Annotated in this window: 52 protein-coding genes (2 of these 52 running past the window's edge); 24 read left to right on the forward strand and 28 right to left on the reverse strand. The window is 72.4% G+C overall.

The genetic code is table 11. The features are described from left to right. Positions 1-256, reverse strand: partial view of a heavy metal translocating P-type ATPase gene (locus tag HA039_RS19440; protein WP_167031481.1) — the 5' portion only. It extends 2096 nt beyond the left edge of the window; only the first 256 of its 2352 coding nucleotides appear in the window; it begins with the start codon at positions 254-256; its stop codon lies beyond the left edge, outside the window. Positions 257-371: 115 nt separating this feature from the next. Between HA039_RS19440 and HA039_RS19445 the strand changes: the two genes are divergently transcribed. After that, positions 372-542, forward strand: coding sequence for a hypothetical protein (locus tag HA039_RS19445; protein WP_167031484.1), 171 nt, complete (start codon positions 372-374; stop codon positions 540-542). A 73-nt stretch (positions 543-615) separates the two neighbouring features. Continuing rightward, positions 616-1320: a copper homeostasis protein CutC gene (locus HA039_RS19450; RefSeq protein ID WP_167031487.1), complete on the forward strand. Its 705-nt coding sequence runs from the start codon at positions 616-618 to the stop codon at positions 1318-1320. A gap of 392 nt (positions 1321-1712) precedes the next feature. Here HA039_RS19450 and HA039_RS19455 read toward each other — a convergent pair whose 3' ends face one another. Then, positions 1713-3827: a HelD family protein gene (locus tag HA039_RS19455; protein WP_243869576.1), complete on the reverse strand. Its 2115-nt coding sequence runs from the start codon at positions 3825-3827 to the stop codon at positions 1713-1715. A gap of 354 nt (positions 3828-4181) precedes the next feature. Between HA039_RS19455 and HA039_RS19460 the strand changes: the two genes are divergently transcribed. Both HA039_RS19460 and HA039_RS19465 read left to right on the forward strand, forming a co-directional pair. Next, a complete protein-coding gene (locus tag HA039_RS19460; protein WP_167031489.1) occupies positions 4182-4385 on the forward strand; it encodes a hypothetical protein in 204 nt (67 codons plus the stop codon). A gap of 52 nt (positions 4386-4437) precedes the next feature. After that, entirely contained in the window at positions 4438-5775 is a 1338-nt protein-coding gene (locus HA039_RS19465; RefSeq protein ID WP_243869578.1) for a glycosyltransferase 87 family protein, read from the forward strand. Here HA039_RS19465 and HA039_RS19470 read toward each other — a convergent pair. Then, positions 5733-7376, reverse strand: a complete 1644-nt coding sequence (locus HA039_RS19470) for a DNA repair helicase XPB (protein WP_167031494.1) — start codon at positions 7374-7376, stop codon at positions 5733-5735. The genes HA039_RS19465 and HA039_RS19470 overlap by 43 nt on opposite strands. A gap of 290 nt (positions 7377-7666) precedes the next feature. Here HA039_RS19470 and HA039_RS19475 point away from each other — a divergent pair, with 290 nt between their 5' ends. Then, positions 7667-8305 carry a VanZ family protein gene (locus tag HA039_RS19475; RefSeq protein WP_425086364.1) on the forward strand — a complete coding sequence of 213 codons (639 nt, stop codon included), beginning with the start codon at positions 7667-7669 and terminating at the stop codon, positions 8303-8305. A gap of 58 nt (positions 8306-8363) precedes the next feature. Here HA039_RS19475 and HA039_RS19480 read toward each other — a convergent pair whose 3' ends face one another. Continuing rightward, positions 8364-10922 (reverse strand): helicase-associated domain-containing protein, encoded by a 2559-nt coding sequence (locus tag HA039_RS19480; protein WP_167031500.1) that lies wholly within the window; start codon positions 10920-10922, stop codon positions 8364-8366. Positions 10923-11261: 339 nt separating this feature from the next. Between HA039_RS19480 and HA039_RS19485 the strand changes: the two genes are divergently transcribed. Continuing rightward, positions 11262-12431, forward strand: a complete 1170-nt coding sequence (locus HA039_RS19485; RefSeq protein WP_167031503.1) for a hypothetical protein — start codon at positions 11262-11264, stop codon at positions 12429-12431. Between the two features lie 800 nt (positions 12432-13231). Here HA039_RS19485 and HA039_RS19490 read toward each other — a convergent pair. Continuing rightward, positions 13232-14116: an NAD(P)-dependent oxidoreductase gene (locus HA039_RS19490; RefSeq protein ID WP_167031506.1), complete on the reverse strand. Its 885-nt coding sequence runs from the start codon at positions 14114-14116 to the stop codon at positions 13232-13234. 125 nt (positions 14117-14241) lie between these two features. Here HA039_RS19490 and HA039_RS19495 point away from each other — a divergent pair, with 125 nt between their 5' ends. Further along, positions 14242-15237, forward strand: coding sequence for a GlxA family transcriptional regulator (locus HA039_RS19495; protein ID WP_425086365.1), 996 nt, complete (start codon positions 14242-14244; stop codon positions 15235-15237). Here the strand turns inward: HA039_RS19495 and HA039_RS19500 are convergent. The 3 genes from HA039_RS19500 to HA039_RS19510 are packed head-to-tail and all read right to left on the reverse strand — an operon-like array spanning position 15234 to position 18285. Then, positions 15234-16172, reverse strand: coding sequence for an ABC transporter ATP-binding protein (locus tag HA039_RS19500; RefSeq protein ID WP_243869581.1), 939 nt, complete (start codon positions 16170-16172; stop codon positions 15234-15236). The genes HA039_RS19495 and HA039_RS19500 overlap by 4 nt on opposite strands. Then, positions 16169-17254, reverse strand: coding sequence for a FecCD family ABC transporter permease (locus HA039_RS19505; protein WP_167031509.1), 1086 nt, complete (start codon positions 17252-17254; stop codon positions 16169-16171). Before HA039_RS19505 ends, HA039_RS19500 begins: the two co-directional genes overlap by 4 nt. Then, a complete protein-coding gene (locus HA039_RS19510) occupies positions 17251-18285 on the reverse strand; it encodes a FecCD family ABC transporter permease (RefSeq protein WP_167031512.1) in 1035 nt (344 codons plus the stop codon). The genes HA039_RS19505 and HA039_RS19510 overlap by 4 nt, the downstream gene beginning before the upstream one ends. Before the next feature lie 186 nt (positions 18286-18471). Between HA039_RS19510 and HA039_RS19515 the strand changes: the two genes are divergently transcribed. Beyond that, positions 18472-19167 (forward strand): HAD family hydrolase, encoded by a 696-nt coding sequence (locus tag HA039_RS19515; protein ID WP_167031515.1) that lies wholly within the window; start codon positions 18472-18474, stop codon positions 19165-19167. Here the strand turns inward: HA039_RS19515 and HA039_RS34635 are convergent. Further along, entirely contained in the window at positions 19110-19520 is a 411-nt protein-coding gene (locus tag HA039_RS34635) for a hypothetical protein (protein WP_425086366.1), read from the reverse strand. The genes HA039_RS19515 and HA039_RS34635 overlap by 58 nt on opposite strands. Before the next feature lie 147 nt (positions 19521-19667). Here HA039_RS34635 and HA039_RS34415 point away from each other — a divergent pair, with 147 nt between their 5' ends. After that, positions 19668-20051 carry a cold-shock protein gene (locus HA039_RS34415; protein WP_167031521.1) on the forward strand — a complete coding sequence of 128 codons (384 nt, stop codon included), beginning with the start codon at positions 19668-19670 and terminating at the stop codon, positions 20049-20051. A 30-nt stretch (positions 20052-20081) separates the two neighbouring features. Here HA039_RS34415 and HA039_RS19530 read toward each other — a convergent pair whose 3' ends face one another. The 4 genes from HA039_RS19530 to HA039_RS19545 form a co-directional block, all read right to left on the reverse strand. Next, positions 20082-20975 carry a 1,4-dihydroxy-6-naphtoate synthase gene (locus HA039_RS19530; RefSeq protein WP_167031524.1) on the reverse strand — a complete coding sequence of 298 codons (894 nt, stop codon included), beginning with the start codon at positions 20973-20975 and terminating at the stop codon, positions 20082-20084. Next, positions 20972-21724, reverse strand: coding sequence for a futalosine hydrolase (locus HA039_RS19535; RefSeq protein WP_167031527.1), 753 nt, complete (start codon positions 21722-21724; stop codon positions 20972-20974). The genes HA039_RS19530 and HA039_RS19535 overlap by 4 nt, the downstream gene beginning before the upstream one ends. A gap of 64 nt (positions 21725-21788) precedes the next feature. Then, on the reverse strand, positions 21789-22277 hold the full coding sequence (locus HA039_RS19540; protein ID WP_167031530.1) for a DUF2771 domain-containing protein: 489 nt from the start codon (positions 22275-22277) through the stop codon (positions 21789-21791). Between the two features lie 150 nt (positions 22278-22427). Beyond that, positions 22428-23780 carry an MFS transporter gene (locus tag HA039_RS19545; protein WP_167031533.1) on the reverse strand — a complete coding sequence of 451 codons (1353 nt, stop codon included), beginning with the start codon at positions 23778-23780 and terminating at the stop codon, positions 22428-22430. A 556-nt stretch (positions 23781-24336) separates the two neighbouring features. Here HA039_RS19545 and HA039_RS19555 point away from each other — a divergent pair. Together HA039_RS19555 and HA039_RS19560 are read left to right on the forward strand one after the other, a co-directional pair. After that, on the forward strand, positions 24337-25257 hold the full coding sequence (locus HA039_RS19555; RefSeq protein ID WP_167031536.1) for a DUF3027 domain-containing protein: 921 nt from the start codon (positions 24337-24339) through the stop codon (positions 25255-25257). A gap of 476 nt (positions 25258-25733) precedes the next feature. After that, on the forward strand, positions 25734-26003 hold the full coding sequence (locus tag HA039_RS19560) for a hypothetical protein (protein ID WP_425086367.1): 270 nt from the start codon (positions 25734-25736) through the stop codon (positions 26001-26003). Between the two features lie 185 nt (positions 26004-26188). On the opposite strand, the gene HA039_RS34420 is transcribed toward HA039_RS19560, so the two are convergent. The 4 genes from HA039_RS34420 to HA039_RS19575 form a co-directional block, all read right to left on the reverse strand. Beyond that, on the reverse strand, positions 26189-26317 hold the full coding sequence (locus HA039_RS34420; RefSeq protein ID WP_279592853.1) for a hypothetical protein: 129 nt from the start codon (positions 26315-26317) through the stop codon (positions 26189-26191). Positions 26318-26895: 578 nt separating this feature from the next. Further along, on the reverse strand, positions 26896-27426 hold the full coding sequence (locus HA039_RS19565) for a hypothetical protein (RefSeq protein WP_167031540.1): 531 nt from the start codon (positions 27424-27426) through the stop codon (positions 26896-26898). A gap of 34 nt (positions 27427-27460) precedes the next feature. Next, the gene (locus HA039_RS19570) at positions 27461-29281 is read right to left on the reverse strand and encodes an alpha/beta hydrolase (protein WP_167031543.1); all 1821 of its coding nucleotides are present in this window, start codon (positions 29279-29281) and stop codon (positions 27461-27463) included. Between the two features lie 6 nt (positions 29282-29287). Continuing rightward, entirely contained in the window at positions 29288-29731 is a 444-nt protein-coding gene (locus HA039_RS19575) for a hypothetical protein (protein ID WP_167031546.1), read from the reverse strand. A 392-nt stretch (positions 29732-30123) separates the two neighbouring features. Here HA039_RS19575 and HA039_RS19580 point away from each other — a divergent pair, with 392 nt between their 5' ends. The 4 genes from HA039_RS19580 to HA039_RS19595 all read left to right on the forward strand — a co-directional run bounded on the left by HA039_RS19580 (position 30124) and on the right by HA039_RS19595 (position 36021). Then, positions 30124-30495, forward strand: coding sequence for a hypothetical protein (locus tag HA039_RS19580; RefSeq protein WP_208298653.1), 372 nt, complete (start codon positions 30124-30126; stop codon positions 30493-30495). 221 nt (positions 30496-30716) lie between these two features. After that, positions 30717-33863: a sacsin N-terminal ATP-binding-like domain-containing protein gene (locus HA039_RS19585; protein ID WP_167031552.1), complete on the forward strand. Its 3147-nt coding sequence runs from the start codon at positions 30717-30719 to the stop codon at positions 33861-33863. Between the two features lie 227 nt (positions 33864-34090). Further along, the gene (locus tag HA039_RS19590; protein WP_167031556.1) at positions 34091-34996 is read left to right on the forward strand and encodes a calcium-binding protein; all 906 of its coding nucleotides are present in this window, start codon (positions 34091-34093) and stop codon (positions 34994-34996) included. 158 nt (positions 34997-35154) lie between these two features. Next, positions 35155-36021 (forward strand): DUF5707 domain-containing protein, encoded by an 867-nt coding sequence (locus HA039_RS19595; protein WP_167031559.1) that lies wholly within the window; start codon positions 35155-35157, stop codon positions 36019-36021. 79 nt (positions 36022-36100) lie between these two features. On the opposite strand, the gene HA039_RS19600 is transcribed toward HA039_RS19595, so the two are convergent. From HA039_RS19600 to HA039_RS19610, 3 genes are all read right to left on the reverse strand, one after another. Beyond that, a complete protein-coding gene (locus HA039_RS19600; RefSeq protein WP_167031562.1) occupies positions 36101-38923 on the reverse strand; it encodes an HAD-IC family P-type ATPase in 2823 nt (940 codons plus the stop codon). 176 nt (positions 38924-39099) lie between these two features. Further along, entirely contained in the window at positions 39100-39387 is a 288-nt protein-coding gene (locus HA039_RS19605) for a DUF2530 domain-containing protein (protein WP_167031565.1), read from the reverse strand. Between the two features lie 45 nt (positions 39388-39432). Continuing rightward, positions 39433-39615, reverse strand: coding sequence for a ribbon-helix-helix protein, CopG family (locus HA039_RS19610; protein ID WP_167031568.1), 183 nt, complete (start codon positions 39613-39615; stop codon positions 39433-39435). A gap of 128 nt (positions 39616-39743) precedes the next feature. On the opposite strand from HA039_RS19610, the gene HA039_RS19615 reads away from it, so the two are divergent. Together HA039_RS19615 and HA039_RS19620 are read left to right on the forward strand one after the other, a co-directional pair. After that, positions 39744-40184, forward strand: a complete 441-nt coding sequence (locus tag HA039_RS19615; RefSeq protein WP_167031570.1) for a MarR family winged helix-turn-helix transcriptional regulator — start codon at positions 39744-39746, stop codon at positions 40182-40184. A gap of 29 nt (positions 40185-40213) precedes the next feature. Continuing rightward, entirely contained in the window at positions 40214-41656 is a 1443-nt protein-coding gene (locus HA039_RS19620; protein WP_243869583.1) for an MFS transporter, read from the forward strand. 29 nt (positions 41657-41685) lie between these two features. On the opposite strand, the gene HA039_RS19625 is transcribed toward HA039_RS19620, so the two are convergent. Next, positions 41686-42276, reverse strand: coding sequence for a Uma2 family endonuclease (locus HA039_RS19625; protein WP_167031576.1), 591 nt, complete (start codon positions 42274-42276; stop codon positions 41686-41688). A gap of 128 nt (positions 42277-42404) precedes the next feature. Here HA039_RS19625 and thpR point away from each other — a divergent pair, with 128 nt between their 5' ends. Beyond that, complete coding sequence (gene thpR / locus HA039_RS19630; RefSeq protein WP_167031579.1) at positions 42405-43055, forward strand: RNA 2',3'-cyclic phosphodiesterase; 651 nt, start codon at positions 42405-42407, stop codon at positions 43053-43055. Between the two features lie 180 nt (positions 43056-43235). Here thpR and HA039_RS19635 read toward each other — a convergent pair whose 3' ends face one another. From HA039_RS19635 to HA039_RS19650, 4 genes are all read right to left on the reverse strand, one after another. Beyond that, a complete protein-coding gene (locus tag HA039_RS19635; protein ID WP_167031582.1) occupies positions 43236-44222 on the reverse strand; it encodes an aldo/keto reductase in 987 nt (328 codons plus the stop codon). 86 nt (positions 44223-44308) lie between these two features. Next, positions 44309-45277 carry a prolyl aminopeptidase gene (gene pip, locus HA039_RS19640; protein WP_167031585.1) on the reverse strand — a complete coding sequence of 323 codons (969 nt, stop codon included), beginning with the start codon at positions 45275-45277 and terminating at the stop codon, positions 44309-44311. A gap of 1191 nt (positions 45278-46468) precedes the next feature. Further along, positions 46469-47059, reverse strand: coding sequence for a GNAT family N-acetyltransferase (locus tag HA039_RS19645; RefSeq protein ID WP_167031589.1), 591 nt, complete (start codon positions 47057-47059; stop codon positions 46469-46471). Next, positions 47056-47628 carry a TetR family transcriptional regulator gene (locus HA039_RS19650; RefSeq protein WP_243869585.1) on the reverse strand — a complete coding sequence of 191 codons (573 nt, stop codon included), beginning with the start codon at positions 47626-47628 and terminating at the stop codon, positions 47056-47058. Before HA039_RS19650 ends, HA039_RS19645 begins: the two co-directional genes overlap by 4 nt. Before the next feature lie 163 nt (positions 47629-47791). On the opposite strand from HA039_RS19650, the gene HA039_RS19655 reads away from it, so the two are divergent. The 3 genes from HA039_RS19655 to HA039_RS19665 all read left to right on the forward strand — a co-directional run bounded on the left by HA039_RS19655 (position 47792) and on the right by HA039_RS19665 (position 50709). After that, positions 47792-48991 carry a cytochrome P450 gene (locus HA039_RS19655; protein WP_243869587.1) on the forward strand — a complete coding sequence of 400 codons (1200 nt, stop codon included), beginning with the start codon at positions 47792-47794 and terminating at the stop codon, positions 48989-48991. Positions 48992-48995: 4 nt separating this feature from the next. Continuing rightward, positions 48996-49223, forward strand: coding sequence for a ferredoxin (locus HA039_RS19660; protein WP_167031596.1), 228 nt, complete (start codon positions 48996-48998; stop codon positions 49221-49223). Between the two features lie 226 nt (positions 49224-49449). Next, positions 49450-50709 carry a cytochrome P450 gene (locus tag HA039_RS19665; RefSeq protein WP_167031599.1) on the forward strand — a complete coding sequence of 420 codons (1260 nt, stop codon included), beginning with the start codon at positions 49450-49452 and terminating at the stop codon, positions 50707-50709. A gap of 41 nt (positions 50710-50750) precedes the next feature. Here the strand turns inward: HA039_RS19665 and HA039_RS19670 are convergent, their stop codons facing one another. Then, positions 50751-51698, reverse strand: coding sequence for a LysR family transcriptional regulator (locus tag HA039_RS19670; protein ID WP_167031602.1), 948 nt, complete (start codon positions 51696-51698; stop codon positions 50751-50753). 134 nt (positions 51699-51832) lie between these two features. On the opposite strand from HA039_RS19670, the gene HA039_RS19675 reads away from it, so the two are divergent. Then, positions 51833-53107, forward strand: a complete 1275-nt coding sequence (locus tag HA039_RS19675) for an MFS transporter (protein ID WP_208298654.1) — start codon at positions 51833-51835, stop codon at positions 53105-53107. Positions 53108-53170: 63 nt separating this feature from the next. Here HA039_RS19675 and HA039_RS19680 read toward each other — a convergent pair whose 3' ends face one another. Beyond that, positions 53171-53857 (reverse strand): GDSL-type esterase/lipase family protein, encoded by a 687-nt coding sequence (locus HA039_RS19680; RefSeq protein WP_167031609.1) that lies wholly within the window; start codon positions 53855-53857, stop codon positions 53171-53173. A 43-nt stretch (positions 53858-53900) separates the two neighbouring features. Between HA039_RS19680 and HA039_RS19685 the strand changes: the two genes are divergently transcribed. After that, positions 53901-55001, forward strand: a complete 1101-nt coding sequence (locus HA039_RS19685; RefSeq protein WP_243869589.1) for an esterase-like activity of phytase family protein — start codon at positions 53901-53903, stop codon at positions 54999-55001. Positions 55002-55028: 27 nt separating this feature from the next. Here the strand turns inward: HA039_RS19685 and HA039_RS19690 are convergent, their stop codons facing one another. Further along, positions 55029-55721, reverse strand: a complete 693-nt coding sequence (locus tag HA039_RS19690) for an SMI1/KNR4 family protein (protein ID WP_167031613.1) — start codon at positions 55719-55721, stop codon at positions 55029-55031. A 60-nt stretch (positions 55722-55781) separates the two neighbouring features. Here HA039_RS19690 and HA039_RS19695 point away from each other — a divergent pair, with 60 nt between their 5' ends. Next, positions 55782-56334, forward strand: partial view of an alpha/beta hydrolase family protein gene (locus HA039_RS19695; RefSeq protein ID WP_208298655.1) — the 5' portion only. It continues 317 nt past the right edge of the window; the window shows 553 of its 870 coding nt (coding positions 1-553); it begins with the start codon at positions 55782-55784; its stop codon lies off the right edge, out of view.

The raw sequence follows: 56334 nt of genomic DNA on the forward strand, positions 1-56334 counted from the left end.
GTACGGGTTCACGGGCGGTGTAGCCGGTGGCTTCGACGGTGGCGACGAGGTCCTGTACGGAGATGTCGTCGCCGCGGTAGCTGACCTTGGCCTTCTCGGTGGCGTAGTTCACCGTGGCCTCGACGCCGTCCATGCGGTTGAGCTTCTTCTCGACGCGGGCGGCGCAGGAGGCGCAGGTCATGCCGCCGATGAGGAGTTCAACGGAGACCGGCGCGGTCGCCTCGGTGCCGGTGTCGCTGCCCTGGGTGACGTTCATGACGGGCGGCTCCTTGTCGTCGTCGGCGGACCCTGACTCTTCATGTATACCCCCTACCCCTATCCAGAAGATACCCCCGAGGGGTATTTTCTCGACCATGGACCTCAGGATCTGGATGAGCACGACGAGTACCAAGGTGCGGGTCGCCGCGTTCGTACTGGCGCTGGCGGCGGCGTTCGGGGGCGCGTACGGGATCGGGGCGGCGGTCGGGCCGCTGCCGGCGTCCTCGGGGGGTGCGGAGGAGCCGCACGAACCCGGGCACGGTACGGATGGCGTGATGCGGTGATGCGCCGGGGTGGGGCCGCCCCTTAGGCTGGATATTGGACTAGACCTGTCCACCTACCTAGGAATGGGGCCCGATGAGCAAGCGTGCAGTCCTGGAGGTGATCGCTCTCGACGCGGAGGACGCGGTCGCCGCGCGGAGCGGGGGCGCGGACCGGCTCGAACTCGTCACCGACATGGCGGCCGACGGCCTGACCCCGCCCCGGGAGACGTTCGCGAAGATCCGGGACGCCGTCGACATCCCCCTCCGGGTGATGCTGCGGCTGTCCGACGGCTTCGCGGCGGGCGGCGCGGACGGCGTGGAGGCGCTCGTGGACGCGGCGCGGGGGCTGCGGGCCGAGGGCGCGGACGAGTTCGTCTTCGGCTTCCTCGACGAGGACGGGACGCCGGACCTGGTGACCGTCGAACGGCTGGTGGCGGAGCTGGACGGATGCCGGTGGACGTTCCACCGGGCGATCGACCGGGCCGTCGACCGCGACGAGCTCCGCAAGCAGCTCGCGGACCTGCCGGGGCTGGACACGTTCCTCACGGCGGGGGCCGCGGAGGGGGTGGACCAGGGCCTTCCGACGCTCCTCGCCGAGGCGGTGGCCTCCGGCCGGGGGGAGCCCGGCTACGGGGCGTGCTTGCTGGTCGGGGGTGGGTTGCGGCTTTCGCATGTGCCGGCTTTGCGGGCGGGGGGTGTGGAGGCGTTCCATATCGGGGGGGCGGCGCGCCCCTTCGGTTGGGGCGGTCCGGTATCGACGGCGTCGGTCCTCTCGTGGCGCGAGGCACTGGACGCGTAACGCCGCGCGCCGACGACTTGTCCTCAATCGCCGAACGGGCTTCGGGGCCGGTGGGCCGCGCGGGTCAAAGACGTCCTCAATCGCCGGACGGGCTGGAGGAGGTTGCGGTCGGGCGTGACCGTTGCGGTCAAAGATGTCCTCAAACGCCGGACGGGCTTGATCAGGTTGTCTTGACGTGCGCCTGGAAGGGGGGCGGGCAGGGGTCGTGTCCGGAACGTAGAGCGTGTTTTGTGTCGCGTGATGGGGGTTGCCGTCAACAACTGGTTGCGCGCGACGTAAAACATGCAGTGCAGGACACGACCCCTGCCCGACCCCCGGCGACAACCCGCACACGGTCACCGGCCCGCAGCGGCACAATCAAGCCCGTCCGGCGATTGAGGACAAAGCGGCCCTCAGGCGCGCAGCGCCGGCGGTAGCGGGGTCGCGTGGAGGACCGACAAGCCTGACACCGCCCTCGTCAGCGCGACGTACAACCGGCGCAACCCGGTGCGTTCGTCCGGCTCCCCCGACACCACCGCCGCCGGCTCGTCCAGGACCACGTAGTCGTACTCCAAGCCCTTCGCCAGCGACGCCGGAACCAGGGTCAGGCGGGCCTCCGCCGTCGTCTCCTCGCCGGGCGAGAGGTACGGCAACCCCGCCGCGTCCAGCAAACCCGCCAGCAACGGAATCCGGGCGTCCGCCGCGATCAGCCCCGTCGAGCCCTCGTGCGTCAAGGACTCGACGCACGCGGCGACGACGGCCGCCCCCAGCGCGAGCGGGTCGACGACGCGGCGTACCGACAACGACCCCGGCGACTCCCGCACCGACTCCACCTCCGCCAACCCCGGCGAGATCAGCGGCAGCAACCGCGACGCGTACGCGATCACCTCACGCGGCACGCGGAAACCGGCCGTCAGCTCCTCCACCACCGCGTCCGACTTGCCCAGGTGCCGCAGCGCGTCCGCCCAACTCGCCGTCGCCCACGGCGTCGTGCCCTGCGCCAGGTCCCCCAGGACCGTCGCCGACCCCGTCGAGCAGCGCCGGCCCACCGCGCGGTACTGCATGGGCGAGAGGTCCTGCGCCTCGTCGAGCACCACGTGCCCCAACGAGTGCGTACGGGCCACGAGATCGGCCGCCTCGTCGATCAACACCGCGTCCGCCGCCGACCACTTGGCCGCCCGCACGCTCCGCGCCGGCTTCGCCCACAGGATCGCCCCCTGCTCCTCGGGCGTCAGCAGACCCTCCGCGTGCGCCGCCAGGAACTCGGCGTCCGACAGCAGCCGCAGCACCAGCTTCGCCGGGTCGACCGGCGGCCACATCGCCTTCACGGCCGCCTTCACCGCGGGGGTACGCGCGACCGCGTCCTGCACCCGGTCGTCCGGCGCCTCGCCCGCCTCCTCCATCCGGACGAGCACCGCGTGCGCGATCCGCTGCGGCAACGCCTCGTGCGCGGCCCCGTACCGCATGTCGCGCTCCAGCAACTGCCGTACCAGCTCCTCCAGTTCGTACGCGGGCACCCGCCAGCGCCGCGAACCGCGCACGACCACCACCGGCTCGGTCGGCAGCGTCACGTGGGAGCGGATCGCCCGCCGCAGCACCTCGGCCATCCGCGCGTCGCCCTTGACGACCGCCGTGCCGGCCGGGTCCGTGCCCCGTACCTCCACCGCGGCCGAGGTGACCAGGCTCTCCACCGTCGCCTGCTTCACCTCCAGCTCGCCCAGCGCGGGCAGCACCTGCTCGATGTAGTGGAGGAAGGACGCGTTCGGCCCGATGACCAGCGTGCCGGTGCGGGCGAGCCGCTCGCGGTGCGCGTACAGGAGGTACGCGACCCGGTGCAGGCCGACGGCGGTCTTGCCGGTGCCCGGGCCGCCCTGCACGCACACCGTCCCGCCGAGCCCGCTCCGTACGATCTCGTCCTGCTCCGGCTGGATCGTCGCCACGATGTCGCGCATCGGCCCGACGCGCGGACGCTCGATCTCGGCCTGGAGCAGCTTGCTGGTCGTCGCGGCCTCGGTGGGGTCGGAGAGGTGCTCGTCCTCGTACGCCGTGAGCTCGCCGGCCGTGTAACCGAAGCGCCGGCGCAGCCCGACGTCGTGCGGGTCCTTCTTGGACGCCCGGTAGAACGGCTGCGAGACCGGCGCGCGCCAGTCCACCACCATGGGGTCGCCGTCGGCGTCGTGGACGTGCCGGCGGCCGATGTAGAAGCGCTCGCCCTCGGCACCCTCGGCCTGGTCCGCGCCGACGACGTGCAGGTAGTCGAGCCGGCCGAAGAAGAGCGGGGTGTGGGAGAGGTCGGCGAGCGCCTTGATGCGCTCCTCGATCTGGGCCTCCAGGACGGCGGCGTTGACCCAGTTCGCGGTGACGTCGCGGATGTCGAGCGACTGGACGTCCTCGCGCATGGCGCGCAGGGCGGCCCGGGACGAGCTGAGGTGGGCCCGCTCCCGCCCGAGCGGGTCGGCGTCCGGTGCGGGGAGGTCGGGGAGGTCGGGGAGGGCGGACTCGGGGGGTTCGGGGTCGTGCGCGGACACGGTGTTGCCTCCGGGCTGTACGCAGGCCGACGGGCCGCGCTCCCGCGGAGCCGAGGGGCTACGGGGCGGCGGTGTCCGGTCGGCGTGGATCACGTCATGGCAGCCGCCCGGTTTCCGTCCGGGCGGCGGCGCTCCGCGAGGGAGGCGGAGGCGGGCAAGAGGGGAGAGTGTAGCCAGCGGGTGGCGGGGAGGCGAATGCGTTTCGGCCGCGAGGCAGGTCCCCCGGCCCCCGCCAGGGCGCCCGCGCTGGTCCTCCCGTAGGGGATCCCCTATATCCCGAGTCGTACGACGGGTCGCCCAGGATTCCGTCCGGAGGGCGACGCGGTTCGGGGGGCAGCGCGCGACCATGGACATATGAGTACAGCGACGTTCATCCCGCCCCGCGCCCCACACGGCGCCTCACTCTCCGGCGCGACCGCCACCGGCGCCGTGCCCCACCCCGCCCACCACGTGGGCAACGCCCTGCGCGCCGTCAAGGTGTACGTGACGACCGCGTTCGGCGTCGCCGTCCTCGGTGAGTACTGGGAGGAGGCCGGCGTCGTCCGCCGACGCCTCTGACCCGACCGGCACCCGGCGGAACCGTTCCCCCTGATCCACTAGGGTCGCGGCCGTGACCACCCGGACCGTGACCGCCCGCTCACTCGTCGCGGTCGGCGTGCTCGCGCTGTCGTTCGCGGCCTTCGCCACCCTCTGCCTCGCGCGCCGCGTCCCCATGGCGGACACGCTCGTCTACCGGGCGGAAGGCGCCGCCGTCGTCGACGGCACGGACCTGTACGGATTCACGGTCACCCAGTGGCGGCTGCCCGCCACGTACCCGCCCTTCGCGGCGATCCTCTTCGTACCGACCACCTGGCCGCCCGTCGGCGTCCTCAAGTGCGCCTTCGTCGTCGGCAACCTCGCGCTCCTCGCCCTGCTCGTACGCCTCTCCGGCCGATTCGCCGGCCTGCGGTACGGCGGCCCGTACGGCCCGGTCCGCCCCGCCCCGTACGTCCTCCGGTACGTCCTGCCGATCGCCCTCCCCGTCGCCGCGGGCCTGGCGCTCTGGCTCGAACCCGTCTTCCAGACCGTCCTCTTCGGGCAGATCAACCTCGCCCTCGCCTGCCTCGTCCTGTGGGACCTCTCCCGGCCCGAGCACGCCGTCGGCAAGGGCTTCGCCCTCGGCGTCGCCGCCGGGGTCAAGCTGACCCCGGCGATCTTCCTCGTGTACCTACTGGTGACCGGGCGGGTACGGGCCGGCCTCACCGCCCTCGCCTCCCTCACCGGCACCGTGCTGCTCGGCGCGCTGGTCCTGCCCCGGGCCAGCGCCGACTTCTGGACCCGCCGGGTCTTCGAGACCGACCGGGTCGGCAAGGCGTGGATCGTCGACAACCAGTCGCTGCGCGGCCTGCTCTCCCGCGTCCTCCGCACGACGGACCCGGGCCCGGTCTGGGCAGTGGCCGCCGCGCTCACCGCCGCCGCCGGCCTGTGGCTCGCGCGCCGCGTCTTCCTGCGCCACGGCCTGGAGACCTGGGGCGTCCTGGTCACCGCCCTGACCGCGCTGCTCGTCTCACCGATCAGCTGGTCGCACCACTGGGTCTGGTGCGTACCGCTGCTGGCGGTCCTGATCGCGGAGGGCCACCACCGTACGGCTGCGGCGGCCGGTGTCGTGTGGACGGCCCGCACCCTCTGGGCCGTACCGCACCGGGGCGACCTGGACCTCCGACTCCCGTGGTGGCAGCAGCCGTTGGCCTCGCCCTACCCCCTGGCGGCGCTGGCCCTGCTGGCCTGGATCGCGCGCCGGACGGCCGACGCGCCCCTCAGCCCCGCCCCCCGACAATCTGCCCCCCGGCACCCCACCCCCCGACCACCCACGCCCCTACACACCGCCCCCGAACACCCCGCCCCCCAACACCCGGCCCCCGCCACTCAGTTCCCCGCGAGCAGCTCGTCCGCGTCCACGATCCGGTAGGCGTACCCCTGCTCCGCCAGGAACCGCTGCCGGTGCGCCGCGAAGTCCTGGTCGATCGTGTCCCGCGCGACCACCGAGTAGAACCGCGCCTCGTGCCCGTCCGCCTTCGGCCGCAGCACCCGCCCGAGGCGCTGCGCCTCCTCCTGGCGCGACCCGAACGTGCCCGACACCTGGATCGCGACCGTCGCCTCCGGCAGGTCGATCGAGAAGTTCGCCACCTTCGACACGACCAGCACCGAGATCTCGCCCTGCCGGAACGACTCGAAGAGCTTCTCGCGCTGGGCGTTGCTCGTCTCGCCCTTGATGACCGGCGCGTCCAGATGCTCGCCCAGCTCGTCGAGCTGGTCGATGTACTGGCCGATGACCAGGGTCTGTTCGCCCTTGTGCTTCCGGACCAGCGCTTCCGTCACCTTCCGCTTCGTGGCGGTCGTCGCGCAGAAGCGGTACTTCTCCTCCGTCTCGGCGGTGGCGTACGCGAGCCGCTCGCTGTCGGTGAGGTTGACCCGTACCTCCACGCAGTCCGCGGGCGCGATGTACCCCTGTGCCTCGATCTCCTTCCACGGCGCGTCGAACCGCTTCGGCCCGATCAGCGAGAAGACGTCCGACTCGCGGCCGTCCTCCCGGACGAGCGTCGCGGTCAGCCCGAGCCGGCGCCGCGCCTGGAGGTCGGCGGTGAACTTGAAGACGGGCGCGGGCAGCAGGTGCACCTCGTCGTAGAGGATCAGCCCCCAGTCGCGCGAGTCGAACAGCTCCAGGTGCGGGTAGACGCCCTTCCTGCGGGTCGTGAGGACCTGGTACGTGGCGATCGTGACCGGCCGGATCTCCTTGCGCGTACCGCTGTACTCGCCGATCTCCTCCTCGGTCAGCGTCGTGCGCTTCACCAGCTCGTGCTTCCACTGGCGGGCCGAGACGGTGTTCGTGACCAGGATCAGCGTCGTCGCCTTCGCCTGCGCCATCGCCCCCGCGCCGACCAGGGTCTTGCCCGCGCCGCAGGGCAGCACGACCACCCCGGAACCGCCGTGCCAGAAGCCCTCGACGGCCTGCTTCTGGTACGGGCGCAGGGCCCAGCCGTCCTCCACCAGGTCGATCGCGTGCGCCTCGCCGTCCACGTACCCGGCGAGGTCCTCGGCCGGCCAGCCCAGCTTGAGGAGCGTCTGCTTGATCTGGCCGCGCTCGGAGGGGTGCACGGCGACGGTGTCCGGGTCGAGCCGCGCGCCGACCAGCGGGGCGACCTTCTTCGACCGGAGGATCTCCTCCAGGACGGGCCGGTCCGTGGAGGTCAGGACCAGACCGTGGGTGGGGTGCTTGGACAGCGTGAGGCGGCCGTAGCGGGCCATCGTCTCGGCGACGTCGACGAGGAGGGCGTGCGGCACGGGGTAGCGGGAGAACTCCACCAGCGCGTCGACCACCTGCTCGGCGTCGTGCCCCGCGGCGCGGGCGTTCCACAGGCCGAGCGGGGTCAGCCGGTACGTGTGGATGTGCTCGGGCGCGCGCTCCAGTTCGGCGAACGGCGCGATGGCCCGCCGGCAGGCTCCGGCCTGGTCGTGGTCGACTTCGAGCAGCAAGGTCTTGTCGCTCTGGACGATGAGGGGTCCGTTCACAGCTGCGCCCTTTCGGTCTTTCCTTGGGCCGTCACTCTTTGTGCCAAACGACCAGTGTCGCTCATACCGGGCCGATCCGGGGGCGGGCCCGTCCCCGGCGGCGGATTCCCGGTACCTCCGCACCGGGTCGCCCGGACCCCCGTACCGGATTCCCGGGACGATCCGAGGGCGTGCGGGGGACTGTCCCGGCCAGGTCTGGGCACCTGGCTCCTATGACCGCTGAGACGAGCAAGCCAGGGCCGGACAGAGCCGCCCCGCGACGGATTTCCTGGGGTCGGGCCGTACTGCGGGTGATCATTCTGGTGGTCGCCTTCCTGGCCCTCGTGGCCTTCTCGGCGGTGCTGGCGGACCTGACGCTGACGCCGTCCCCGGCCTCGGCGGAGATCGCGGGTTCCAACCTGCGGCCGGGGCACTCGCTGCGGCAGTACGCGGAGGACTACACGTTCCTCGCCGCGTGCAAGCAGATCGGCGGCAACATCGTGATGGGGATGCCCTTCGGGCTGATCCTGCCGGTGCTGATGCCGCGCCGGCTGCCGATGCTCCGCGTGGTCGTCCTGACCGCCGTGGTCATGGCGCTGGTGGAGCTGGCGCAGGGCTCGATCGTCCAGGGCCGCGCCTTCGACGTGGACGACGTGATCCTGAACACCTCGGGCGCGCTGCTCGGGTACCTGCTGCTGGGACGCCGGATCGGCCGCCGGTTCCACGCGCTGGGCGTACCGGAGCCGCTGCCCGCCGCCGAGCCCGCGCCGGTGGACGGGCCGGCCCCCGCGACGCGTACGGAGAAGGCGCGCCCCTCGGGGAGGCGGACGCTGCCCAGGTCCCGCCCGAGGACACAGCAGAAGCCGAAGCTGACACCGATGGCCAAGGCCGAGGAGAAGCCGAGGGCCAACTGGAGCGAGCGGCTCGTACGGCTGGGGCGCCGCACCTAGAACAGGTGACGGACCGGTCAGGGCGCCGGGCGGGCTTCGCGGCCCGCCCGGCGCTCCGTCATGCCGTGTCGTCGGCCAGTTCCGCCACACCCGTGATCCGGTGCAGCGGGTACGTACGGACCTCGTCGGCCGTGTGGTCGTACGCCGTCACGAAGCCGCCCTCGACCCGCACCGGCGCGATCACCCGCTGACTCGCCGCGCCCTCCGCGTTGACGTACCCGATCCAGAGCGCCGACCCGGTCATGGCGGCGGCCTGGACCGTGGCCAGGGTCTCCGCGGACGTCGTACGCGGCAGGTCGCCCCGCCGGGAGGCCGAGGCGGCCGTGTGCGCCGCCGACGCGGACACCGCCCGCGCCCGGGACCGCGAACCCGCCGGTTCCGGGACGGTCTTGTGGACGACCGTCGCCGCCAGGTCACCGGCCCGGATCGCCCGTACCGCCGCGCCCAGCAGCGTCGCGTCCGGCACCGGCGGACCGTCCGGCACCGGCGCGGGCGCCGTCCGGGCCGGGGTCCGGTGCGCGTGGGCCCGGGTGATCAGCACGTCCCCGTCGGCGGACTCCGCCGCCGGTGCGAAGCCCATCGCCCGCAGTCCGTCCAGCAGCGTCGACGGGTCCGCCTGGGCTGCCAGGACCGTGGGTGCCAGCCGCCGCAGCCGCATCCCCTGCGACCGCCGGTCGGCGACGATCTCGTCGAGCACCGCCTCGTCGTCGCAGCGCACGTACGCGTTGGCCGAGCCGACCCGCAGATGGCCGTGCTTGCGGGCCACGTCGTCCACCAGGTAGGTGAGCGGCTGCGGCACCGGCGTCCGGCTGTGCGCCTTCAGGAAGTCGTGCAGGCCGGTCGCCGACTGCCCGGCGTCCAGCGCCCGCCGTACGGACGCCGGGGTGAAGCGGTAGACGGTCGCCCCGCCCGTCGACTCCACCTCGGCGGCCACCGACAGCAGTTCGGCGAGCGGCCGCAGGAGCGGGCCCGGCGCCACGGCCGTCAGGTCCGCCTGGAGCAGCACGTGGTCCAGGGGCTCGGGCAGCAGCGGCCTGAGGGCCTCCGCGGCGCGCAGGCCCGCGGCGGCCAGTTCGGCGGGGCTGGTGGTGATGCCCTCGGCGGGGTCGCCCAGGGCGTCGAGCAGCGCGCGGGCGTGCGTGGAGAGCGCGCCCCGGCCGGTGAGGCCGAGCAGCTCCGCCTCGTTCAGCGTCCAGGCCGCGAGGCGCCCGCGCAGGTCGTCGGGGCGGCCGGCGGCGGAGGCGCCGCGCAGCGGGCGTTCCCAGCGAAGCCGGGCCATCAGCGACTCGGGGTCGGGCGGGGTGCCCTCGGGGAGCGTGGCGAGCAGGTCGAGGATCCGGCGGCGCACCTCGGGCGCGGGGCCGCGGTCCAGGTCGGGGCCGAGGGCCGCGAGCGTCCGGCCCTTGGAGTCCTGGCCGCCGACGAGGCCCGCGGTGCGGGTCGCGGTCAGCCAGGCGACGGCGAGCCGCGCCCAGCGCTCGGGGGAGGGCAGCTCCTCCCACTCGTCGTACGCGGGGGTGGGCGCGTACCGCTCGTCGGCCTCGCCGTCCGCCGCCAGCAGCCCCGCCGCGTAGGCCAGTTCGACCCAGAAGGCGGCCAGCGGCTCGGTGACGCCGAGGGCGGTGGCCGTGCGCTTGAGGTCGCGTACGGACAGGCCGCCGGCCCGCAGGACGCTCGGGCCGCCCTCGTTCCAGTCCTTGGCCAGCTCCTCGATCGTGGCGAGGGCGGTGTACGCCTGCCCGGCCGCCGTACCGTCCACAAGCTGTGGACGGGCGCCCGAGCCCGGCTCGCTCGTCCGGGGCGCGACGGGCGGCGCCTCCGGCTCGACGACGCGGTGCGCGCGCCCGGCGCGCAGGTGCAGGGCCACCTCGCGCGGCAGGACGACCGTGCGGGTCGTCGCGGGCAGCAGCAGGCCGCGGTCGCGCAGCCACTGCACGGGCGGGGTGGGGCTGGAGGTGACCTCGCCGTACGGCGGCCCCCACACGAGCCGGTCCAGCACGGACAGCGCCTCCATGGGCGCGGTGTCCAGCAGGGCGGCCATGCGGGTGCGGTCGGTGAACAGCTCGGTCAGCGCCGCGACGGCGGAGACCGGGTCGTGCGTGGACGGCAGCCAGGCGGCCGTCAGGATCTCCTGGATCCGGCCCGGCGACATCCCGGCGGTGGCCTCGGCGACGGTCGGGCCGAGGCCGGTGGGGGACGGGTGGGTCGGCGAGGGCGCGAGCAGCTCGCGCGCGGTACGGACCAGCCGCAGCCGCGTGTCGCTGCCCCAGATCAGCGCCTGGTCGCGCAGCCGGCCCACGGCGGCGGGCAGGGCGCGCTCGATGCGCGCGTCGCCCTCGTCGCCGGTCAGGAGCGCCCGGAGCGTGTCGTACGGCGCGGGCTCGGGGGCGACGGCGAGCGCTTCCGCCGTCTGGAGCGTGAAGCGGTCGAGCCGCTCCAGCGCCCGGACGACGGAGGCGCGGGTGCCCGCGCGGGTCGCCAGCTGGGAGAGGTCGTTGGGCACGGGATTGAGCAGATCGGGTCGGGCGCGCAGCAGCGCGGTGAGGGAGTCGTCGCCCCGGGTGCGCAGGGCCTCCGCGAGTGTGCGCGGTGGCGTACCGCCGGTTCCTTCTGGCACGTGCGCCTCCTGCTCAGGCTTGGCGGGTCCCCATCCGTCCCACGTTAGCCCCTGAGGAGCGGTCTGCCGTGCCCCCGGGCGGAGGAGGAGGGGCGGGGAGGGGTCCTTCGCAAGGTCGGGCGACCGCGTTCGTGCGGTTCCGGCCGGGTCGTTCGTACGGTTCCGGCCGACGTGTTCGGGCCGTACGGGCGGGCCGTTCCGGACGATACGGGCGGACCGCCGCGTACCGGTCGCGGCGCGGGTACGGGGACGCCGGCCGGCCTTTGTCGTACTGGACGTACGGGGATGACTCCGACAGCATCGCGTGCGTGCACCTGCGTGTACCTGTGGGAGGAACGTGTGGGGATCGAGAGCGACCAGCTCGTCTACGACTACCTGAGCCGGGTCGGTGACGCGGCGCGCCAGCAGCAGCTGGCGTCCGGGGACCGGATGAGACTGGTCTCGACGCTGCGCAACGAGATCGACCGGCAGCGCGGGAAGTCGGGGGGCGACAGCCCGGCGGCGGTACGGCGCATCCTCGGCCGCCTCGGGGAGCCGAACGCGGTGGTGCGGGCGGCGTCGAGCGGCGGCCCGGGCGCGTCGGCAGGGTCGGGCGACCCCGGCGGCTACGCGCCCCCACCGTCCCCTCCCCCGCCCGCTTCCCCATCCCCATCCCCGTCCTCGTCGTCGTCGCCGGGTCCGGTCGTGCCGGGGCAGCGGGGCCGGCGGGGCGGCGGTTGGCTGAGCAAGGCGGGCCGGTCCGGCCGGGGCGACCGGGGCGACAAGGCCGCGGGTACGGACGCGGGCGCCCAGATCCCCCACCAGGCGTCGGGACCGTCCGGGGCGTCGGCTGTTCCCGGGCCTCGGGGGCCGCATCTGGCCGGGATGGACGAGGTGGGGTCCGCGAACGGCAGGACCGACTGGTGGCGCGTCGAGCCGGGGCCGATGGGCAACGGGCCGACGGGCGGCGGGATCGGCGTGCCGGGCTTCGTGGGCGGGGTGGAGCTCCCCGAGATACTGGTCCCGCCGCCCGACCCGGCCAAGAAGGCGGGGGCCGCGGGCGACGGCGACGAGGCGGTCGAGGCCGGCTCGGCGGGCCGCCGCGCGTGGCGGGCGTTGTGGCGGCGGCGCGGCGCGGACGAGGCCGTCGGGGAGGCCGAGGAGGCCGAGGTCGTGGTGGCCGCCCGGCCCGTCCGCCTCTCCCACCCCCTGCTGCTCCTCGCCGCCGGGCTGCTGGTGGTGGGCGCGTTCCTGGGCTCGTGGCTGGCCCTGGCGGGCGGCTGGCTCCTGGCATACGCGTCGCGCGCGCTCCCCCGGGCGGCGGCGAAGTGGGCGGTCTTCGGCCTGCCGGGCGTCTCGGTGGCCGGCGGCCTGATCTGGCTGTGGGGCCGCGCCAACGACCGCTGGGGCGAGGCGATCCCCGAGGGAGGCTGGAACGCCGCGATAGCGGACACGGCCCCAGCGGTGATACGCACAGCGGCGATCGCCTCGGCCCTGTACCTCCTGTGGCGCTCCCGCAGACAGACGTGAGCTTCACGGCACGGCCCCGGCGGTAGGGCACCCTGCGACAAGGCACCGGCGCCGCAGCCCCCGTACCGCGAGACCGCGTGCCCGCGGACCTCGCCGCCGCGCGGCGGTACTCGCCGGCTAGCGAGGCCGCAGGCCCGGCGACCCGCAGGCCCGCGAACCTCGCGGCCCGCCGCGCGGCGGTTACTCACCGGTCCGCGAGGCCGCGCGCCCGCTGGCCCGCAGATTCGCGAGACTGCGGAACCGCGAACCTCGCCCCTGCCGCGCAGCGGTTACCCGCCAGTCCGCGAGGCCGCGTGCCCGCAGGTCCGCGAGACCGCGAACCTCACCCCCCGCCGGCCAGCGCGACCGCGTGCCCGCAGGTCCGCGAAACCACGGACCTCGCCACCCGCCGCGCGGCGGTTACCCCGCCGGCCCATGGGACCGCGCGCCCGCGTGCCCGCTGGCCCGCGGATCCGCGCGACCGCGGAACCGCGAACCTCGCCGCCTGCCGCGCAGCGGTTACCCGCCAGCCCGTGGGGCCGCGTGCCCGCAGATCCGCGAGAGCGGTTACCCGCAGCTAGCGCGACCGCAGGCCCGCAGGGCCGCGAATTTCGCCGCCCGCCGCGCGGCGGTTACTCGCCGGCCCGCGAGGCCGCGCGCCCGCGTGCCCGCCGACCCGCGAGACCGCAGACCCGCGAACCTCGCCGCCCGCCGCGCAGCGGTTACCCGCCGCGGCCAGCGCGATCGCCAGCCAGCGCGACCGCAGGCCCGCAGGCCCGCAGGCCCGCCGCCCCGCGAACCTCACCCCCGCCGCGCGACGGTTACCGGCCGGCCGTCGGGTTTCGCAGGACCTCGATCACGCTCGCGTAGCTGTCGGACCCGTGGCCCGCGGTCCTCGCCCGCTCCATGGTGGCCTTCAGCAGTTCCGGCAGGCCGTTGTCCACGCCCCGGGCGGCCGCGGCGTGGATCAGGTGGTCGACGGCCGCGATCTGTACGTCGACGGTGGCGTCGTCCCCCGGATAGTGCCCGGCGTCCACCTGGGACGCGTACGTGGTCAGGAATCCGGACACCGTGCTCAGCCAGCGGACCGCCAGCGGCGTGAAGGCCGTGGCCGGCGTCTTCTCCGCGCCGACCAGCGCGGTGCCGTGCAGCCAGCCGGTCATGGCGGACCACATGAGGCCGAGCAGGGCGGCGTCGTGCAGGGAGGCCGTACCGGCGTCGGCGCCCAGGTACAGGGGATCGCCCAGGGCCGTCAGGGCCGGACGGTGGGTGTCGAAGACGGCGCGCGACCCGCTGTACAGGAACATCACCTCCGCGTTGCCCACGCCCGGCGGGGTGGTCATGGCGGCGCCGTCGAGGAAGTCCGCGCCGTGCGACCGGGCCCACGCGAGGTTCTCCTGAGCCTGCTCCGGCGTGCCGGAGGTGAGGTTGACCAGGGACTTCCCGGCGAGGGACCCGGTCAGCGGGTCCAGGACGGCGCGCAGCGCCTCGTGGTCCCGTACGCAGGCGACGACGAGCGGGCTCGCGGCGATCGCCTCCTCGGGTGTCGCCGCCAGGCGGGCCCCCCGGTCGGTCAGCGGCCGGGCCTTGTGCGGCGACCGGTTCCACACGGTGGTCGGATGGCCGCCGTCCAGTAACGCGGCGGCCAGTGCCGAGCCCATCGAGCCCAGTCCGACGACGCTCACGGCTCGGTGATCGGAATGCATGCCACAACTCCCTTGTACGTGCGTCCGTGACGGTTGATCACGTACCGCCACGCTCGCAGGGTGGGGCGGCCGGAAACAGTGACACCGATGACGGCCACCGCCGAATTCGTGCCAGACTCCGGCGCGTGAGCGCTGGGTCCGTCGCCGTGGCCGTGATCGAGGACGTCCGGGTTCTCTCCTGGGACCTGTACGAGCTGAGCATCCCCTGCACCGTCTTCGGGAAGCCGCAGCCCGACCTGGCCGACACCTGGTACGACCTGCGGCTGTGCGGAGGCGGCGACCCGCCGGAGGACGGCACCCCGGCCGGTGCCGGGATCGCGCTGCGGACCCCCTACGGGCTCGCGGACCTCGTCGGCGCCGACACGGTTGTCGTGCCCTCGGTGCCCGACTCCTGCGTGGAGGACGGCAGACCGCTGCCCCGGGCGCTGATCGAGGCCCTGCGCGACGCCAGTGACGCGGGGGCCCGCATGGTCTCCCTGTGCACCGGCGCCTTCGCCCTCGCCGAGGCGGGGCTGCTCGACGGACGCCGTGCCACGGCCCATTGGATGCACACGGCCCAACTGGCCGAGCGCTACCCGAAGGTGCAGGTCGACGACTCGGTGCTGTACGTGGACGACGGGGACGTGCTCACGAGCGCCGGGCTGAGCGCCGGGCTCGACCTCTGCCTCCATCTGGTACGCCGGGACCTCGGCGCCCACGTCGCCAACCAGCTGGCCCGCCGGATGGTGGTGCCCGCCCACCGGACCGGCGGCCAGGCGCAGTTCATCGACCTGTCCGTCCCGCCGAGCGACGACCAGGGACTGGGCCACGTACTGGACTGGGCCCGGGCCCGCCTCGACCAGCCCCTGACCGTCGAGGACCTTGCGCGGCGGGCCGCGATGAGCCGGCGGACGTTCTACCGGCGGATCCGGGCGGCCACCGGGACGACCCCGCTCCAGTGGCTCCTGAACCAGCGCCTGGCGCGCGCCCAGGGCCTGCTGGAGTCGACGGACCTGCCGGTCGAGAAGGTCGGGGAGCTGAGCGGCCTGGGCACGGCCAACAACCTCCGCCACCACTTCCTCAAACAGCTCGGGGTGTCGCCGGCCGACTACCGCCGCGCCTTCCCCCGGACGACCCCCTAGCCCTCCACGCGGTCCGGGCTCTCCACGTGGTCCGGGCTCTCCACCGGGTCCGGATCCTCCACGCGGTCCCGATCCGCCGCCCGATCCGGCCCCTCCGCCCGGTCCGAACCCTCCGCTCGATCCGAACCCGCCACCCCGCCCAACCCCTCCGGCCGGTACGGCGCCCCCGGGACCACCAGGGGTGAGCCCGTCACCGGGTCCGGGACCACCACCGACTCCAGGCCGAAGACCTCCCGTACCAGCTCCGCCGTCACCACCTCGCCGGGCTCGCCCTCCGCCACGACCCGGCCCGCCTTCATCGCGACGAGGTGATCCGCGTACCGGGCCGCCTGGTTGAGGTCGTGCAGGACGATCACGACCGTGCGGCCCTGCTCGTGGTTCAGGCGGCGCACCAGGTCCAGCACCTCCACCTGGTGCGCGATGTCCAGGAACGTCGTCGGCTCGTCCAGGAGCAGCAGGTCCGTCTCCTGCGCCAGCGCCATCGCGATCCACACCCGCTGCCGCTGGCCGCCCGACAGCTCGTCCACCGACCGGTCCGCGAGGGCCGTCACGTCCGTACGCTCCATCGCGTCCGTCACCGCGCGCTCGTCCGCGTCCGACCACTGCCGCCACCAGCTCTGGTGCGGCTGCCGGCCGCGCGACACCAGGTCCGCGACCGTGATCGCCTCCGGCGCGACCGGCGACTGCGGCAGCAGGCCGATCGACTGCGCGATCCGCTTCGTCGGGATCCGCGACAGCTCCTCGCCGTCCAGCAGCACCGCCCCGCCCCGGGGCTTCAGCAGCCGCCCCAGCGCCCGCAGCGTCGTGGACTTGCCGCACGCGTTCGGGCCGACGATCACCGTCACCCGCCCGTCGGGGACGGCGAGTTCCAGCTCGTGGACGACCGTGCGGTCCTCGTACGCGAGTGTCAGATCCCTGGCGACGAGCCTGCTCATGCGGTGCCTCCTGCGGTACGGCTTCGAACGATCAACCAGATCAAGTACGGCGCGCCCACCGCCGCCGTCAGCACCCCCACCGGCAGCTCCGTCGGCGAGAACAGCTTCCTCGCCAGCAGGTCCGCCAGGACCACGATCACCGCGCCCAGCAGCGCCGAGCACAGCAGCGGGATCTGCGCGGTCCGGGTCATCCGCCGTGCGATCTGCGGCGCCAGCAGCGCCACGAAGTCCACCGGCCCCGCCGCCCCCGTCGCCACCGACGCCAGGACCACGCCCAGCAGCACCAGGCCCAGCCGGGTGCCCCCGAGCCGTACCCCCAGCGCCGTCGCCGTGTCGTCGTCCAGGGACACCGACCGCTGCGCGTACGCCGCCCACGCCACCGCGGGCACCAGCGCCAGCAGGGTCCAGCCCAGCGGCGTGGCCTCCTCCCAGCCGCGCCCGTTGAGCGAACCGGTCATCCACACCTGCGCCTGCTGGGCGACCAGGTAGTCGCCCTTCGTCAGGAACAGGCTCGTCACCGACCGCAGCGCGATCGCGAACCCGATGCCGATCAGCACGAAGCGCGTCGCGTGCAGACCACCGCGCCACGCGAACACGTACACCAGCGCGGCCGCCGCGATCCCGCCCGCGACCGACAGGTACGGCAGGGCCGTGTACGACGTGACGCCGAACGTCATCGCCCCGACCGTGAGCGCCCCCGCGCCCTGGCTGATGCCGATGATGTCCGGGCTGGCCAGCGGGTTGCGGGCGACGGTCTGGATCAGCGCCCCCGCGACCCCGAACGCCAGCCCCACGAACAGCCCGACGACCATGCGCGGCAGCCGCAGCGTCCCGACCACCAGCTCGTCGGGCGACGGCTGCCCGAGGATCACCTTCAGGACCTCGGAGGGCGGTACGAAGCTCTCGCCCACGCTCAGGTACGCCACGCACACCGCCGCCAGCAGCACGGCGAGCCCCGCGGCCGCCGCGCACGCGCGCCGGTGCAGCAGGAACGAGCCGCGCCCGGCCCGTACGACCACGTACCCCTCCGGGCGCACGCCTCCCGCCCGGGGGCGGGCCTTCTCCCCGACGACCGTCGTCATGCCGGCACCGCCTTCCGGCGTACGAGAGCGACCAGGAACGGCACCCCGAGCAGCGCCGTCATCACCCCGGCCGGGACCTCGCCCGGCGGGAAGACGATCCGCCCGATCACGTCCGACACCAGCAGCATCACCGGGCCGATCAGCGCGGCCATCGGCAGCAGCCAGCGGTGGTCGGTCCCGACGATCGCGCGGGCGATGTGCGGTACGGCGAGGCCGACGAACGCGATCGGGCCGGCCGCCGCCACCCCCGCGCCGGTGAGCACGGTCGCGCCGAGCCCGCCCAGGATCCGTACCGCCGCGACGTTCTGGCCCAGGCCCTTCGCCACGTCCTCGCCCAACGCCAGCGCGTCCAGGCCCCGGGCCACCGAGAACACCAGCACCGCGCCCAGCAGCAGGAACGGCCAGATCTGGTTCACCACGTGGGTGTCGCGGCCCGCGATCGACCCGACCTGCCAGAAGCGGAACTCGTCCAGCGTCGACGCGTCCGTGGTCAGCACCCCCTGCGTCACCGACGCCAGCAGCGCGTTGATCGCGGCGCCGCCGAGCGCGAGCTTGACCGGGGTGGCCCCGCCCCGGCCGCTGGACGCGATCGCGTACACCGCCACCGACGCCACCGCCGCGCCCGCGAAGGCGAACCAGACGTACCCCGACAGGGTGTGGACGCCGAGGACGGAGATGGCCAGGACCACGGCCACCGAGGAGCCCTGGCTGATCCCGAGGATGCCGGGGTCGGCGATCGGGTTGCGGGTGATGCCCTGGAAGGTGGTGCCCGCGAGGGCGAGCGCCGCCCCCACCATCAGCCCGATGAGCGTGCGCGGCACCCGCAGGTGCCGTACGACCTCGGCGTCGTCGCTGTGCCCGCCGTGCAGCAGCGCGTCGAACACGACGGAGGGGGCGACGGCGCGCGCGCCCACCGCGAGGCTCAGCAGGACCGCGAGGAGCAGCGCGACGACGGCGGCGGCCGTCCAGCCGGTACGGCGGGCGGCCAGAGCGCGTCTGGTACGGGGGATCGGCGGGGCGGCGGCCGGCATGGGAACCAATCGGGGCTGGGGTGGGGCGCAAGGATGGTTAGGCTTGGCTAAGTGGCCCGGCTCAGTCTAAGCAGCCCTTTCCGGCCACCGACGGCCGGGGACGGGCAGCGGCGGGACGGGGGACGTACCGGGGACGGCCGCCGGCGGCCCCGCACTGCCGGGCACGGCCCGGGCACAATGGCACCCATGGCCTCCCTCACCCCGTCCGCCCCGTCGCGGTCCACCCCGTCGCGCGCGCTCACCGTCGGCTTCGACCTCGACATGACCCTGATCGACTCACGGCCCGGCATCCGCGCCGCCTTCCTGGCGCTCTCCGCCGAGACGGGCGTCCCGATCGACGCCGACCTCGCCGTCACCCGGCTCGGGCCGCCGCTCGACCGGGAGCTGGCGCACTGGTTCCCCGAGGACCGGATCGCCGAAGTGGGCGACCGCTACCGCGAGATGTACCCCGCCTACGCCATCACGCCCTCCACGGCGCTGCCCGGCGCGCGGGAGGCCGTCGCCGCCGTCCGGGCGTCGGGAGGCCGGGTGATCGTCGTCACCGCGAAGTACGAGCCGAACGCGAAGCTCCACCTCGCGCACCTCGGCATCGAACCGGACGACGTCATCGGGTCGCTGTGGGCGGAGGGCAAGGCGGAGGCGCTGCGCGCGCACGGGGCGTCGGCCTACGTGGGCGACCACACCGGGGACGTCCGCGGGGCGCGGGCGGCGGGCGCGCTCTCCGTCGCCGTACCGACCGGGCCGTGCGACGAGGCGGAGCTGCTCGCGGCGGGGGCGGACGTGGTCCTGCCGGACCTCACGGCGTTCCCCGCGTGGGTGCGTGCCTACGCGGCCGGGGTGGCCGGGGCCGACGCGGAGTCGGAAGCCGCCGACCTGGCCTGAGCCGCCGACTTGGCCTGACGGCGCTGGGCCGCCACCGAACGCAGCACCCCGGCGGCCGCGACGAGGAACCCGACCCCCATCAGCATGCTGACGAGGTACGCGACGGTCGGGAACGGACGCGTGCCGAAGAACAGGGGCGCCACGGTGACCAGGGTGGCCACGGCGCCGACGATGAAGACGAGCGCGCCGATCCGGACGAGTCCGTCGCCGGGTCCGGGCTCGTCCGCCGTGCGGGGCGCGGGAGCGGCCGTGCGGGGTGCAGGAGTAGCAGTCACGCCACCAGGGTAGTTCCCTGCGGAACAGGAGCTGACAGGAACCGACCGGCAACGTCTTGTCACCGGCGCCTGGACCATTAGCCTTGGGGGTGGCGGGTCAGGCGACCCGCTGTAGTGCTATCCGGAGCCGTTTCGGACCCGTTGCGGAGCCGTTCCGGACCCGGATCAGACCTGATTTCCTTCGCGCGCGGCAGCGCACCGATGAGTACGAGGACGAGGACAGACGTGCCTACCGGCAAGGTGAAGTGGTTCAACAGCGAGAAGGGCTTCGGCTTTCTCTCCCGTGACGACGGCGGCGACGTCTTCGTCCACTCGTCGGTCCTCCCTGCCGGAGTCGACGTACTCAAGCCAGGCCAGCGCGTGGAGTTCGGGGTCGTCGCCGGTCAACGCGGGGACCAGGCACTGTCGGTGACGGTTCTCGACCCGACGCCCTCGGTGGCCGCCGCCCAGCGCCGCAAGCCCGACGAACTGGCCTCGATCGTCCAGGACCTGACGACGCTCCTGGAGAACATCACCCCGATGCTGGAGCGCGGCCGCTACCCCGACAAGGCCAACGGGTCGAAGATCGCGGGCCTGTTGCGCGCGGTGGCGGACCAACTGGACGTCTGACGGCGGGGAGCACGGGGCCGGACCACCGGCTCAGGCAGGTCGCAGCGCGTCGTGGCGGAGGGGCGGTACGAGTCCCTCGGCCGCGGCACGCGTGAGCAGCCCGCGCACCGCCGCGTACCCGTCCTCGCCGAGGTCGGCGGTGAACTCGTTGACGTACAGGCCGATGTGCTGGTCGGCGACCGCCGGGTCCATCTCCTGGGAGTGCGCCAGGACGTAGGGCCGTGACACCTCGGGGTCGTCCCACGCCATCCGTACGGACGCGCGCGCCGCGTCGGCCAGCCGGCCGAGCGTTTCGGCGCCCAGCGAGCGCTTCGCGATGATCGCGCCGAGCGGGATCGGCAGCCCCGTCGTGGACTCCCAGTGCGCACCCATGTCGGCGAGGCAGTGCAGCCCGTAGTTCTGGTACGTGAACCGCGCCTCGTGGATGACCAGTCCGGCGTCCACCTTGCCGTCCCGTACCGCCGGCATGATCTCGTGGAACGGCAGGACGACGATCTCGCCCACCCCGCCGGGGACCACCTCGGCCGCCCACAGCCGGAACAGCAGGTAGGCGGTGGAGCGTTCGCTCGGTACGGCGACGGTCTTCCCGGTGAGGTCGGTGCCCGCCTCCTTCGTCAGCACGAGCGGACCGCAGCCCCGGCCCAGCGCGCCGCCGCAGGGCAGCAGCGCGTACTCGTCCAGGACGTACGGCAGCACGGCGTACGACACCTTGAGGATGTCGAACTCCCCGCGTTCCGCCATGCCGTTGGTGATGTCGATGTCGGCGAACGTGACGTCGAGCGCGGGCGCGCCGGGCACCCGGCCGTGGGCCCAGGCCTCGAAGACGAAGGTGTCGTTCGGGCACGGCGAGAACGCGATGTCGAGCGGGCGGCCGGAGTCGGCCTCGTGCGGGGGAGTGGGCACGGGCTGAGGCTGCGACGTCATGACGACTCCTCGAAGACGGGGGTGAGCGTGGCGAACGCGTAGCGCAGCGCGTCCATCGCGGGGCCGATCCGCCACGCGTCCCGGTCGCGCGGGCCGACCGCGTTGGAGACGGCCCGGATCTCCACGCAGGGGATGTCGTGCCGGAACGCCGCCTCCGCGACGCCGAATCCCTCCATGGCCTCGGCGGCGGCACGCGGGTGACGGCGGGTCAGCTCGGCGGCGCGGGCGGCGGTCCCGGTCACGGTGGAGACGGTGAGGACGGGCGCGAGGACCACCCGGACCGCGGGGTCGCCGGCCAGGACCTTGGCGACGCGGCCCGACAGCGCGGGCGCGGGCCGGTGGACCGTACGGCCGAAGCCCAGCTCGTCGACCGGCAGGTAGCCGTCGGGGGTGTCGGCGCCCAGGTCGGCGGCGACGATCGCGTCGGAGACGACGAGGGAGCCGAGGGGTGCGTGGGGCGCGAACCCGCCGCCGATGCCGGCCGAGACGACCAGGTCGTACGGGGGGTCGTACGTGGAGAACGCCAGCGCGGTCGCCGTGGCCGCCGCGGACGCGGCCGGGCCCACTCCGCCGACCAGGACGTCCACGACCGGTATCCGCACCGACGCCGGGCGCGGCATGTACTGGGCGTGGCCCCGCAACTCGTACCCGCCCGTCATCTCCCGCAGCCCGAGGGCGGTGAAACCGGCGAGTCCGCCGACGACGGCGTCCGCCTCGGCCGCCACCGCCGTGACTACGAGGACGTGCATGGCGGGGGCCTCCGGCGGGTCGGCTTCGGCGTGGTGGTCCGGGTCGGGCTCGGAAGGACCCGGATCAGGAGGTTTTCTTGAACGTGAAGTTCCACACCCCGCTGAACGACTTCCCGTCGATCTTCAGGAAGCTGACCTGGCGCGTCGTGGGCGCGGGCTGGCCCGTCTGCGGGTCGGGGGCGAAGAACTGGGCGCCCGTCATCGTGCGGTAGGTCTTCTTGGTCGGCTCGTCGAAGACCGGCGTGCCGTCGACGATGACGGCCCAGCTGTGGTCCGCGATGGACGGCTCGACGCCGAGGTGGACCTCGTCGGTGGAGTTCACCTCGACGGTGTTCTCCGCCTTCCGCTTGACGCAGTTCAGGAGGTCCTTCTGCGCGATGGCCTTGCCGTCGTTGTAGCAGTTCGCCCCGCTGTTCCACGAGTCGTCGCCGACGGTCACGGTCGCGAGCGGCGTCGGCTTGTCACAGGCGGCGAGGACGAGGAGTCCGGCGGACACGGCGCCGAGGGCGATGCCGGCCCGGCGGCCCCTACCAGAGAAGAACGCAACGGTCATGGGCCGAAGGTTATCGGTCGCCACCCCCCGCGCCGCGCGGGGGGCACGCAGGGTGCGGCGGGGCGGCCCGGCGGGCGGTTCCGCGGGGGCCGCGGGTGGCCGTCGCCCTCGGTGTCGTGGGGGTGCGGGGGTTACGGGTCGCCCTCGGCGTCACGCGTGGTGCCCGAGGTGCTGGGACGCGGCCGGCCGCGAGGCCCGGATCAGCCCCCGTACCGCCGCCAGCGCGCCCAGCGCCATGATGCCCGCGGCGACGGACATGCCCAGCGAACCGTTCAGCGGCAGCGCGATCCCGATCGCGCCGCCCACCACCCAGGACATCTGGAGCAGCGTCTCGGAGCGCGCGAAGGCGGACGTCCTGACCTCCTCGGGCACATCCCGCTGGATCGTCGCGTCCAGCGACAGCTTCGACAGGGCCTGCGTGAGCCCCGCCACCGCGCCCAGCACGGCCACCGCCAGCCCGCCGAAGAACACGGCCGCGAAGATCGCCGCCGTCAGGGCGAGCCCCAGCATCGTGGCGATGATCAACTCGGGCCCGCGCGACTTGAGGAGCGAGCCCACGGCCGTACCCAGCGCGTTGCCCACCCCGGCCGAGACCCCCACGATCCCCAGGGAGACGGCGGCGCTCTGCCCCGCGAGGGGGTGCTCGCGCAGCAGGAACGCCAGGAAGAAGGTCAGGAAGCCGGACAGCGCGCGGTGCGAGGCGTTCGCCTGGAGCCCGTGCAGGACCGAGGGCCCCACCGACCGCAGACTCGGCCGCTTCTCGCCGTGCCGTACCAGCTGCGCCTTCCGCTCCCCCTTCGCCGAGTCGACCTTGTGCGGCAGCGTGAACGCCAGGATCGTGCCGCCGGTGAAGATCAGGCACGCGCCGTACAGCGGCCACTGCGGCCCCACGATCTGGAGCCCCGCGCCGATGGGCGCGGCGACACCGGTGGCCAGCAGCCCGGCGAGGGTCACCCGGGAGTTGGCGCGGACGAGCGAGAAGTTCGGGGGCAGGAGGCGCGGTACGACGGCGCTGCGGACCACCCCGTACGCCTTGGAGGCGACGAGCACGCCCAGGGCGGCCGGGTAGAGCTCCAGGCCGCCGGTGGCCACGAACGTGGACATGGCGATGGCGAGGATGGCCCGGGTCAGCATCGCGGCGGCCATGGCGGCGCGCCGGCCGTGCGGGACCCGGTCGAGGAGGGGGCCGATGACGGGGGCGAGGAGGGTGAAGGGCGCCATCGTGACGGCGAGGTAGAGGGCGACGCGGCCGCGGGCCTCGTCGGTCGGTACGGAGAAGAACACGGTCGAGGCGAGGGCGACGGTGATCATGACGTCACCGGCGCCGTTCACCGCGTGCAGCTCGATCAGCTTGCCGAGCCCGGACTCGCCCGCCCCGTGGGCGTGGGTGGCCTTGCGGATGCCCCGCGCGGACGCGGTGAACGGCAGGCGCAGGGCATGGCCGACAGCCCGCCCCGTCCTGCGGAGCGGGCCGGCGTCGTCGGACGACCTTGCGGCTGCCACCCCGTCATAGTGCCCCACCCGCAGGGGAAGCGAACCGATCCTGTCCATGACGGGGCCGTGACAGTGCCATGACGGGGGAGCGGGGGGCGTCACCGTGGGTGTCACCGGGAGGGCGGAGGGTGTTCACCGGCGTGGAACCGCGGGTTCCGGCCTGCGCGGCTCGCATCGAATCCAAACAGAACCCGAGGTTCCGGTCTGACGCGCCGGAAACTCTCGGAGTGGGAAACTCTCGGAGTGGGCCGAAACTCGCCGCAACCCGCTCCCCGCCCGGCCCCGCCAGGGTTACGGGCTTGTTGCGGTGTGGCCGGAAGTGCGGGAAAGACGGCGTGCAGGTGGGCGGGGGGCGAGAGAGGGGGTAGCGTGCGTAGCGCGCCACCGGCGGTTGTTCTCGGCCGCGCGCCTCTTTGTCGTCCCGCAGAATGGATGACGGTAGGCGTGCCCGGGAAGAGGTCGGGCGTGGACGTCGATGCGGCCCTCTGGTCCGCTCCGCCCTCGGCTCGTACATCGCTACTCGGCCGGCGCACCCGTGAGACGGCGTAGGAGAGAAGCGAGACCTGTGAGTGCTGCGACGACGCGAAGCCGAACCCCTGACCGTCTGTGCGCCGAGGCGGTAGACCTCGCCCGCTCGGCTGCCGAGGAGGCGGCCTTCCCCGGGGTCGTCGGAGAACATGTGACGGCGGTGGCCGACGGCGACAGGGTCGTCACCCACTTCTTCGAATGCAAGGAGCTCGGCTACCGCGGCTGGCGCTGGGCCGTGACGGTGACCCGCGCGTCCCGCGCGAAGCTCGTCACGCTGGACGAAACGGTGCTCCTCCCGGGCCCCGACTCCCTGCTGGCACCCGAATGGGTGCCGTGGAGCGAACGGCTCCGTCCGGGCGACATGGGCCCCGGGGACCTGCTGCCGACCGAGGCGGAGGACCTGCGGCTGGAGCCCGGGTACAACGCGGAGGAGTCGGCACCGCCGAACTCGGTGGTGGCGTCGGCGGTGACGCCGCAGAACTTGGCGGACCTGGTAGAAGCAGAGTCCACAGCCCCTTCCCCCTCCCCTTCCCCGTCTCTCTCCTCCGACCCCTCCGGTACGGCGCGGGGGACGATCGCGGCGGTCGCGGAGGAGCTCGGGATGCGCCGGGCGCGGGTGCTGTCCCGGTACGGGCTGCACCTGTCGGCGGACCGCTGGGACGAGAGCTTCGGCGCGAAGACCCCGATGGCGCAGGCGGCGCCCGCGCCGTGCGTGTCGTGCGGCTTCCTGCTGCCGCTGGCGGGGTCGCTGAGACAGGCGTTCGGGGTCTGCGCCAACGAGTTCTCCCCGGCGGACGGGCACGTCGTGTCGCTGGCGTACGGCTGCGGGGGCCACTCGGAGGCAGCGGTGATGCCACCCCCCCTGCGCCCGCTACCGCCGGTGATGGACTCGATGGCTACGGACGCCTTCCCCCTGGACCAGACAACCCAAGAAGCCGAAGACCTGGGCCACGCGTAGCCCGCACCGAACGGGCTTGGGGGCCGCGCGGGTCACTGCTTTGTCCTCAATCGCCGGACGGGCTCGATGGTGCCCGCTGCGGCCTGGTGGCCATCCTCGGGTTGTCGCCGGGGGTCGGCCAGGGGCCATGTCCTGCACTGCATGTTTTACGTCGCGCGCAACCAGCTGTCCCGCTAACCCCCGTCACGCGACACAAAACACGCTCTACGTTCCGGACACGACCCCTGCCCGCCCCCCTTCCAGGCGCACGCCCAAACAACCCGGCCCCCTCCGGGGGCTTGCTTTCAGCCCGTCCGGCACCCACCCCAGCCCGTCCGGCGTTTGAGGACGTCTTTGACCCGCACGGGCAACGGGCCCGGGCCACATCCAGCCCGTCCGGCGCTTGAGGACGCAGTGACCCGCACCCGGCACCGGCCCCGAGGCAACCCCCACCGCACACCGGTCGGGAGAGTACGGCGACCTACAACGTCACCCGCATGACCGCGCGTCAGGCTCGCGGGGTTGAGGTGGGCGCGGGTGTCTGCGTACGCAGGCGGCTCTACGTGGTGGACGGTCTCGTTGGCGACCTCCTACCTGCCCGCCGCATTGCTGACCGGTTCCGCCGTGGAGCGGGAGGACCCGGCGGCATCTACGCGAGGCTCGCGGAGTTGGGCATCGCGCCCGTGCACTTCCGCGAGGAGATCCGCTCGCGCATGCCGCCCCAGACCGAGGCCGAGCGGTGGGGCCTGCCCGGAGAACTCCGGTGATCCTCGTCTCCCGTACCGCCTACGCCGCCGACGACCAGCCCGTCGCGGTCAGCGAAATGACCCTCGACTCAGCGTCGTACACCCTGGAGTAGGAGTTCGACGCATAGGTCGGCACGGGAACGGCCGGGCAGCCGAGGGCAATCAGGCCAGGCATAGCGATCGCGAGGCAGTTCAGGACCGGTGGGTCAGTGCTCGGAGCACAGCCAGAGGTGTACGTTCTTCTCGTCGCTGCCGAGCGCGCCGAGCGCGATCCGCTTGGTGTCACCGCCGCCCGCCGGGTTGCCGCCAGTCGCCCCCGCTCGGGCGGACATCATCGCCGAACCTACGGCCCGATACACCGAAGCCGCCCCCGCCCGCACTTTGCCCGGATCGGCCCGCACAGGCACGTCGCTCCGTCATAGCGGGCCCACCGACGAGCCCGAGACGTCGGTCGGCCAGGCCGCCGGCCGTACGCGACTTTCCCGCACTCGGGATCGCCCTCCGCAACATCCACCTGAGGCGGCGGGTTCCATGGCGCCGAAGTCCAGGGCGTGCGGCCACGGCCGACGGCCCGCACCATTGCCGTACAGCCGTTTGAGGCGGCGTACCGCCGTCCAGCTTGGCGCCACCGAAAGCGGAACCGTGTTCACCGACTCCGATACCCAGTTCAGGGTCTTGCCCTCCGGCCTCGGCCGCGTCGTAGGCGGACGGCACGCTCAACTTCGCCAGCCTCTTGGCCCGGTTGGCCGCATCAAGCACGCCGCCCTTGTTGCCCTCGTCTCCGCTGCCCCCGCAGTCCGTCAGCAAGGCCGTCGCTAGTACAACCCTGGCGGCCTCTATGGCCTCGTGTGTGTCGTTACTTCTCCGTTCCCAGGGCGATGCTCCTCGCCCGCCGGTGAACAACGCGCGTTTTCTAGAACCGTTCGACCTCTTCGCCGTCCGGGACCTGGTAGCAGCCAGATACGACGGTAAGGTCCAGAATTGGTGGATCATTCTTCGACATTTGAACGATGTTGACGCCGACTTTCTTCCTGTCGTTGTCGGCGGTCAATTTAATGTTCTTGTTCTTGCTGGTGTCCGGTCCGTACTCGACGATTTTCCATCCATGCTTCGGAAGTTCGCTCCTGAGTCTTTCCATCGCTTCGTCGAGATCGCTTGCCGAGCCGGGGGTGAAGGCCCACGGGTGGAAAATGCGGAAGTACGTTTTCGTGTCCTTGCCGGAGCAGTCCAGAACCCCTGGGCGACTGTCGGACGCCTTGCCCTTGACGCCGATCAGGTCGTAGATACCGCTGGATACCTTTTCCATCGTGTCGGAAGCGTCACTCGATGTGCTGATCCCGGCGAACGGAGTTCCGGAGGAGTTATTTTCGGTCATGCCGCATCCAGTGAGGGTGGAGAGTGCAAGGGTTAGGGTGAGCACGAGGGCGCTCGGTTTGGTCTTCACGTCAGGTGCCCTACTTCGTCGGACTGGTAGCGAGTCATTTTCGCTGGATGGTCTTCACTTGCGCCCAGGGGTCAGGAGGTGGTTTCAGTTCCACGTTGCTGCCCTTACCGGCTACAACTAGAGCCTGATTTCTTAAGCTCTGCGAGTTCTCATCCCAGTAACCGCTGTGACCTTTGGTATCGGTTGCCATCTGGGAGGCGCCGAATCCCGGGTCGCTGGGAATGATGAAGTGGTCCCCGCCGTGACCCCAGCGGCCGAGGTCCGGAACGGGGTCTCCGTCGGCCTCCTGGTTCCATACGTGACCCCGCGGGACATCCATTTGATTCGCATCGGACACCTTGACACCGGGGCTCCCCGCGAAAATGACGTCGTCGGCGTTCAGATGGCCAGATTCTGCTGCGGCGCCGACCAGTGTCGTTCCGTACGAATGGGCAATCACGGTGGTGTGCGCCGCAGAATCTCCGGAATGTGACACATCAAGGCCGTCCATGAAATCACGGAATTCCGGTGCACCGTCGTATGCATAGTTCTCGAACGGTGCGTCCTTGTAGACGCTGTCAGGTGCGTCGTAGCCGAGCCAGGTAATCGTGGAAACGGATTGCACGTCAGGATAGCGATTGGCTGCGTGCCAGACATTGGCCATCCGGTTGATGTTGCCCTCGATACTTCCCAGATCGGATGAGGTGCCCGGAACATAAACCGCCCGGTGATCCGCTGTGTCCGGGTTTCCGTTGGCGATGATCGCGCGGCCGTCCCCCTCCGCGCTGAACCCCAGAAGGTAGGCCTCCGGCAGTCCGTTCTTACCGGTCGCGTCGAAGCGTCTTTGGATCGCGTCCATGCCGTCGAGGGTTTTGTGAGCTCCCTTTCGGGCCTCTTCCCACTTCTTCCACGCCTGGGTTTCCACCTGGACGCCCTTCATCACGGTCCCTGTGTAGGGGTCGATGTAGGTCTGGAAGCGGTCGGGCGCCGGGTGGGTTCTCAGCCAGGTTTCGTACTGGCCCTGCGCGACGCCGCGGGCCTGGGCGAGGACCATTCGGTTCGACTCGTCCCGGATCGTGGAGGGCAGTCCGTCGAGGGCGCCCACGGCGTCGGGTCGCATGGAGACCCAGGCCGCCTGCTCCTCCGTGCTGAGCCTCTTCCACCACTCCGCGTTCTGCCGTGGACTGCCGTCCCTGGGTGGCTGCGGCAACGAGTCGAGGTACCTCTTGCCCGCCTCGCGCACGCCGCTCGTGTCCGAGGACGCGTCGGCCCAGTCCCGGTCGGAGACGGTCAGGTCGTCGTCGGCCTTCAACGCCCTCAGCTTCGGTGCCCACTTCTCGTCGGCTTCCGTCGCCTGCCTGAGGGCCGCGGCGATCACGTTCGCACAGTCCTGTGCCCGGCGGCGGTGGGGGTTGGGGTCGAAGCCGGCTGCCTGGCGGCCGACGGCGGAGGCCGTTCCGTCCGTCAGGCCGGATACCGTGCCGCCCTCGGGTAACTTGCCGTCCTCGGCCTTCTGTCCACCCGGCGGATAGGTGATCGAGCCGTCGGGGTGCACGGTCAGCCCCGCCGCCCGGGCGTCGTCGAGAGCCGCGTCGAGCTTCCTCTTGGCCGCCTCCATCTCGTACGCGAACGCATCGAGAGCTGAACCGACGAGGCCGCATTCGAGCTGGATGTAGTGGAAGTTCTTTCCTAACTCCGCCAGTTGGCCGATCGCCGCGTCAGCGGCCTCGCCCTTCAAGGACCCCCTCATCGACACGGCGATCCGCGTCTCGACGCGGTCCTTCGCCGCACTCGCCATCTCGGAGGTGCCGCGGTATCCCTCGGCCGCTTCGGCGTACTCGGCCGGCTTGAGGGCCTTGAGTGTCGCGAGGTCCATGACTGATCACCGCCCCGTGTCCTGGCCGCCGACGGCCGGAGTGTCCGCGTGCTCGACCTTCAGGTTGCCGATCTCGGCCATGATCGCCTCGTCGGTCCTCAGCTGATCGCTGCCCGCCCCGGCCAGCAGACCCGCGAGCTTCCCGCACCGCTCGTTCACACTCCTGACGTAGCGGTCCCAGGATTCGTGGACGTCCTTCTGGGCCGCCGCGGTCAGGCAGCCGGCGTCCGCGCCCAGACCTGTCTGGCCCTCCGAAAGCCTTCCCAGCGCCTTGCCGATGTCGTCACGGAACGCGCCGACGTCCCGGCTGGCCCTCGACCAGGCGGACTTGTTCGACACCAGCGTGCCGGTACCGCCACCGGGGTCGAGCGGCACCTGGTTCAGCCGCATCCGCGTGGTGTGCCGCTCGGCCGCTGCGGTCTTGAGCTGCTCCCACTCGTCCCACGCCATGCGTGGCCCCCTCCCCGTGACTTGTCGTATGCCGACGAGCTGATGTGAATGGCGACTGCGATGCCGCGGTGGTCGAGACAGACCGTAGCGGCTGGTGATCACGTGCTCCATCCGCTCCGGCGACCACGGTGCGTGAGTATCCGTACTCATGTGGCAATGGGGGTCTGTGTTGGATGGGGTGGGGGTGGGCGCTGTGTTGGGGTGATGCTTGGCTCTGGGGTGGGCGTTCCGGTGGGCGCATTTGACGGGTAAGTGCTGCTTGATGGGGGTGTGTTGGGGTGGCGTATCAGCTTCAAGCGGTGGCGGGTGGGGAGTTGTTGCTCCGGGGTGCTTCGGAGGGGCTTGTTGGGGCCTGTGTGGTGCCGCTGGGGGGTGGGGTGGCGCTCGTGCCCATGACTGATCGGCTTGTTGACGCTGTTGGTGAGGGTGATTCCGGTCGGGCCCTGGGGTTCTGGCGGCTGCCGGGTGGGTTCGAGGCGGTGTTGGCCCGGTGGTCCCGGGCCGGGGCCGTCGCCTATGTGGAGGCCGAGTACTTCGGTGGGGCGGGGGAGCAGTCGGCCGCCGTTTGGGAGGGCGGGGAGTTGGCGTGGGGGCCGGTGCACGTGCCTGAGGGGCGGGAGTTCTCCGCGGACGGTGGTCCGATCTCGCAGGCCCTACGGCGGTTGGGTGTGGTCGCCCGCGAGGGCCAGGACGAGTTCGCGACCCTCGGGCTGGGGCGGCATCGGGACAACGAGCGGTGGATTCGGGCCGGGGGAGGCCGTTGACTCGGCGCGGCCGGGATGGGGCCGGTGCGTGCGGCCGGTTCGGAGGGGGCGTGTGGCGGTTGTGTGGGGGTGGGTGGGGGGCTCTGTAGATCGTTTATTGCCGGGGGCTGTCGGCCGCCCCGTCGCGCCACCCCGCGACGACGGGGGGAGGGGTTCGCGCGGTACCTTCGGCCGCGTAGGGCGTAGGCGTACGTCCGGTCACCGAAGAGTGGAGTCATGCCGTGGGCGTCAGGACGACCGAGGGGGTCGACCCGTTCGGGACGGGGCGGCTGCGGCGTGGGGTGCTCGACGCGTGGGGGGCCAGTCCCGCGCGGTTCCGGGAGGACGCCAACGCCGAGGAGGACCTCGCGCTCGGCGGTTACCGGGATCGGTTGGTCGTCGAGCTTGCTCAGAACGCCGCCGATGCGGCCAGTAGGGGGATCAGCAGGGTAGGCGAGGGTGGGGGCGCTCAGGGCAGTGGGCGGCTGCGGCTTCGTCTGGTGGGGGGTGGGGGCGACGGGGCCGGTGTGCTGACCGCCGCCAATACCGGGGCGCCCCTGGACTCCGCCGGGGTCGAGTCGCTCAGTACGTTGCGGGCCTCCGCCAAGCGCGAGGGGCACGAAGGGGCCGTCGGGCGGTTCGGGGTCGGGTTCGCCGCCGTGCTCGCCGTCAGCGACGAGCCCGCCGTCCTCGGACACCACGGCGGCGTCCGCTGGTCGCTGGACGAGGCCCGGGAGCTGGCCGCCGAGGCCGCCCAGGGCAGCCCGGGGCTCGGTGACGAGCTGCGCCGCCGCGACGGGCACGTACCGCTGCTGCGTCTGCCGCTGCCCGCCGAGGGCGCGCCGCCCGAGGGGTACGACACCGTCGTCGTCCTGCCCCTGCGGGACGCCGCCGCGTTCGATCTTGTCGAGCGGCTGTTGGGCGAGATCGATGACGCGTTGCTGCTGACTCTGCCGGGGCTTGCGGAGGTCGTGGTCGAAACCCCCGGCGGGGAGCGGGTGTTGCGGCGGTCCGTGGAAGGGCCGTACGTCCACGTCGACGACAGTGCCGGCGGCGGGGACATCCACCGGTGGCGCGTCGTGAGCCGGGACGGCGCCATCGCGCCGGAGCTGCTGGAAGGGCGGCCCGTCGAGGAGCGGCTGCGGCCGCACTGGGCCGTCACCTGGGCCGTGCCCGTGGACGAGGAGGGCGCGCCGGCCCGGCCCCGTACCGCCCCCGTCGTCCACGCCCCGACCCCCACCGACGAGCCCCTCGGCGTCCCCGCGCTGCTCATCGCGTCGTTCCCGCTCGACCCGAGCCGGCGGCACACCGCCCCCGGGCCGCTCACCGACTTCGTCGTCGGCAAGGCCGCCGACGCGTACGCGGAGTTGCTCGGCGGCTGGGAGCCCGTCTCCACCGGCACGATCGACCTGGTGCCGGGACCGCTCGGCAAGGGCGAACTGGACGGCGGTCTGCGGGCGGCGATCCTGGAGCGGCTGCCGCGCGTCGCGTTCCTCGCGCCCGCCGGGCCCAGCGAGGAGCTGACCGCGCTGCGGCCCTTCGAGGCGGAGGTCGTGGAGGGCGGCGGCGCCGACACCGTACGCGTGCTGGCCGAGGTGCTGCCCACCCTGCTGCCCGCCGGGTTCGAGCGCCGCACCGAACTGCGCACGCTGGGCGTCGGGCGGCTGCCGCTGGGCGACGCCATCGACCGGATCGCCGGCGCGGAACGCCCGCCCGAGTGGTGGCGGCGGCTGTACGAGACCCTCGCGGGCGTCGACCCCGATCGGCTGTCCGGGCTGCCCGTACCGCTCGCGAACGGCCGTACGACGATCGGCCCCCGGCAGGTCCTCCTGCCGTTCCCCGACACCGAGGCGCCCGCCGACCTCGCCCGCCTCGGGCTGAAGGTCGCGCACCCCGACGCCGCGCATCCGCTGCTGGAGAAGCTCGGGGCGATGCCCGCGACCCCGCGTGCCGTCCTGACAACTCCGCAGGTACGCAACGCCGTTGCCGCCTCCATGGACGCCGGGGAGATCTGGGACGAGGACGCGGACACCCTCGATGCCGAGGAGCTGGCGGAGACCGTCCTGCGGCTGGTGCGGGACGCCGGGCTCGAACCGGGCGACGAACCCTGGCTGGCCGCCCTCGCGTTGACCGACGAGGACGGGGAGCTGGCGCCCGCCGGTGAACTCGTGCTGCCGGGAAGCCCGTTCGCCGCGCTCATGCGGGAGGACGAACTCGCCCTGTGCGACGGCGATTTGGCCGCGAAGTGGGGCGAGCAGCCGTTGGCCGCCTGCGGGGTGCTGGCCACCTTCGCGCTCGTACGGGCCACCGATGTAGTGCTCGACCCCGACGAACTGGAGCCCCGCGACGGCGACTTCGCCGAGCCCGACGACGCCGGGCTGCTCGACGCCGTGGACGTCTGGTGCGAGGACGTGCTCGACCGGCTGCCGGAGACGCCGGTGCCGCCGGTCGCCACGGAGATCGTGGCCGTACGGGACCTGGACCTCGTGGACGACGATGCCTGGCCGCAGGCCCTCGCGCTGCTCGCCCGCCCGCCGCTGCGGGACGCGCTGACCCAGTCCGTACGCGTCCTGCTGCCCGACGGCACGACGGAGTCCGTACGGTCGTACACGGCGTGGTGGCTCCGGGACCATCCCGTGCTCGACGGCCGCCGCCCCGCCGGTCTGCGCGCGGCCGGCGGCGACCCGCTGCTGAGCGGTCTCTACGACCCGGTGGACGCGTCCGGCTTCGACGACGCGCAGGTGCTGCACGCGCTGGGGGTACGGACCTCCGTCGCGGCCCTCCTCGACGAACCGGGCGGAGCGGCGGAGCTGTTGGGCCGGCTGGCCGACCCGGGCCGGACGGTGGGGGTGGCACAACTCCACTCCCTCTACACCGCGTTGGCGGATCTCGACCCGGACCAGGTGACGCTGCCGGACGAGTTGCGGGTGGTGGTGGACGGTGAGGTACGGGTGGTCGACGCGGGCGACGCGGTGATCGCCGACGCGCCCGACCTGCTCCCGCTCGCGGGCGGGCTGCCGCTGCTGCCCGTCGCGCCTTCCCGCGCGGCTGAGCTGGCGGAGCTGTTGCAGGTACGGCGGCTCGGCGCGACGGTCCCGGCGGAGGTCACGACGGACGGCGAGGAGCACGACGTACCGGAGGCGGTACGGGACCTGCTGGGCGCGGGCACGCCGGAGACGTACGTCGAGCACGAGGAGCTGATCGCCGGGGGCGTCGAACTCGACTGGCGGCGCACCCCGGACGGCGTCGTGCACGCGGCGACGCTGGAGGGCGTCGCGGCGGGGCTGGCGTGGGCGGCGGGGCAGTGGCCGCGGCGGTTCGAGGTGGCGGCGCTGATCGAGGACCCGTCGCGGACGGGCGAGCTGGAGCGGGATCGCTGGTTCGACTGAGCCGTCCGGAGCGGGATTGCTGGTTCGACTGAGCCGGTCCGGAACGGGGCCGCTGGTTCCGGCCGAGTCCGTCCGGAGCGGGATCGCTGGTCAGGCGCCCGGTCCGGGCCTGTCATGGGCGTACCCGGTCTTCGCAAAGGAATGACCATGGGTACAACCATTGGCCAGAGCTTCAGGTCTGGTCCTGCGAGTCACTCAGACTCGCAGGACCAGTACTTGGGGAACACATGCGTATTCGTGCCACCGTCGTCGCCGCAGCCTCCGGCGCACTGGCGCTCTCCGCCTTCGCCGTCCCGGCCTCCCAGGCCGCGCAGCAGGACGGCGTCCACGCCGCGACCGCGCACCTCACCGGAGTGGTGCGGGGCATCGCGGAGGACCACCACACCTCCACGGTCACCACGAAGCACTCGGCGTTCGCCGCGAACAAGGCCGCCGTGGCCAACAAGCCCGCCGTGATCACCAAGGCCTCCGTGAACGGCGGCAAGGCGATCGTCGTCACCGCGACGGAGACCAAGGCCAGGAAGATCCCGTTCTCGGTCACCGCCACCGACGCCTCGGGTGTCGTGGTCGCCGCGGCCGGCCTCTGGTCGGGCACGAACGACAACTCGTTCGACCCGGACGAGAACTCGATCGCCTGCAAGGTGATCAACAAGACCACGACGACCTGCACCGGCAGCGTCACGCTCAAGCCCACCCAGCTCAAGAACGTCGACGCCACGGCCTGGCACGTCCTCGCGGTGGCGTTCGGCAACGACGACAACCCCGACGTGGACCAGCCGGGCCTGAACGAGTCCGCCTCCACGGTCCGCCTCCAGCGCGCCTCCCAGCTGACGGTCGACGCCACCCCGGAGCCCGTGAAGAAGGGCAAGACCATCACGGTCAACGGGAAGCTGACGCGCGCCGACTGGCAGACCAACAAGAACGCGGGCTACGGCACCCAGCCGGTGAAGCTCCAGTTCCGTAAGAAGACCGCCACCACCTACACCACGGTGAAGACGGTCAAGACCTCCTCCACCGGCGTCCTCAAGACCACGGTCACCGCCTCGGTCGACGGCTACTACCGCTGGAGCTTCGCCGGTACGACGACGACGCCGGCGGTCAACGCCGCGGGTGACGCGATCGACGTGAAGTAGTCCTCGCGGACGTCGGATGTCTTGCGCGGGTCTTGCGTGTGTCGCAGCGGTTGGTGATCTTCGCGAGATCTTCGTAAGTGTGTACAACCATCGTTGAGGTTTGCGGGTCTGGTGTGTGAGTCATCGGACTCGCAAACCTCCACCGGGAGTTAACACATATGCGTATGCGCGCCACCGTTGCCGTCGTCACCGGCGCCCTGGCCCTGTCCGCCCTGGCGATCCCGGCCTCCCAGGCCTCGCCCCGGCCGCACAACGATCGCGTGCCCTTCGGCGAGCGCGGTTTCGTCTCGCAGGACCGTGCTCCGGTCGCCGGCAAGCGCGCGCCCCTGGCTGCGTCGGCCAACACCCAGCCCGTCATCAGCAAGGTCGTGGTGAACGGTGGGAAGCCGATCGCGGTGGGCACCACCGCTGTCAAGAAGGTCACGGCCACATTGACCGCGTCCGACGACTCCGGCATCGAGGATGCCTACATCGAGCTCTGGAAGGGTTCGAGCCCCGAGGACGCGGACAACTGGTTCAGCCCGGACGGGGACGCGGCGAAGTGCAAGGCCGCCGGCGCCACCACGTCCACCTGCACGGTGACCTTCTCGGTCGACCCCGAGTACCTGTACAACGTGGATGCCACCACCTGGAAGATCACCGCTGCCGTTCTCGGCAACGACCAGGATGTCGTGTGGAACGACAAGTACTCCACCGTCAAGTTCCAGCGCCAGTCCCAGCTGACCGTCAACGCCGCCCCCGAGCCCGTGAAGAAGGGCAAGACCGTCACGGTCACGGGCAAGCTGGCCCGGGCGAACTGGGACACCGGGAAGTACGCCGGCTACTCGACGCAGCCGGTGAAGCTCCAGTTCCGTAAGAAGACCGCCACCACCTACACCACGGTGAAGACGGTCAAGACGTCCACGACCGGGACGCTCAAGACGACGACCAAGGCGACCGTCGACGGGTACTACCGGTGGAGCTTCGCCGGTACGTCCACGACCCCCGCGATCAACGCCACGGGTGACTTCGTCGACGTGAAGTAGTCCCAGCGGTAGAAGGTACGAGGCCCGTCGGGGAAGCCGTCCGCGACGGGCCTCGCCCGTCCCCCGGGCCCGCCCGTCGTCACGCCACCGCCGCCGTCACCGTCTGGTGGAAGTGCCGGTCCACCCACCGCCACGCCACCTCCAGCAGGACCGCCCCCGCCCCCGCGATCGCCACGGCCGCCCACGGCAGCGTCGTCCCCACCAGCTTCAGCGCGAAGAAGTGCTGGAGCGACGGCACGGCGAGCACCACCAGGAACGCGACCACCATCGACACCACCAGCAACAAACGCCACCACGTGTACGGGCGGGCGATGATCGCCAGCACCCAGATCGAGACCAGGAACAGGGTCAGCGTCGCCGCGCTCGTCTCGGCCTGGAGCGAGCCGGGGCCGCTGTAGTGGCCGCGCGCCAGCATGTACGTCCCGAACGTCGCCGCCGCCGCGATCACCCCGCTGGGCGCCGAGTACCGCATGACCCGCCGTACGAAGTGACGCCGCGCGCGCTCCTTGTTGGGCGCCAGCGCCAGGAAGAACGCCGGGACACCGATCGTCAGCGTCGAGAGCAGCGTCAGGTGCCGGGGCAGGAACGGGTACTCCACCTGGAAGCACGCCACCAGGATCGCGATCAGCACGGAGTACACCGTCTTCGTCAGGAAGAGCGTCGCCACGCGTGTGATGTTGCCGATCACCCGGCGCCCCTCCGCCACCACCGACGGCAGCGTCGCGAAGCTGTTGTCGAGCAGCACGATCTGGGCGACGGCCCGCGTGGCCTCCGAGCCCGCCCCCATCGCGACCCCGATGTCCGCGTCCTTCAGGGCGAGGACGTCGTTGACGCCGTCCCCCGTCATCGCCACCGTGTGGCCGCGCGACTGGAGCGCGCCGACCATCGCCCGCTTCTGCTGCGGGGTGACCCGGCCGAACACCGCGCCCGCCTCGATCGCGTCGGCCATCTCGTCAGGATCGGTGGGGAGTTGGCGGGCGTCGACCGTGTGCTCGGCGCCGGGGAGGCCGAGCTTGGCGGCGACCGCGCCGACCGAGACCGCGTTGTCGCCCGAGATGACCTTGGCGGACACCCGCTGGTCGGCGAAGTACCGGAGGGTGTCCGCCGCGTCGGGCCGCAGCCGCTGCTCCAGAACGACGAGCGCGGTCGCCTCCGCACCAAGCGCGACGCCGGGGGCGGCCAGCGCGGGGGCGGGGGCGGCTCCGGGGACGGGGGCGGGGGCGGTCGGCCCGGGCGGGTGGTCGGTTGCGGGTGCGGTCACCTCGGGCCGGTGGTCGGCTCCGGTACCGGTACCGGGGGCGGGTGCGGTCCGCCCGGCCGCATTGTCGCTTCCGGGGGCGGTCACCTCGGGGGCGTGGTCGGCTCCGGGTCCGGTTCCGGCGGCGGTCGATCCCGCCGCATCGTCGGCTCCGGGTGCGGTCACCCCGGGCGTACGGCCCGACCCGGCGGCCCAACTCGCAACACCACCCCCCGCGCCCGTACCCGCCGCGCCCGCGCCCGCTTCCAAGCCCGCCCCCGCGCCCCCTCCCCCCGCCACCCGCGCCAGCAGCAGCACCCGCAGCCCCCGCTCGTTGAGCCGGTCGACCTCGGACAGCGCCGGGTCCCCCTCCGGCAGCAGGACGTCCGGCGCGCCCAGCAGCCAGCCCGAGGTGGCGCCCCCGCCCTCGTCGAAGGCCGCCCCGCTGTACTTGCGCGCCGACGAGAAGGGCAGCGCCTCCGTCGTCCTCCAGGGCGCCCCGCCGTCCCCGTACGCGGAGGATGTCCCCCCGTCCCCGTACCCGGAGCGCATCCCGCCGCCCCCGTACGCGTCGATGATCGCCTGGAGGCTGGCGTTCGGCCGGGGGTCGGACGCGCCGATCGCGCCGAGGACCTGCCGTACGTACGTCTCGTCCGCATCGCCCAGCGGTCGCAACTCGCTGACGAACATGCCGCCTTCGGTCAGCGTGCCCGTCTTGTCGAGGCAGACGACGTCGACGCGCGCGAGGCCCTCGATCGCGGGCAGCTCCTGTACGAGGGCCTGTTGGCGGCCCAGCCGGACGACCCCGATCGCGAAGGCGACGGACGTCAGCAGGACCAGGCCCTCCGGGATCATCGGGACGATGCCGCCGATGGTCCTGGCCAGGGAGTCCTTGAAGTTGTTCCGGTTGACGACGAGTTGGCTGACGATCAGGCCGGCGGCCGTCGGGACCATCATCCACGCCACGTACTTGAGGATCGTGCTGATGCCGTTGCGCAGCTCCGAGTCGACCAGCGTGAAGCGCGACGCCTCCTCCGCGAGCTGGGCCGCGTACGCGTCCCGCCCGACCTTCGTCGCCCGGAACGCCCCGCCCCCGGCCACCACGAAGCTGCCCGACATCACGGGGTCGCCGGGGTGCTTCAGTACGGGATCGGCCTCTCCGGTCAGCAGCGACTCGTCGATCTCCAGGCCGTCCGCCTCCACCACCTCCCCGTCGACCACGACCTTGTCGCCGGGGCCCAGCTCGATGAGGTCGCCGAGGACGATGTCGGAGGTGGAGAGGGCGGCGGCGACCCCGGCGCGCCGGACGACGGGCCTGGCCTCCCCGATGACCGCGAGGCCGTCGAGCGTGCGCTTGGCCCGCATCTCCTGGACGATCCCGATGCCGGTGTTGGCGATGATCACGAAGCCGAAGAGGGTGTCCTGGATGGGCGCCACGAAGAACGTGATCGCCCAGAGCACCCCGATGATCAGGTTGAAGCGGGTGAAGACGTTGGCGCGGACGATGTCGGCGGTGGAGCGGCTGCTGCGGACGGGGATGTCGTTGACCTCGCCGCGCGCGACCCGCTCGGCGACCTCGGCGGGGGTCAGGCCGGTGGCGGGCCCGTCGGTGGCGGTGCCGCCCGTGGCGGAGCCGTCGGTGCCGCTCGTCGCCCGCTGAGTCATGGTTCCGACGGTACGACCCGGGGGGCCGCTTCACCCGCAGGGCGGGGCGAAGATCCGACCCTGGGTGGAGACGGATCGTCCCGAGGCGGTACGGGTGCCCCTGACACCGCCCCCAGATCCGCACGCCGCCCCCAGATCCGCGCGCCGCCCTCGGGTCCGCCGGCGGGCTCCCGGAATCAGGTCCCGGGCGGGGTCTCCGGACCGGAGCCCTCGGCCGCGGCGCGCTTGAGCGCCGCGTCGCGCCCCCGTACGTACCAGATCCCGATCAGGCCGAGGCCCGCGCCGGCCAGGCAGGTCCAGATCCACCACGTGTGCCCGTGGTCGCTGAACCACCCGTAGAACGGCAGCTGCACGAGGAAGAGGACGAACCAGATGATCGTCCCGCCCACGATGGTGGCGACCACCGGCCCCTCCAGGGGCTCGGGCGCCTCACGCTGGGGGGTTCTGGTCGGGGAGCCGGTCATGGGGGCAGTCTAGGTCGGGCCGTTCCGCCCCACCCCACCCGCCTCCTACGGCACCCCGTAGAACTTCTCCGTCTCGTCCACGGCGGCCTGGAACCGTTCGTCGAAGTCGTCGCGGACGAGCGTCCTGACCACGTAGTCCTGGACGGTCATCCCCCGTCTGGCGGCATGCCGCCTGAGCCGGTCGAGCAGCTCACCGTCTATCCGCAGGCTGAGCACAGTCGATCCCATGCGGTCCAGGGTCAGGGGCGGACCCGCTCCCCGGTGCCGCTTTCGGCGGCATTCTCACTCGTTCGAGTGGTCTTTACGCGCCTGCACCCCGGTGGTATTTAGCATGGGTAATGAGTTACGCTAAATACATGCCTGATCTGTCCCACGGTGACGAGAACGACGACGCCGTGAACGCTCTCCGATCCGCCGTCATGCGGCTGGGCCGGCGTCTGAAGCACCAACGTGTCGACGAGTCGCTGAGCCCCACCGAGATGTCGGTGCTCGGCACCCTCGCCCGCTGTGGCTCCGCCACCCCGGGGGAGCTGGCCCGCAAGGAGCACGTGCAGCCGCCGTCGATGACCAGAATCGTGGCCCTGCTCGAAGCGAAGGGCCTGGTCAGGCTGGAGCCGCATCCCGACGACCGTCGGCAGAAGGTGGTCAGCCAGACCGAAGAGGCCGAGGCGATGCTCGAACAGAGCCGCCGCAAGCGCAACGTCTGGCTCGCTTCCCTCGCCGAGGGCCTCGACGAGGACGAATGGGCGAAGCTGCGTGCGGCCGCCCCCGTCCTGGAGAAGCTCGCCCACCTCTGACCCGCGCGCCGCAAGGAGGCGAAACAACGTTGAGTTCGGGATCCGGAGCAGACTCCGCCCCCGCACCGCAATCCGCCCACGACAGCAGTACCGGAAGCACCCCCGCCGCCACCCCCACCCCCGGCGGCTCCCCGACCCCCACCTCCGGCGCCACGCCGGACGCCACCCTGACCCCCGCCAAGGGCACCAAAGGCGGCACCTTCTCCTCCCTCAAGATCCGCAACTACCGGTTGTTCGCCACGGGCGCCGTGGTCTCCAACATCGGTACGTGGATGTCCCGCATCACCCAGGACTGGCTGGTCCTGAGCCTGACGGGCTCCTCGGCGGCCGTCGGCATCACGACGGCGCTCCAGTTCCTGCCGATGCTCCTCTTCGGCCTGTACGGCGGCGTCATCGCCGACCGCTACCCGAAGCGCCAGATCCTGCTGGCCACCCAGGCCGCCATGGGCCTCTGCGGGCTCTCGCTCGCCTTCCTGACCCTCTCCGGCCACGTCCAGGTCTGGCACGTCTACCTGATCGCGTTCCTGCTCGGCATGGTGACGGTCGTCGACAACCCGAGCCGGCAGTCCTTCGTCTCCGAGATGGTCGGCCCGAGCCAGTTGCGCAACGCCGTCAGCCTCAACTCGGCGAACTTCCAGTCGGCCCGCCTCATCGGCCCCGCCGTCGCGGGTGTGCTGATCACGACGGTCGGCAGCGGTTACGCATTCCTGCTGAACGGCCTCTCCTTCCTGGCGCCGCTCGCCGGCCTGCTCCTGATGCGTCAGAGCGAGCTGTTCAAGGTCGAGCGAGTGCCGCGCGGCAAGGGGCAGTTGCGGGAGGGGCTGCGGTACGTACGGGGCAGGCCCGAACTCATCGGGCCCATCGTCCTCGTCGGCTTCATCGGCACGTTCGGCTTCAACTTCCCGATCTGGCTGACGGCGTTCGCCCACGAGATCTTCCACGGCGGCGCCGGGCTGTACTCGTTCTTCAACATCCTGATGGCGGTCGGCTCCCTGGCCGCCGCCCTCCTCGCGGCCCGCCGCCGCTCCTCGCGGCTGCGCCTGCTGATCCTGGCGGGGGTGGGCTTCGGGCTGCTGGAGTTCCTGGTCTCGTTCGCGCCGTCCGTGTGGCTCTTCTCGCTGCTGCTGCTGCCGATCGGCATGCTCGGCATGACGACCAACATCAGCGCGAACACGAGCGTCCAGATGGCGGCCGACCCCACGATGCGGGGCCGCGTGATGAGCCTCTACATGATGGTCTTCGTCGGCGGCACCCCGGTGGGCGGCCCGCTCCTGGGCTGGGTGACGGACACGTACGGCGCCCGCGTCGGCTTCGCGACGGGCGGCGCGGTCTCCCTGATCGCGGCGGCCACGATCGGCGTGATCCTGACCCGCGTGGTCGGCGTCCGCGTCAAGGTAGGCCTCCGCGACGGCCGCCCACACGTGGACCTGGTCCCGAGAACCGAGGGCGAGCGGGTGCCGGCGACGGTGTGAGGGGTCGGTGGTGCGTCGGGGGGCTCGGCTCAGTCGCGGGGGAACTCCGCGGTCCTGAGCCTCAGGTCGACGACCGTGCCGGTCAGGTCGACCTCGTGGCCGAAGCGGACGGTGAGCTCGGAGGCGTACTCACCGTCCTTAGGCTCGGTGAAGACGCGGCACAGGCCGGTGTACGGGTCGGCGATCAGGTAGACGGGGATGTCGGCCGCCGCGTAGGCCGCCTTCTTCGGGCCGTAGTCGTTGGGGGCGGTCCCTTGGGAGATCACCTCGGCGATGAACTCCAGGTCTTCGTGGCTCCACCGCCCGCGCGCGTCCTTCTTCGCTCCGTCGGCCAGTTTGGCGACGTCCGGTGCGAAGCCGTTCAGGTGCCCGGGGAAATCGATGCGCACGTCGGACTTCACCTGGGTGCGCGGGTATCGGGTCCTCAGCTGCTCGATGAGATCCAGGATGATCTCCCAGTGGGTGTCCCGTTGTGGCGACATGTGAATGTTCCCCCCGACGATCTCGACCTTGTAACCCTCGGGGACGGGCATCTGCTCAAGCCGTTCGAACAGCGTGTCCAGAGTCAGCTCTGCGCTCTCGTGGGCCATGTCGATCCTGTCGGTCTCTACGACGGTCATCGTGGCGCTCCTCCCCGCTGCCGGGCAATGTGGCAGCCACGCGGTACAACGATACGCACGGTGAACGGGTTACGAGCGGATGTGCGACGTGCGTGCTCGTGTCGGGTGGGGCGGGGGAGACTCGGGGGATGAGACTTTTCGCCGCCGTGTTGCCGCCCGATCTTGTTGTCGACGAACTTGCCCTTGCGGTCCGTCCGTTGCGGGCGTTGGGTCGTGGGGGCGCCGTTCCGGTGCGGTGGACCGGGGAGGCCGGGTGGCACTTCACGCTTGCGTTCATGGGGGAGGTGGACGACGCGGTGGTGCCGGAGCTGACGGCTCGGCTGGCGGAGGCCGCGTACCGTACCGGGCCCTTCTCGCTCCGTGTCCACGGCAGCGGGCACTTCGGCGACCGGGCGCTGTGGGCGGGGGCCGCCGGGGACCTCGACCGGCTGCGGCTCCTCGCGGAGCGGGCCGACGCCGCCGCGCGGCGGGCCGGCGTACCGATGGAGGAGCACCGCCGCTACCAGCCGCACCTGACCCTGGCGCGTACGGAGCGGGCGCGGGGCGCGGACGGGGCCGGCGGGGACGACCTGCGGCCGTACGTCGAGGCGCTGGCCGGCTTCGAGGGCGCGGCGTGGGAGGTGTCCGAGGTGGCGCTCGTCCGCAGCCGGCTGCCCGGGACGGGGCCGGTGGGGTGGGGGCCCGGGCAGGAGCCGCGGTACGAGACGGTCGCGCGCTGCCCGCTCGGGCCGGGGGACGGCGGGCCCCCGGCCGAGGGGCCGGCCGGGGCCGGGCGCTAATCTCGACGAGTGAACCCCAAGACCCGAAACCAAATCATGGCCGGCGTGCTGGTGCTGATGTTCGTGATCGTGGCCGTCGCGGCGGCCGTCGGGAGCTAGCCGCCGGGAGTTTGCCGCCGGGCCGAGGACGGCCGGGGGCCAGGGGTACGCGGCGACACCGCGTACCCCCGCTACCGCCGACTACCAGGCGAAGGCTTCCGGCGTCTCGCCGGGACCCGGGAAGATCTCGTCCAGCGACGCCAGGACCTCGTCCGACAGCTCCAGGTCCACCGCGCGCACGGCGGACTCCAGCTGCTCCAGGGTCCGGGGTCCGGAGATCGGGCCCGTCACCCCCGGCCGGGTGAGCAGCCACGCGAGCGCCGCCTCACCCGGGTCGATGCCGTGCTTGTCGAGCAGGTCCTCGTACGACTGGATCTGCGCCCGGACGGCCGGATCGGTGATCCCGCCGCTCGAACGGCCACCGGATCCCGTACCCTCCCGCTCCTTGCGCAGGACGCCGCCGAGCAGGCCACCGGCCAGCGGCGACCAGGGGAGGACACCCAGGCCGTACTCGCGTGCGGCCGGGACGACCTCCATCTCGGCGCGCCGCTCGGCGAGGTTGTACAGGCACTGCTCGCTGACCAGGCCGTACGAACCCTTGCGCTGCGCCGTCTCGTTGGTCTGCGCGATCTTCCAGCCGGGGAAGTTGGACGAGCCCGCGTAGAGGATCTTGCCCTGGGTTATCAGGGTGTCGATCGCCTGCCATATCTCCTCGACCGGGGTGGCGCGGTCGATGTGGTGGAACTGGTAGAGGTCGATGTAGTCGGTCTGGAGCCGCTTGAGGCTGGCCTCGACCGCACGGCGGATGTTGAGGGCGGAGAGCTTGTGGTGGTTGGGCCACGCCTGGTCGCCGTCGCCCATGTACGCGTTCACCTTGGTGGCGAGGACGACCTTGTCGCGGCGGTCGCCACCCTGCGCGAACCAGGTGCCGAGGATCTCCTCGGTACGGCCCTTGCCCGCCGTCCTGCCGTAGATGTTGGCGGTGTCGAAGAAGTTGACGCCCGCGGCGAGGGCGGCGTCCATGATGGTGTGGCTGTCGGATTCGTTCGTGAGCGGGCCGAAGTTCATCGTCCCGAGGACGAGTCGGCTGACCTCGAGTCCCGTGCGTCCGAGCTGCGTGTACTTCATGTCGCACTAGCCAACGCGTTCGAGCGCACTCGAAGCAACCCCCCGTCCGCGGCTCGGCCGGTCCTGGTGGCTTTCCGAGTCGGCCCCTACCGGTCGGCGAAGCCGTCCAACGCCGTTCGTACCGCGAGGCGTTCGGTGGCGCTGCCCTTGTGGCCCGCGTCCTCCACGATCTCCAGCCGGGCGTCGGGCCACGCGCGCGCCAGCTCCCAGGCGGTGACCAGGGGACCGCCCAGGTCGAAGCGGCCGTGGACAAGGACCCCGGGGATCCCGGCGAGTTGGTGCGCGCCGCGCAGCAGCGCGCCTTCCTCCAGCCAGGCGGCGTGGGAGAAGTAGTGGGCGCAGATCCGGACGAGGGCCCGGCGGGCGGCCGGGGGGCGGTCGCTGTACGGGCGGGCCGAGCCGTGCGGTTCCTGGGAGAGTACGGCGTCCTCCCAGGCGCACCAGTCGGCCGTGGCCCGCTCCCGTACGGCGGGGTCGGGGTCCTCGGCCAACCGGCCGTAGGCCGCGAGGAGTTCGAAGAGGTCGCCGTCTTTCCGCTCCTCCTCCGGGACGCCGTCGCGGAAGCGTTCCCACTCCTCGGGGAAGATCTGGCCGGCGCCGCGGTACAGCCAGTCGATCTCCGAGCGCCGGGTGGTGGTGACGGAGGAGATGACGATCTCCGAGACACGCTCGGGGTGGCGCTCGGCGTACGCGAGGATCAGGGTGGAGCCCCAGGAACTCCCGTACAGGAGCCACTTGTCGATGCCGAGGTGGACGCGCAGCCGTTCCATGTCGGCGATCAGGTGGTCGGTGGTGTTGTGCCGCAGGTCGGTGGCGGGATCGCCGGCGTGCGGGATGCTGCGGCCGCAGTTGCGCTGGTCGAAGAGGACGACGCGGTAGCGGTCGGGGTCGAAGTACCGCCGCGTGGTGGCGTTGCAGCCGGACCCGGGACCACCGTGGACGACAAGCGCGGGCTTCCCTTCGGGATTCCCGCACACCTCCCAGTACACAAGGTTCCCGTCCCCGACGTCGAGCAGACCGTGGTCGTGGGGCTCGATGGGGGGATAGTGCGACATGGGGGTGCTCCTGGGGGATTCTTTTCGGGGGTGGGTGCGGGTTACGGCGGGGGCGTAGTCGAGGTCGGCGTTCTTGTGTTGTGTGACGTGGGGGCCGCCCCTTGCTGTTGAGTGTCGCGGTTTCGGGTCGGGCGTCAAGGGCGCTCCTTCGTCGCGTCGGCAAGCCGATGACCTTCGGTCACCCTTGACTCCCGCCCCGAAACCGCAAGTGAAGGTGGAGGGGGGCGGCCCGGGGGAGGGGTCCCCGAGGGGCCTGTTCGTTGCCGGGCTTTCGTCGCGGTCTGCGGCTCGGGGCTGGGTTTGCGCACGACTTGAATGGGGCGGCGGGCCTCGGCTCAGCGGCTAGCTGGCCGTCTGTTGGCGGGTGTGCAAGCACCGTGTCTGGGCTGGGTGGGTGGAGGGGCAGGCGAGAGGGGGCAGACGGCCAGTCGCCCCCCTTCCGGCCGGTGATGTGCCCCGAATACGCACTAACGGAACACAGCACGCAAGACCGGGGAGGAAGGGCCACCGGAGGGCTCCTGAGCCAGGGCAAATGGGGCATTTGGCCTGGCTGGGGTGGGTGGTGGGGTGGTTTCAGCCGTCGGTTGCCGCCTCCCCGGCCGTTATGCGGACATCACCCCCACGCCGGGAGGCGGGTGGGGTTGATGGGGTTGGTGGGGTGAGTGAGGCGGCTGGCAGGCCCCATCCCATCCCTCCGCCGGCCCTATCCGGCGGGTTGTGTGTCCTGGGTTCCGGTCAACGGAACGCAGGACGCAAGGCTGGGGTGGAAAGGCCGCCAGGGGAATTCCGAGGCTGGGTGAATGGGGTGTCTTGGTCGCCGGATGGGATGTCCCTCACCTCAGCCCGCAGCTGGTCACGGATCTCAGACACGGTGCTTGTACACCCGCCAACAGTCCGCCTTCCAGCCGCTGAGCCGAGGCCTGCCGCCCCATTCAAGTGGTGCGCTAACCCCCACCCGATCCGCAGCCCGGAAGAAACGGCAACCGCTCCCGGGCCTTCCCGGGGGACCCCTCCCCGGGCCGCCCCCCTCGCCTTCACTTGCGGTTTCGGGGCGGGGGTCAAGGGTGGAGCGAAGCGGAATCGGCGGAGCCGACGCGACGAAGGAGCGCCCTTGACGCCCGACCCGAAACCGCGACACTCAACAGCAAGGGGCGGCCCCCACGTCAATCAGAACAACAACGCCCACCCCGACTACGCCCCCGCCCGAACCCGCACCCTCCCATGCAGGTGCCCCTCCAGGGGGAACGGCGGGTGCGGGGCAAGGGTTCGTTCGTACCCGTAGCCGGCCTTCTCGGCTACGCGGCACGAGGCCGGGTTGTTGACCTGGTGGAGGAGTTCCAGCCGGTTCAGGCCGGGCCCGCCGGCCATGCCGGCCATGCCGGCCATGCCGGCCTTGCTGAATGCCCACGCCGTCACCGCCTCCAGTGCGCGCGGTGCCACCCCGCGGCCTCGGGCCGCCGCCACCGTCCAGTAGCCGACCTCCGCCGTGTCCGCGGTGCCGCTGAAGCCCGCGTGTCTGAGGGAGATGTGCGCCACCAGCCGCGTCCCCTCGAACACGGCGAAGCTCGGGCGCGTCCCCGTCGCCCACCCCCGCGCCCTCTCCTCCAGCCAGCGGATCGCCTCCGCCCCGTCCGTCACCGGGTGTTGGGTCGACCGGAGCATCACCGGGTCGTCGTACGCCTCGACCAGGGACGGCAAGTCCCGTTCCGCCCACGGGCGCAGGGTCAGTGCCGCGGCCGTCGTCGTGGCCGGGGCGTGGAGCTGTGGGCCCGTCCCGTTCATTCCGTACGCTCCAGCAACGTCCTCGCCGCCGTCAGGAACAGTGCGCAGATCTCGTCCGTGTCCGCCCCCGCCAGGGGTTCCATACGGCTGACGTCGCGGACCAGGCCGATGCCCACCAGCCAGGCCAGGACCAGTTGGGCGCGCAGTTCCGCGTCCGGCGCGTCGGTCAGGGTGGACAGCGCGCCCGCGTAGTCCGCGCCCAGTTGCTCGGCGATGCTGGCCGCCGGGCCCTCGCTGCCGAGCGAGCGCAGGAACGTCACCAGGGTGTGGTCGCGCCGCTGTCCCGGCTCGTCGCGGAGCATGCTGCGCAGGGTGGCGTCGAGCAGCTTCTCCAGCGGGGTGCTGTCCAGTTGGGCCCGGCCCTGGCGCGCGGTCACCGCCTCGAACACCGCCGCCTTCGAGCCGAAGTAGCGGAAGATCAGCGCCTGGTTCGCCCCCGCGCGGTCCGCGATGTCCCGCACGGTCGTGCGGGCGAAGCCGCGCTCGGCGAAGAGGGCGGTGGCGGCATCGAGCAACGCCTGTCGGGTCCCCGCCGCGTCGCGGCGCCGGGGTTGTTGTTTTTCGGCCACGGTCCCTCCCAGCGCACACCGTAGCGCCCGCACCGCCGGGCGCGGCCGTCTTGACGGCATCCCGGCGCCCTGCCTAGCGTTGTAAGCGTCTGCTTGCAAACTCCGGACGGAGACCTCAACGAGCCCCTGACCAGGCTCGTTCGACAGTTCGAGTGGAGTCACCTTGAGCACACCCCCCGCAGCCGTACCCGCCCCTGTCCCGTACCCCTTCAACGACGGAGGGGGCCTCGGCCTCCACGACGCGTACGCCGCCGCACAGGACGCCGAGGGCATGATCCGCGTCCAGATGCCGCACGGCGAACCGGCGTGGCTGGCCACCCGTTACGCCGACGCCCGGTTCGTCCTGGGCGATCTCCGCTTCTCCCGCGCGATGTCGCTGGAGAAGGACGAACCCCGCTTCACCCCGTCCGTCACCGAGGAGAACATTCTCTCGATGGACCCGCCCCACCACACCCGCCTGCGCACCCTGGTCTCCCGGGCCTTCACCAAGCACCAGGTCGAGGGATTACGGCCCTGGGTAAGGCAGTTGACCGGCGAGCTGCTCGACGGCCTGATCGCCAGGGGCGGTACGGCCGACCTGGTCGAGGAGTTCGCGCTCCCGCTGCCCGTCGCCGTCATCTGCGAACTGCTCGGCGTACCGGCCGCCGACCGGCCCAAGTTCCGCGCCTGGAGCGACGCGGCGCTGTCGACGAGCATCATCGACGAGGAGGAGCAGAGGGCCAACCAGGTCGCCCTGCGCGCCTACATGGCGGGGCACGTCGCCACGCGCCGGGCCGATCCGCAGGACGACCTGATGTCGGCGCTCATCGAGGCCAAGGACGTCAAGGACCGCCTCACCGAGGTCGAACTGGTCGACATGTGCATCGCGATCCTCATCGCCGGGCACGAGACGACCGCCTCGCAGATCCCGAACTTCGTGCACGTCCTTCTCGAACACCCCGAGGAATGGGCCCGGTTGGTCATCGAGCCCGAGCTGATCCCCCGCGCCGTCGAGGAGTTGATGCGGTTCATCCCGCTCGGCGTGGGCGGCGGATTCGCCCGGTACGCCACCGAGGACATCGAGGTCGGCGGGGTCCTGGTCCGCAAGGGCGAGCCCGTGCTCGTCGCGATCGGCTCGGCGAACCGGGACCCGCGGCGGTTCGAGAACCCGCACGAGATACGGCTCGACCGCACCGCCAACCAGCACCTCGGCTTCGGACACGGGGTCCACCACTGCCTGGGCGCGCAGCTCGCCCGGCTCGAACTCCACGAGGCGCTGCACGCCCTGGTCACGAAGATGCCCGGGCTGCGGGTGGTGGGGGAGATCGAGTGGAAGGACCAGATGATCGTGCGGGCCCCACGCCGCATGACGGTGGGGTGGTGACGGCATGACCTGGCATCTGGAGGTGGACGAACACGCCTGTATCGGCTCGGGGATGTGCGCCGCGCTGGCCCCCGACCGGTTCGAGCTGGACAGCGCGACGGCGGCGGTGGTGCCCGGCGCGGCGGACGCGGAACCGGCCGAGGTGCTGCTCGACGCCGCCGACTCGTGCCCGGCGGTCGCCATCACGGTGACGGACACCACCTCCGGGACGGTGCTCGGGCCGCGGCCCTGAGCCGTACGTACGTGGGCACGCACGCACGTACGCGGGCACGCACGCACACGACCACCGTGGGCCGGACGGACGGGGAAGCCCGTCCGGCCCACGGGTCCGGGTCGCACGCGCCCGAGATACGGGCCCGAGACACGCGCCCGGTGTACGCACCTGGGGTACGAGCCCCCCGGCACCCGAACCCCTCCCCTCCCGGACCGCCCACGCACCCCGCTCTACCCTGACCCCCATGACCACCGCGCCCGCCTTCGATCCCTGGCAGTCCTCGTTCATCGCCGACCCCTACCCGGCCTACGCCGGCCTCCGCGCCCAGGGGCCCGTGACGTACTTCGAGCCGACCGGGCAGTGGCTCGTCCCGCACTACGACGACGTACGGGCCCTCCTCCGCGACCGGCGCCTGGGCCGTACGTACCTGCACCGCTTCACGCACGAGGAGTTCGGCCGCACCGCACCGCCCGCCGCACACGAGCCCTTCCACACCCTCAACGGCAACGGCCTCCTCGACCTCGAAGCCCCCGACCACACCCGCATCCGCCGCCTGATCTCCCTGGCCTTCACCCCGCGCACGGTCGACCGGCTCGCCCCCACGGTCGCCCGGCTCGCGGAGGACCTGGTCGCCCGGTTCGTCGCGGACGGCGGGGGCGATCTGGTGGCCGCCGTGGCCGAGCCGCTGCCCGTCGCGGTCATCGCCGAGATGCTCGGCATCCCCGAGGCGGACCGGCCCCTGCTGCGGCCCTGGTCGTCGGCGATCTGCGGGATGTTCGAGCTGAACCCGACCGAGGAGACGGCCCGGCGCGCGGTCGAGGCGTCGGTCGAGTTCTCCACGTACCTGCGCGGGCTCATCGCGCGGCGGCGCGGCGATCTCGGCGACGACCTCATCAGCGCGCTGATCGCCGCGCACGACGCGGAGGACCGGCTCACCGAGCAGGAGATGGTCTCCACCTGCGTGCTGCTGCTCAACGCCGGCCACGAGGCGACGGTCAACACCACAGCCAACGGCTGGCTCACCCTCTTCCGCCACCCCGCCGAACTGGCCCGGCTGCGCGCCGACATGGCCGCCGCGACGGCTTTCGCCGCTGGGGAATCGCTGCCCTCCGCCGCCGATCCGCTGGCCCCCGCCGTCGAGGAGTTGCTGCGCTTCGACACCCCCCTCCAGATGTTCGAGCGCTGGGTGCTGGACGACATCGAGGTCGGCGGCACGGTGATCCCGCGCGGCAGTGAGGTGGCGCTGCTCTTCGGCTCGGCCCACCGCGACCCCGCCCGCTTCGACCGCCCCGACGTCCTGGACCTGGGCCGTACGGACAACCCGCACCTCGCGTTCGGCGCCGGCATCCACTACTGCCTGGGCGCGCCCCTCGCCCGGCTCGAACTCGCCGCGTCCTTCGGGGCGTTGCTGCGCCGGGCCCCGGGGCTGAGGCTTGTGGCCGAGCCCGAGTGGCGCCCCGGGTATGTCATCAGGGGCTTGCGGGAGCTGCTGGTCGAGGTGTGACGTACGGCCCGCCCCCGGTTCCCGCCGAGGCCAGGCCCTCGCTAGCTCGTCGCGGGGCGCCGCGCCGGCGCCCATGAAGGCCGCCAGACCGGTCCCGGGAGCGGGGGCAGGCTCGCGAAGTGGTCGATGACCGGCGGCAGTCCGGGGTGCGGGTCGGTCCGGGGGAGGAGGAGCGAGAGCGGGTACGCGAGTGTCGGCCCCGCCACCGGGATGCGGCGCAGGTCGTGCTGGGCCGGCCAGAGGTACCGGTCGCGCGAGCCCACGAGGGTGGCGACGTCCGCGGAGTCCGCGAGGATGTCGAGGAGCACCTCGTTGCCGAAGTTCGGGCCCGCGGCGTCGATCCGGAGGTCGAACTCCGTCGCCAACTCGTCGTAGAACTCGGCCCATTCGCTGTGCGGCGCGATGCCCGGCACCCAGATCCGGTGCCGCCGCAGCCGCTCCGGGGTCAGGGTCCTGGCGCCGGCGAGCGGGTGCCGCGGGCCGACGAGGAGTTCCAGCGGGGAGTCGAACGCGTGGATCATCCGCACCTCGCGCGGCAGTACGGCCGGGTCGGTGACCGAGCGGAACGATGCGTCGAGTTCGCCCGCCCGGACGGCCGCGACCGCCTCCCGCGGGTCGTTGACGCGGAGGGTGACGACGTCGAGTTCGGTCCCGGGCCGCGACCGCCAGTAGTCGTGCAGGACGACGGCCTGCGCGGACCGCAGGCCCAGAACGTCGATCCGCAGCGCCCGCGCCCCCGGCCTGATCGCGGTGACGGCCCGCTCGACGCCCGCGACGACGTTCCGGGCGTGCGGGAGGAAGGCCTGCCCGTCGAGGGTCAGCTCGACACCCCGGGCGGTACGGGTGAACAGCCGGACGCCGAGTTCCCGCTCCAGGGCCGCGACCCGCTTCGACACCGCCTGTTGTGTCACGCCGAGCTCGTCGGCCGCGTGCCGCAGCTGTCCCAGCTCGGCCGCCCGGACGAACGACCGCACCGCTTCCGTATCCATGGGAGCAGCCTAGGGGCGCTCAACCGACGGTTGTGGCTCGCCCGGGGCCGGTTGTTTGATCCGGAGGCGGTACGGGGGGTGTGATGCGGGGAGCCGGACAGCGGTGCGTGGGGCAAGGGGAAGTGGGGAAGCGCGTGCGTGAGCGGTTGGGGCGTGACTTCGGTCGGCTGTGGGCGGCCTACGCCGTCAGTACGTACGGTACGTGGATCGCCTTCGGCGCGTTCCCGCTGATCGCGGTGCGGGTGCTGGACGCGTCGGCGTTCGCCGTGTTGCTGCTGGAGGCGGCCGGGCTCGCCGTCGCGGCGGTGGTCGCCTTCACGCTCGGGCCGTGGGTCGAGCACCGGGCCAAGCGCCCGGTGATGATCGGGATGGACCTGGTCCGGTTCGCCGCGACGGCGAGCGTCCCGGCCGCGTACCTGCTGGGGGTGCTGTCGTACGCCCAACTGCTGGTTGTGTCGGTCGTCTCCGGGACCGCGGGCATCGCCTTCACCGCCGCGTCCGGCGCCTACCTGAAACACCTGGTCCCCAGGGACCGGCTCCTGGTGGCGAACGGCAGGTTCGAGGGCACGAGCTGGGTGGCGACCGCGGCGGGCCCGCCCCTCGGCGGCGCGCTCATCGGGCTGCTCGGCCCGGTGGTCACGGTCATGGCCGACGCCGTCAGCTACCTGCTGTCCGCGCTCGGGGTGCTCCGCGTCCGCGGGGGCGATGTCGCCGCCCCCCGGGACCCGGCCGCCGGGCCGCGCGGGGCGCGCCTCCTCGGCGGCTGGCGGTTCATCGTCGCCGACCCCGTCCTCAGGCGCCTGTTCCTCAACTCGATCCTGGTCGGCGGCCTCATCATGGCCACCTCCCCGCTGCTGGCCGTGCTCCTGCTGGGCCGGTACCACTTCCCGGCCTGGCAGTACGGTCTGGCCTTCGGCGTCCCGGCCCTGGGCGGCTTCGTGGGCGCCCGCCTCTCCGGGCGCCTCGTCACGCGCTACGGCCGGCACCGGGTGATGGCCGTCACCGGGTGGCTGCGGTCGGTCTTCCCGCTCGGCCTGGCGTTCGTCGGCCCCGGCGTCGGCGGACTCCTCACGGTGATCGTGGTCGAGGGGCTCCTGATCACGTGCATGGGGATCTTCAACCCGGTCTACGCGACGGAACGCCTGCGCCGCACCCCCGTGCACCGGACGGCCCGCATCCTCAGCACGTGGAGCGCCGCCACCAAGCTCCTGCACGCCGCCCTGATGGTGATCTGGGGGGTGCTCGCCACGCTCACGAGCCCGCTCGCCGCGATCACCGTGTCCGGGGTCCTCCTGCTCGGGACGCCGCTGCTGCTCCCCACCCGGGCCCAGCTGTCGGCCCCCGAGCCGACGGGGGCCGTCGCTCCGGGTCCCCTCGCTCCGGGGGCGGATGTCCCGGCAGCTCCGTAGCCCCGTAGGCCCTTCAGCTCCGTACGCCGCTGCCGCAGGGCGACCTCAGGTCCGTACGCCCGCTCAGGCACGCTCCTCGTACGGCGCTCCCAGCCCCCACGCCCCGTGCATCGCGTCGGCGAACGCCCCCGCCAGCTTGTGTTCGCCCGACGGGGCGGGATGCGTGCCGTCGTACGTGTCGCGGTGGATGTCGTACGAGGCCGGGCGCGACGCCAGCACCAGGGACGAGCCCGCCCGGTCCAGGTCGGCGACCGCCTTGGCCAGCAGCTCGTTGAAGCGGGCGACCTCGGCGGCGAAGGCGGGGTCGTTGTCGGCGCGCACGTTCGGGATGACGGGCAGGACCACCGCCCTGACCCGCGGGTTCGCCGCGCGCGCCTCGGCGACGAACTCCCGGGCCCGGTCGGCGGTCTGGGCGCTGTTCGTGTAGAAGCCCAGGTCGATCAGCCCGAGCGAGATCAGCAGGACGTCGGCCCGGTGCGTGCTCACGGCGTCGCGGACCACGGGCGTGAGGTGCTGCCAGCCCTCGCCCCAGCCCGCGAGATGGCGCCGGGCCGCGGCGGGGAAGTCCGGGGCGCCGTACGCGTGCGAGACCGGGGCCTCGGCGACGAGGTCGTACAACTCCGTACGCGGGCCGACGATCCGGTACGGACCGCCGAAGGTCGCGTTCAGGTGCTGCCACATCCGGTAGCGCCAGGTGAAGTCGCCGGCGTGTCCGATGGTCATGGAGTCGCCGACGAACATGAAACGCATCGGGTCATCATCCCCGATCGGGACGGGATGGCAGGCTGGGGGCATGCGTTCGCTTCCGCGCCACCCCGGCCCGCGTCCTTCCGGTGTCCGCGCCGGCGTCACCATTGCCCGCGCCCGTTTCACGACCGCCCGCGCCGGAGTTACGAGTGCCCTCGCCGCTCTCTCCACCGTACTGCTCGGTGTGTCCGCGCTGGGCGCCGTGCTGGCGCCCGTGCCCGCCGCGGCCGACGGCAAGGCCGCCGACCGGAGCTTCACGATCAAGGACCCGCGGATCACCGAGTCCAGCGGTCTGGCGGCCAGCCGGGCCCATCCCGGCGTCTACTGGACCCACAACGACAGCGACGACGGCCCGTACGTCTACGCGGTCGACTCCCGCACCGGGGAGACGGTCGCCACGGTCACCCTCAAGGGCGTCGGCGACCCGCGTGACGTGGAGGCCATCTCGATCGGGCCCGACGGGAACGTGTACGTCGGTGACATCGGCGACAACCTGAACGGCAGCTGGGACCACGTGTGGATCTACCGCTTCCCGGAGCCGAAGCAGCTCAGGGACACGACGGTCCGCGCCACGCAGTTCACGGTGAAGTACGCCGACGGGCCGCGCGACGCCGAGGCGTTGATGGTCGACCCGAAGACCGGGCGGGTCTACATCGCCTCGAAGAACGAGGACGGCGGCGGGCTGTACGAGGGTCCGGCGCGGCTGACCGCGACGGGGACCAACGTCTTCCGGCGGATCGCGGAGGTGCCGTGGGTGACGGACGGGGCGTTCTCGCCGGACGGCAAGGAGCTGGTGCTGCGCTCGTACTTCAGCGCGCGCGGCTACGCCTGGAAGAACGGCCGCCTGGGCGCCGACCACCGCGTGCGCGCGCCCATCCAGGGGCAGGCCGAGTCGGTGACGTACACGGCGGACGGCAGCGCGCTGATGTTCGGCTCGGAGGGCAAGGAGAGCGGGGTGGAGCGCGTGGACCTGGACAAGGACTCCGCCTCAACCCCGGGGAACGGCAGTACGTCGGCGGGCGGGAGCGGCGCGGCCGGGGGCGCCGGTACGGACGGCGAGCGGGGCGGGATGACGACGGGGGCCGTGGTGCTGGTGGGGGCGGTGGTGCTGTTCTTCGGCTACAAGCGGCTGCGGCGGAAGGGCTGAGCCTGCCGTGCGACCGGGTGTGGGTGATCAGCCTTCCAGCCAGTTCCCAGGCACCGACTCGCGCAACCGGTCCAGGGCCTCCTCCGTCCGGGCCCGGACGTCCAGGCAGAAGCCGTCCACCTCGCGGATCAGTACATCGGCGTCGGCGAACCACCGCACGTCCCGTCCCGCAGAGGGGAGTTCACGGAACTGCCCCACCACGCCCGCCTCCTCGGCGTCCAGCTCCAGGAAGTCGGTGAACCCGCCCGGGAACAGCACCACCTCGGCCATGACCATCTCGACGCAGGCCACGATCAGACCCGACTCCCACGCCTCCCACCGCTCCCGCGACTTGTCGGCGAGATCCGGACGTATCACGGTGCCGGGATCCTCCTTGTCCAGGTCCGCCAGCAGGACACCCCAGGACGCGGCGCCCTGGTTCTCCACCCGGTACACGAGGGCGCCGTCGAGCACGTCCAACTCGTCGGGCTTGAGCAGGGTGTCGTGATTGCTGGTGAGGTCGGTCCGGCGCCCGAGAAGCAGGTAGGCCTCACGAAGCGCCGCGGGCAGGACCAAGCCCAGGCGCCGCTCGGCCGCCTCCACCTCCGCCTCGCTCCAACCGTCCCCGGGCTGGAGCGGCTGCTGCCAGTGGGCGGCGAAGTCGGCGACGAATCGCCATGCTTCCGCACGGCTCGCCAGCGCTTCGGAAAGCCGGGTGTGAAGGTCGAAGGTCTCCGTCATGCCCGCACCCTAAGGCGCGACACTGACACCACCCACAGGCTGCTTTCCTACGATGTCGCCATGACGATCTCCGGGCAGGAAAAGCCGCTGATACGTGTCCTGTACGACGAGTCCCGCCGCGATCTGCGGGAGCCGGGCCACCCCCGGCCCGTCCGTCTCTACCTGTGGGAACCACGCCGTCCGGTCGCCGAACCCGCACCGCTGGTCGTCGTCTCGCACGGGACCGGAGGCTCGGGAAGCGACATGGAGTGGATGGTCCGTCCGCTGACCGAGGCTGGCTTCCGGGTGGCCGCCCTTGACCACCACGGCAACAATTTCGTCGACGGCTACGAGCCGGAGGGCTTCCTCCACGTGTGGGAACGGCCCCTGGACGTGTCCGTCGCCCTCGACGTTCTCGCTCGCGAGCAGCCCTTGGGCCCGGTCGGCGTGGCGGGCTTCTCCCTCGGCGGCTATACGGCGGCGGCGCTCGCCGGGGCCCGGGTCGATCCGGAGATCCTGTGGGGCGTGTTGACCGGGGCGGTGCCCGTGCCGGAGATTCCCGAATTCCCCGGCGCGCTGGAGGCACTGCGGAAGAAGTACCCGGAGGACGAGTCGTCACGGCGTGTGGTGGAGG

It is taken from the genome of Streptomyces liangshanensis (genome assembly GCF_011694815.1).
In the GTDB taxonomy this organism is placed as follows: Bacteria; Actinomycetota; Actinomycetes; order Streptomycetales; family Streptomycetaceae; genus Streptomyces; species Streptomyces liangshanensis.

What these genes read in the sequence shown, in the direction of transcription:
- HA039_RS19445 (WP_167031484.1), top strand. Translation starts at nt 372, where the DNA reads ATGAGCACGACGAGTACCAAGGTGCGGGTCGCCGCGTTCGTACTGGCG.
- HA039_RS19450 (WP_167031487.1), top strand. Translation starts at nt 616, where the DNA reads ATGAGCAAGCGTGCAGTCCTGGAGGTGATCGCTCTCGACGCGGAGGAC.
- HA039_RS19460 (WP_167031489.1), top strand. Translation starts at nt 4,182, where the DNA reads ATGAGTACAGCGACGTTCATCCCGCCCCGCGCCCCACACGGCGCCTCA.
- HA039_RS19490 (WP_167031506.1), bottom strand. Translation starts at nt 14,116, where the DNA reads ATGCATTCCGATCACCGAGCCGTGAGCGTCGTCGGACTGGGCTCGATG.
- HA039_RS19500 (WP_243869581.1), bottom strand. Translation starts at nt 16,172, where the DNA reads ATGAGCAGGCTCGTCGCCAGGGATCTGACACTCGCGTACGAGGACCGC.
- HA039_RS19505 (WP_167031509.1), bottom strand. Translation starts at nt 17,254, where the DNA reads ATGACGACGGTCGTCGGGGAGAAGGCCCGCCCCCGGGCGGGAGGCGTG.
- HA039_RS19510 (WP_167031512.1), bottom strand. Translation starts at nt 18,285, where the DNA reads ATGCCGGCCGCCGCCCCGCCGATCCCCCGTACCAGACGCGCTCTGGCC.
- HA039_RS19515 (WP_167031515.1), top strand. Translation starts at nt 18,472, where the DNA reads ATGGCCTCCCTCACCCCGTCCGCCCCGTCGCGGTCCACCCCGTCGCGC.
- HA039_RS34635 (WP_425086366.1), bottom strand. Translation starts at nt 19,520, where the DNA reads ATGGTCCAGGCGCCGGTGACAAGACGTTGCCGGTCGGTTCCTGTCAGC.
- HA039_RS19530 (WP_167031524.1), bottom strand. Translation starts at nt 20,975, where the DNA reads ATGACGTCGCAGCCTCAGCCCGTGCCCACTCCCCCGCACGAGGCCGAC.
- HA039_RS19535 (WP_167031527.1), bottom strand. Translation starts at nt 21,724, where the DNA reads ATGCACGTCCTCGTAGTCACGGCGGTGGCGGCCGAGGCGGACGCCGTC.
- HA039_RS19540 (WP_167031530.1), bottom strand. Translation starts at nt 22,277, where the DNA reads ATGACCGTTGCGTTCTTCTCTGGTAGGGGCCGCCGGGCCGGCATCGCC.
- HA039_RS19560 (WP_425086367.1), top strand. Translation starts at nt 25,734, where the DNA reads ATGACCGCGCGTCAGGCTCGCGGGGTTGAGGTGGGCGCGGGTGTCTGC.
- HA039_RS34420 (WP_279592853.1), bottom strand. Translation starts at nt 26,317, where the DNA reads ATGATGTCCGCCCGAGCGGGGGCGACTGGCGGCAACCCGGCGGGCGGC.
- HA039_RS19570 (WP_167031543.1), bottom strand. Translation starts at nt 29,281, where the DNA reads ATGGACCTCGCGACACTCAAGGCCCTCAAGCCGGCCGAGTACGCCGAA.
- HA039_RS19575 (WP_167031546.1), bottom strand. Translation starts at nt 29,731, where the DNA reads ATGGCGTGGGACGAGTGGGAGCAGCTCAAGACCGCAGCGGCCGAGCGG.
- HA039_RS19580 (WP_208298653.1), top strand. Translation starts at nt 30,124, where the DNA reads ATGACTGATCGGCTTGTTGACGCTGTTGGTGAGGGTGATTCCGGTCGG.
- HA039_RS19590 (WP_167031556.1), top strand. Translation starts at nt 34,091, where the DNA reads ATGCGTATTCGTGCCACCGTCGTCGCCGCAGCCTCCGGCGCACTGGCG.
- HA039_RS19595 (WP_167031559.1), top strand. Translation starts at nt 35,155, where the DNA reads ATGCGTATGCGCGCCACCGTTGCCGTCGTCACCGGCGCCCTGGCCCTG.
- HA039_RS19600 (WP_167031562.1), bottom strand. Translation starts at nt 38,923, where the DNA reads ATGACTCAGCGGGCGACGAGCGGCACCGACGGCTCCGCCACGGGCGGC.
- HA039_RS19605 (WP_167031565.1), bottom strand. Translation starts at nt 39,387, where the DNA reads ATGACCGGCTCCCCGACCAGAACCCCCCAGCGTGAGGCGCCCGAGCCC.
- HA039_RS19610 (WP_167031568.1), bottom strand. Translation starts at nt 39,615, where the DNA reads ATGGGATCGACTGTGCTCAGCCTGCGGATAGACGGTGAGCTGCTCGAC.
- HA039_RS19615 (WP_167031570.1), top strand. Translation starts at nt 39,744, where the DNA reads ATGCCTGATCTGTCCCACGGTGACGAGAACGACGACGCCGTGAACGCT.
- HA039_RS19625 (WP_167031576.1), bottom strand. Translation starts at nt 42,276, where the DNA reads ATGACCGTCGTAGAGACCGACAGGATCGACATGGCCCACGAGAGCGCA.
- thpR (WP_167031579.1), top strand. Translation starts at nt 42,405, where the DNA reads ATGAGACTTTTCGCCGCCGTGTTGCCGCCCGATCTTGTTGTCGACGAA.
- HA039_RS19635 (WP_167031582.1), bottom strand. Translation starts at nt 44,222, where the DNA reads ATGAAGTACACGCAGCTCGGACGCACGGGACTCGAGGTCAGCCGACTC.
- pip (WP_167031585.1), bottom strand. Translation starts at nt 45,277, where the DNA reads ATGTCGCACTATCCCCCCATCGAGCCCCACGACCACGGTCTGCTCGAC.
- HA039_RS19645 (WP_167031589.1), bottom strand. Translation starts at nt 47,059, where the DNA reads ATGAACGGGACGGGCCCACAGCTCCACGCCCCGGCCACGACGACGGCC.
- HA039_RS19660 (WP_167031596.1), top strand. Translation starts at nt 48,996, where the DNA reads ATGACCTGGCATCTGGAGGTGGACGAACACGCCTGTATCGGCTCGGGG.
- HA039_RS19665 (WP_167031599.1), top strand. Translation starts at nt 49,450, where the DNA reads ATGACCACCGCGCCCGCCTTCGATCCCTGGCAGTCCTCGTTCATCGCC.
- HA039_RS19670 (WP_167031602.1), bottom strand. Translation starts at nt 51,698, where the DNA reads ATGGATACGGAAGCGGTGCGGTCGTTCGTCCGGGCGGCCGAGCTGGGA.
- HA039_RS19680 (WP_167031609.1), bottom strand. Translation starts at nt 53,857, where the DNA reads ATGCGTTTCATGTTCGTCGGCGACTCCATGACCATCGGACACGCCGGC.
- HA039_RS19685 (WP_243869589.1), top strand. Translation starts at nt 53,901, where the DNA reads ATGCGTTCGCTTCCGCGCCACCCCGGCCCGCGTCCTTCCGGTGTCCGC.
- HA039_RS19690 (WP_167031613.1), bottom strand. Translation starts at nt 55,721, where the DNA reads ATGACGGAGACCTTCGACCTTCACACCCGGCTTTCCGAAGCGCTGGCG.